This window comes from Flavobacteriales bacterium, assembly GCA_016124845.1.
In the GTDB taxonomy this organism is placed as follows: Bacteria; Bacteroidota; Bacteroidia; order UBA10329; family UBA10329; genus UBA10329.
Window position 1 is genome coordinate 115,344 of the sequence record WGMW01000013.1, and the last position, 41,025, is coordinate 156,368.

Below are 41,025 nucleotides of genomic sequence, written 5' to 3' on the forward strand. Positions count from 1 at the left end.
AAGCTGGAGAAAGCGAAGGAAGACCTTCAACTCCTGGTGGACCAACTTTCTCACAAGGATGATCACGGAACGGATGACACTTCACCAACATTTAAGCTTTTGGATGAAGGTTCGGAAGTGCTTTCACGAGAAGAGATCAACCAATTGGCTGCGCGTCAGCAGAAATTCATCCAGAGTTTGGAGAACGCCCTCATCCGAATCTCAAACGGAACCTATGGCATTTGCCGAGCTACCGGGAAGTTGATCTCGAAGGAGAGACTTCGAATCGTACCGCATGCTACTCTTAGCATCGAAGCAAAGAACGCGCAGGGATAATCCGCGTATTGAACCAACACTTGAGAGGCCGCAGGGGCCTCTTTTGTTTTATAAGGTGAAAAAGGCATTAGCGATCATATTTGGAGTGTTGGCACTCGACCAGATCTCAAAGATCTGGATAAAGACCACGATGACGCTTGGGCAAGAGCATCATATTGCTGACTGGTTCATCATTCATTTTACTGAGAATGTCGGTATGGCATTCGGTATGGAGTTCGGTGGGGATTATGGCAAACTGGCGCTTAGCATTTTCCGCATTGTTGCTGTTTTTGGCATTGGCTATTACTTGTTCAAGGTTGTAAAGGAAGACACGCCAAACGTGGTCATAGTTTCCCTTTCATTGGTCTTAGCAGGAGCAGTTGGAAACATCATTGACAGTACTATCTACGGTCTCATTTTTTCAGATAGTTATGGTCACGTGGCCACGCTTTTTCCGCCAGAAGGCGGCTATGCCGGGTTTCTCCACGGTAGGGTTGTAGACATGTTCTATTTCCCATTGTTTGAAGGAACCTTTCCTCAATGGCTTCCCAAGGTTGGTGGAGACCATTTTTTGTTTTTCAATGCCATTTTCAATGTGGCAGATGCCGCCATAACGGTGGGAATGGTCATGATAATTCTGTTTCAGAAGAAGTTTCTGAACTGAGGGAAGAGCCCAAAGGATCTTCTTAAGCCGCTTCTTCTAATATCAGGTAGTAGATGTACGACATCAAAACTCCTGCAAACAACACTCCGGTAAGAATCATATCGTAAGAATGATATGACAATGATAGCGGTCAGACAGATGCTTTCACAATGTACTTCCCGTAAGTTCTGAACATTGATTGTTTATTTCGCTAAACTCAATTGGTGCTAAATCGATAAAGAATCTTGATGACCACCAACACCATAGTGAAGAGAACCACACCGAGAAGGAATTTCCATGATCCTTTGAAAATGGTTGGATTTTTTTTAAGGTCATCGCGGTATGCAAAGCCAACCCCTACAACGAAAGTCAGGACAAATATCCCGGCAAAAATCCAGTGGTTAGAAGTGATGTCCATTTGATGCAAAAGAAAGACCCTTGCTCAAACTGAGCAAGGGTCTTTTGAAAAAACGTTAGTGCGATAATTAGAGAATCACCTTTTTGGAAATTGGCTTATCATTAATGATGGCCCGCATCACATAAGCTCCAGTAGCCAAGTAGCTAAGGTCAAATGCGTTTTTACCTTCGACTAAACTGGACGTTTGATACACAATTTCACCGATTGCGTTAAACACCTCCAACGAAGCTTTTCCCTTCAGTTCTGGAAGGAAGAGATAAGCATTGTGGTCACTTGCATACATTAAGATGTCATCACCAGTATACATTGGCTCTTCATCACCAAGTCGGAAGTGAAGTAAGAATCTTTCGGGATCATCAGACTCGTCTGCAAAGAAATCATATACTGGATTGATGGTCAATTCTTGAATCTTATTCAGTTTGAGGTCTTCCAGATAGACATGCGCCTCTACCGTGAACTGGTCAAGATATTTGGCAGTAAACTTGAATTGACCAGAAATTCCTGGAATAAGATCCATCGGTATTGTCATTGGGTGACCTTCCATAGGAAGGGAGTTAATGGAATAATCAACACCTCTGAAACGAGTTTTAAGTGTCGGTTGCGCTCCAGGTGCCTTCAATTTGTTTGCATCAAGCATCGAATCGAATCCGTTTGTCTCTCCTTGATCACCAAATCGAACGCGTGTTTTGTCAGCAAATTCGCCTGCCTCCACAACAATGTCAAACAGGTTTTCAATTTCTTCCTTGTAGAAAGTAGGGTCGCCCAATCTTCGGTAGGTTTGAGGGAGAGCAAAACTTGCAGGTCCTCCAGACGAACGTACAAAAAAGCCTTGCTGTGAGCCAATAAGAGCTGCTGGGTTGGTGGCACTCGGTAACACGGGTTGATACGTACCTGTGTAGGACCCACTTGTTACCCACAGTTGCGCTTGCGCATCGAAGCCAGCAGGTGAGGCGTACCATTGCATTGGAGATGGAAACGGATTACTCACCATGTGCCAGCCATCTCCAGTAGCGTTTGTGTTGGCGAGACCTGAGTATGCAACAGTTGTAATCTCACTAGTGTTGCCCACCGAACCACCAATTTCAATAGTCTGACCAGATGGGACGATTGCCGCATACCCGCGGCCGTTTGTCATCGAACCAGAACTGCGCACAAACCAGCCAGACTGAATACAGCCAGACACCAGCCAAGGGCCATTTTCATGCCATTCAAGCAAAGCTCCATAAGGAGACGATGCATCTACCGCGTACGCGTTACAGTCGGGCTGCGGAATTACTTGTCCACCGTCAGGACCGTATAGCCCTAGTTCCGACAGTTCAGAGACACTGGCCGTATTAACCGCACTTCCTATGTAATGAAACCCAGCGTTTCCTGAAATATAACGCTGTACTCGAAGATTTCCAGAAAGCGTACCGTCATAGCTGGGGTCAGAGAAATCGTCAACCAAACCTGTTTCTGTCGGAGTTGACGCAATCACTAAGTTGCCATTAGCGTTCATGGTTCCCTCTGCCAGCCTCAACTGTCCGTGAACGTTGGTTGTGCCACCAGTAACAGTTGCAATACCCCCAGTTTTATTGACCTCTAACACACCGTAAAACCGAGACACACCCGTAATTGACTGGTTTCCTGAGCCATCAAGAACTACCATACCGTCAATATGATCTGTTCCTGAGTTGTTGAAGTCGTTGGTTACATGAATCTCACCTTGGTTGTAAATAACCCCCCCAGTTTCACTACTCATAGAGTTTTCGACATAGAGTACCGCACCATTTTGCACATAGAGACTTGTGCTGCTTTTAAGCCCCTGAGCAGAAAGGTTACTGCTAAGAACAAATAGACAGGACAAAAAGATGAACGTAAAATTTTTCATTCTCGCGATTTTATTCAAATCCATAAAATATGACATGCTAAGTTAGTAACTTCTTGAAAAGAGACATTAGCCTAACTTTTTGAGACAATGACTATTTCTTGTCAATTGAATATTCCAATCGATGGAAATCCACTGGGGTACGATGTCCAAGTGGACAGTTTTCCTTATAAGATTTTCCGTCACTTGAGATGATAAAATGCGTTTTTGACTCAAGTTCCAAAGGGGTGTGGTAGATGATCGATTCACCCATGTTATCGTCTTCACATCCGCCATATCCAACGGGAGTTGGGTCTAACATCAGGTCGTTGATGCGATTTTTGAGCTCCGTTGAACAGTCGGAGTCTTGATCAATGATGTAGCCCATGACCTTGTCTACGCCATCTGCCTCCCAACCCCCCACATATATTCTAAACGCGCGGTCTTCGGGAACATGGACAGTGAACGATTTATTAATTTTCCAATTGCGCTTGATGGTTCGCCCCAAGCCCGCACGCAGAATGTCATTTGTGTGGGAGGCGAATTCATTCAGAAAGACATATTGGCCTCCGACATCTGCAAACATTCTGAGTTCAGCGGGTGTCAGAAAGAATATCTCAGACAATCTTCGGATCTTCAGTTTTTCAACGGTGACTTTATAGGAATGAATGATGTAATCTTTCGGAATGCCGTTACCCTCGTCCCAATACAGAAACAGCGTTTTTCCCAGTACCGTTCTGTCTGAAATTCCAGCGGATTTCCAAGGAATGGAAACCGTTGCCACGTCACCTTTGGGGTCATCAGATACGGTAACTTTTACATCATTGAAATACGTATTCCCTTTTTGGTCGATGAATGAGTATTTGAGAGTTGATTGGGGCGAAGGCCGCGGTAGCGTGTGACGTACGTTGAACACATAGTCTTTGGAACTCATTTTCACGGGGCGCGCCCAGCTTCCTGTATCTTGATTGTTGTAAAACGCACTTCCATCGCCATTGGCGTAAATGTCAATTCGCGTGGCGAAAACGCTGTCGCCTTTCTCTGACCGAATCTTATCTGGTAAATTCCTTCGAGTGGCCAGCAGCCGCATGGGATGAATCTCGGTTTTTGCAGGCGGATGACCTCTGTCCCAAACCCAAAGACCCTCTGCATGGACCCAATCGCCAGCGGTGGGCCAATTCCAAATGATATCGTAGCGTTCATGACCAGCGGTTGAGAAACCTGCCGTTCCACCTTTCCGACAGACTGGCGCATACTTGTTACCGTGGTTTCCTGCGGCAAGCCCGCTTTCCCATTCGCAATGAACCCAGTCGCGCACTACCGTATCGCGTATTTCTTGCCCAAGGCTGTCCTTTCTGATATGGATGTATCGCGAAAGCAAATTGCGCGAACCTTCATCAGGGAATACATTGAAACACAGGTCGTGCGTGTAATGATAGAGCGGCAGATCCTCAAAACTCACGTGCGGCACTCCGAAGGCATAACCTTCGTGCCCTTCAATGGGCATAACCTGACCTTCAAGCACAACCACCGTATCGTGATTTACTACTGGTCGCCAAGAAGGAAGAATCAGGCTGATATCGACAACATGCTTGAAGCCGTAAACCTTCATCGTATCCAAGCAAGGATAGATGCCAATATCTGCTTCGTTGGACCAACGAAGATTTTTGGGGTAAGTGAATGGTGCCTGCGCGACAACGGAATTGATTCCGAAAAGGAGAACGGTCAGCGTGGCAACGAGCCTCATTTACACGGTAACTTTTTCGGTCAGTTTTTCCAGAATTTGAACCGCATTGGTGGCGGCACCTTTACGAAGATTATCGGCCACGATCCAAAGATTGAACGCATTCTCCTCGCTTTCATCCTTGCGGATTCTACCGACAAATACGTCATCTTTTTGGTGTGCACTCAGCGGCATTGGATACGAGTTATTGGTGGGGTCGTCTTGCAGGATGATTCCTTCAGAAGTGGAAAGAATGTCCTTTATCTGTTCTACGGTTGTGGGTTTTTCGAGGGTGACATTCACCGACTCGGAATGACCGCCCACGACAGGAACGCGAACAGCTGTTGCGGTTACTTTCAGGTCAGGGATTCCAAGGATCTTTCGACTTTCATTCACCAGCTTCATTTCCTCTTTGGTGTAGCCGTTTTCGAGAAACACATCGCAATGCGGAATGCAGTTGCGATGGATCGGGTACTTGTAAGCAGGATTTGTGGCCAGTTGCCCGTCCTCTTCTTCTTCCAACTGCTGCATGGCGGCCTTGCCTGTTCCAGTAACCGATTGATAGGTGCTGATGACCAAACGCTTCAGACCGAACGCTTTGTGCAACGGTGCGAGTGCCACAACTAATTGAATAGTGGAGCAGTTCGGGTTGGCAATGATCTTGGAGCCGCTCTCGGTCGCCTCCATATTCACTTCTGGCACAACCAAGGGAATATTCGGTTCCATGCGCCAAGCGGAAGAATTGTCGATGACCACGGTTCCGACCTCCGCAAATTTCGGTGCCCATTTCAGCGAAGTGCTTCCTCCAGCGGAGAACAATGCAAAGTCGGGGCGGAGCGAAATGGCCTGAAGCATTCCCACCACCTTCACGTCTTTGCCTTTGAAGGAAACCGTTTTCCCAACGGAATTCTCTGATGCAACAGGAATCAACTCGGTCACATTCACCTTGCGTTCTTCCAGAACGGTAAGCATTTCTCGGCCAACAAGACCTGTGGCACCAACAACGGCTATTCTCATAATTCGCTAACGAAACGTTAAGATCGGTCGGGTGGCAAAAGTACTATATTTACCCTCCTTGCCTGAAGGTAGAATCCGACTCATGCGAACTTATTTGCGTCACATTTTCATCGGTCTGTTTGCCCTGATTCCCGCGGTCGGTTTCGGCCAGTTTGTGGATGATTTTTCGGATGGTGATTTTACCGCCAATCCTACTTGGAGCGGAGATGCGGCCAACTTTGAGGTGGATGGTAATCAGAAGTTGCATTTGAACGCGCCTCCGCAGTCAGACACGTCTTACCTGTCGGTGGCGTGTCAAGCGATTGATGATGCCACGTGGGAGTTTTTGGTGGAGATGGCTTTCAATCCTTCATCAAGCAACTTGGCGCGGGTCTATCTGGTCTCAAACAATGCCAACCTTCAAGGAAGTTTGAATGGCTATTACGTGCGTTTGGGTGGCGAAACGGAAGACCGCATCAGCCTTTATCGTCAGACGGGGACATCTTCTACGCAGTTGATCACTTCTGTTGATGGATTATTGAATACCGACCCTTCGGGAGCGCGCGTTCGCGTTACGCGGAGTTCCAATTCTGATTGGGAACTGCTGGCTGATACCTCTGGCGGAACGTCATTCGTTTCGTTGGGAACGGTGAACGACACCACCTATTTCCAAAGCCTGTATTCCGGGGTTTGGTGCAAGTACACGAGTACGCGTTCTGACAAGTTCCATTTCGATGATTTCAACGTGACGGGCAACCCGTTTGTGGACAGCGAAGCCCCAACGGTTGTTTCGGTTTCGGTGCTTTCAAACACGCAGGTCGATGTGCTTTTCAGCGAAGCCGTGAGTCAAACCACAGCTGAGAATACGGCCAACTATTCGGCTGATAACGGCCTGGGAAGTCCGATTACAGCTTCGCTCGATGGTAGTAATTCAGCGTTGGTGCATTTGACATTCGCCACGCAATTCACCAACGGAACGACTTACCAGTTGAGCATTTCCAATGTTCAGGACCTTTCGGGAAACACGATGGTGACAGCATCAGAACCGTTCATCTATGTCATTCCATCACCAGCTTCGTATCGCGATGTGGTCATCAATGAGTTTATGTGCGACCCAAGTCCCGTGCAAGGTTTGGCCGAGGCCGAGTTTGTGGAACTCTACAACACCAGCAGCTATTACATCGACATTACGGGTTGGAAACTGGGAGATGCTTCCTCTTTCGGAACGGTCGGGTCGCACATTATCGCCCCTGGCGAGTATGCCATTCTCATCGCCAGCGGCAGTGCCTCCATGTTCGCGTTCTATCAGAATGTGGTGGTCGTCACTTCTTTTCCGTCCTTGAACAATTCGGGAGATGACCTGATTCTTGAAGACACCAGCGAGACCGTTATCGATCGGCTGAGCTATGATTTGAGCTGGTATCACGACCCGAACAAAGAAGATGGAGGTTTCACGATCGAGCAGATCAATCCGTTTGCCGCGTGTGTCAATCCGAGCAATTGGCATGCTTCGGAAAACCCGTTGGGCGGAACGCCAGGAAATCAGAATTCCGTGTTTGATGATACGCCCGACACGGAAGGTCCGTTGCTGGTTGGCGTTGAGATTCTTGATCCTCAGACCGTGCAGGTAAATATGAACGAGGCGTTGGGTACAGGCAACATTTCAGCTTCCAACATCTTGGTGGAACCAACGCTGACTGTAGCAGCCGTATCGGCCATCAGCCCAGCGAACACGTCTCTGAATGTGACGTTCGGAACTCCGATCGATACAGGCGTGGTTTACACGCTCACCGTAACGGGAATTGCTGACTGTGAGGGAAATCTGCAAGGAGCCGATTCGGTGACAACATTCGTATTACCGTTTGATGCCGATTCGGGTGATTTCGTCATCAACGAAGTGTTGTTCAATCCTTTCACGGGCGGTTCTGATTATGTGGAATTGGTGAACATTTCGGACAGGCCGCTGAACCTCAAAGGTTGGCTTTTGGCGCATTATGATGCGCAGGATGGAGTGAGCAGCTTCAAACCAATTACAAACCAGAATTACGCGGTGGAACCAGGTGGATATGTGCTTATTACCCAAGATACGACCGATGTGATGATGAATTACATTCAGCACGGCATCGGTAATTTCATTCAGGCAGACATGCCTTCTTATAATAATGATTCGGGAACGGTCTATCTGCTGAATCTGGACTCCGTCATTACCGAGTATTTCTCCTATACTGCGAGCATGCATTTCCCGCTTTTGAGTAGCGTAGATGGCGTGTCATTGGAGCGGTTGGATGTGCATCGTGATGTACATGATGTAGGCAACTGGCACTCGGCAGCGGAAACGGTCGGTTTCGGAACGCCTGGGCTGCAGAACTCGCAGTATTTCCCAACGGGCGATGCTGTGGGTGAAGTGAGTCTTGACCCAGAGATATTCTCGCCAGATGACGACAGTTATAATGACGTGTTGAACATTTACTACCGTTTCAACGGATCAGGCTATGTGGGTACGATCCGTATTTACGATTCCAACGGGAGACCTGTTCGGCAGTTGATCTCCAATGAGCTGTTGGGAACATCAGGAACGTTCACTTGGGACGGCACGACCGATAATGGTGAAAAAGCGCGCATCGGCATGTACGTGATCCTGTTCGAGGCGTTCAGCGAAAGCGGGGATAAGAGCGTACACAAGCTCTCCACTGCGCTTGGTGCGCGGTTGTAGGCTTTTCTTTCACGTATCTTCATGGCTCATCATCCATGGAAAAGAAACAATTGCCCATACGGAATGTCATAGCGCTTCTGCTTTTGGTGGTTATCGGTTTTTTATCGGTGAGAATCTGGCATTTGGAGCGTGAAAAGCGCGAGGTGAACAATGACCTTGTGCATCTTTCAGAGATCCGATATGGACTTTTTAATGTGGATGAATGGAAGCGCATTATCGTGAACATCATCTCTAAGAACATTGAGGAGTTTGACCTGAATGAACAGGACCGCGAGGCGATGCGAAAGAAAGTGACGAAGTTTTTGCATTCGCTGATCGATGAGTTCGAGCAACGCTATCACGATCAGGAGCTGCATCGCACAGGTGGGTTTCTGGAACAGGCCAAAGGTGTGATGCGAAGCGCGGTTGTTTCTGGCACCAAGCTGTTCGACCATCTCCGTGAGGACATTCCTGTGTTTACCGAGGAGATTTTGGATTTTGTGGGAGATCCTGAGAATGCGGAAATGTTGAAAGAATACCTGACTGAGAAGTTGGATGAGTATGCCTCAGAGACATTTGCCGAGACGGATTATTCGGAACATGACCGCATTGTGGCCAAGTACGTGGCGGAGAACAGGGCGGATGCCATAACCAGAATGAAGGAACGCTTGGCTGCGATAGATAAGGCCAAACAGCCGTATCTGATGGTCTGGTATCCGCTGGTGGTCGTTTCATTGCTTTTGGTGTTGATCTTTCCGCTGGTCGGGTTGGTTGAACACTTGAGTGTGGTGGGCATCAGCCTGACATTGCTGTTGCTTGGCCTTACGTTGCCGATGCTGGAGATCGATGCGCGTATCGCCTCCTTGGATTTTCACCTGCTGGGCGAACAGGTGGCCTTTACGGATCAGGTGGTGTACCACAAATGCAAGAGCATTTTGGAAGTGGTGCATCTGATGCTGGGGCAGAAGGACCTACAGGTGGTCGTGGTTGGTCTGTTGGTACTCCTGTTCAGCGTAGTGTTTCCAATATTGAAGCTGCTGAGCTGTGTGGCTTACCTGATGTTTCCGCAGATCCGACAGAACCGCGTATTACAATTCTTTGTCTATCGAACAGGAAAGTGGTCGATGGCGGATGTGTTGGTGGTGGCCATCTTTATGTCATATATCGGCTTTTCGGGCATTCTGAACGAACAGTTGGGTCAATTGCAGCATATTGCTGTGTCCATCAACCTGCTTACCACCAACAACTCAACCCTGCTTTTCGGCTTCTATGCCTTTGTGAGCTTTGTGCTGATGGGGCTGCTGTTGGCGTTTCGGTTGCAGCGGTTGGAGGACTAAAGCAACTCGTTTGCCAGATTCGCCAGCTCAGAACGTTCGCCTTTTTGGAGTGTGACATGCGCATACAGCGGATTTCCCTTCACTTTCTCTATCAGGTATGAAAGGCCGTTACTCTGCGTGTCGAGGTAAGGCGTATCGATCTGGAAGATGTCGCCTGTGAACACGATCTTGGTGTTCTCGCCCGCACGGGTAATGATGGTTTTCACTTCGTGAGGCGTGAGGTTCTGCGCCTCATCAATAATGAAGAAGATGTTGGAAAGGCTGCGCCCACGGATGTAGGCCAGAGGTGTGATGACCAGTTTTTCCTGCTCCACCATCTGCTGTATCTGCTTGGCCTCCTTGCCCTTTTCTGGGAACTGACTCTGAATGAACTTCAGGTTGTCCCAAAGCGGTTCCATGTACGGATTGATCTTGCTCTTGATGTCGCCTGGCAGGTAACCGATGTCCTTATTACTGAGCGGAACGATCGGTCGTGCCAGATAGATCTGGCGGAAATCACGTTTCTGCTCCATCGCGCCAGCCAAGGCAAGAAGTGTTTTTCCCGTTCCTGCCACACCTTGCAGCGTGATCAGTTTCACATTCGGGTCGAGAATGGCATGGAGCGCAAAGACCTGTTCCGCATTTAGCGGACGGATGCCATACGCCATGGTCTTCTCAATGCGGTGAAGCAAGCCTGTTTCGGGGTTGTTGTGCACCAAGGCCGATTTCTTCCCGTTCTTGAGAACGTAGTAATGATTGTTCGGGGCATTCTTCAACCCAACGGCTTCACGCTCGCACGTTCCTGTTTCGTACAGTTCGTTGATGATGCCGCTTTCAATTCCCTCAACCGTGCTTTCTCCCTTATAAATGGAGCTTACATCCTTGATCTTGCCCGTTTCGTAATCCTCGGCATTCACGTTCAGCGACTTGGCCTTCAACCGCAGGTTGATGTCCTTGCTTACCAGGATCACCTTCCGATCGGGAAATTCATCTTTCACGGCCAACGCAGCATTCAGGATCTTGTGATCGGCCTTGTTGTCACCGAAAACCTTAGTGGCGTCCACATCGCTGTTGCCGTTCATGATCACTTTGAACGAACCCTTCTTGTTGCCCTTGATCGGAATCCATTGCTGCAAGGTCTTGTTGCCCGCCATCGCGTCCAGTTCGCGGATAAATTCGCGGGCTGCAAAGTTCTTGCTGTCGTTCCCTTTCTTGAAGTTGTCGAGTTCTTCCAATACCGTTATCGGTATGGCCACATCGTGCTCGTCAAACTGGGTTATTGCATTATGATCGTAGATGATTACCGAAGTGTCCAGAACGAACACTTTCCTCTCCTCTTTCTTCTTTGCCATTCAGAAACTATTCTTAATCCGAAATGTAGCGTTTTGGATTTCTGAAGATGGAGCGTAACTTTATTAAGAAGTTGAATTTTTCAACACGGAATTGTGAAGTAGTCCACATAAACTTGGCAAATGATAAACGACATCAAAAAGCTCGAAGCTCTGTTTTTCCAATGTCGTTCTCTTGCGGATGCCGAAATCATGATAAGCGAGTGCGGGGTTGAAAACGCCATGGTTTCCACGCACGATGAATCAGGCATTTATACCGATGTTTCAAAGACCTGCAAGACGTTCATCGGGTATACACGGAGAGAATTGATCGGCAATTCCAGTTACGATTATTTTCATCCTGATGATTTCCAGACCATTCTCAAATCGCATGCTAAGGTCACCATACGCCCAGAGATCGATCACGTGGATTATCGGATCAGGATGCCAGATGGAAAATATCGGGAAGTTTCCACTTTAAGCAGGCTTGTGGTCGATCCTGCGGGGCCTCAGTTTATCCTTGCTTTGACGTTTGAAAGACAATAATTGAGCGTTAGTCGAAAAAAAGTTGCGATAAGTCGTGATTATTTAAAATGATGTTCTAACTTTGAAGGACAGTTCCAATTCCTGGTTTCACCCCCATCGTAGAACGCTTCGGCCGACTCGGTGGGGGTATTTGTTTGTCTGAACTCACGGCAACCTTATTTGTTACCTTTGCCAAAACCCATAATTTTAAGCAATGTCTGAGGCGGTTACGGAAATGGAAAATAAGATCACGGATGTGTTGAAAGCGTTGAATATCAGCGAATTGAACTTCGCGGCATCCACAGGGTTGAATGACTTTACGGGTGGAGATGCCATTGGTTCCTACTCTCCGGTAGATGGCGCGTTGATCGCTTCCGTGGGTTCATGCTCGCAAGCGGATTACGAAAAGGTCATTGCGCAGGCGCAGAACGCTTTCATTGAATGGCGTACTTGGCCTGCTCCGAAACGCGGTGAGATCGTGCGTCAGGTAGGCGATGCGTTGCGCGAAAAGAAGGAGCCGCTCGGCAAACTTGTTTCCTACGAAATGGGAAAAAGCCTTCAGGAAGGTTTGGGCGAGGTTCAGGAAATGATCGACATCTGCGATTTCGCGGTCGGTCTTTCGCGACAGCTTTATGGCCTGACGATGCATTCGGAACGCCCATTGCATCGAATGTACGAGCAGTATCATCCGCTGGGAATCGTGGGAATCATCTCCGCATTCAATTTCCCCGTAGCGGTTTGGAGTTGGAATGCCATGTTGGCGTGGGTGTGTGGTGATGTCTGCGTTTGGAAACCCTCCGAAAAATCTCCGCTTTCTGCCATCGCTTGCCAGAACATCATCAAAGAGGTTTTTGAAAGGAACGGTGTTCCCGAAGGCGTGAGTTGCATTGTACAGGGAGATTACACGGTAGGAGAAATGATGACCACCGATACGCGTGTTCCATTGGTTTCTGCCACAGGTTCCATACGCATGGGAAAGAAAGTGGCCGCCACGGTAGCGTCAAGGTTGGGAAAAACCCTGCTTGAGTTGGGCGGCAACAACGCCATCATCATCACCGAAAATGCCGATCTGGACGTGTCCATCATCGGAGCGCTTTTCGGTGCGGTGGGCACGTGTGGTCAGCGTTGCACCAGCACGCGCAGACTCATCATTCACGAAAGTGTGTATGATGAAGTGAAGAACAGCTTGGTGAAGGCTTACGGACAACTGCGTATTGGCAATCCGCTGGATCAGAAGAACCATGTGGGACCGCTTATCGATAGACAAGCGGTAGAAACCTACCTGAAAGCGCTGGAGCAATTGAAGGCTGAAGGAGGAAACATGGTTGTGGAAGGTGGTGTGCTGGAAGGCGAAGGTTATGAAAGTGGCTGCTACGTGAAGCCTGCCATTGCCGAAGCGGAAAATCACTATCAGATCGTGCAGCAGGAAACGTTTGCTCCGATTCTGTATCTGCTCAAATACAAAGACATGGAAGAAGCAATTGCCATTCAGAACGGAGTGGTTCAAGGACTTTCTTCTGCCATCATGACAACAAATCTGCGTCAAGCAGAGTTGTTCCTGAGTTATGCGGGTTCCGACTGCGGAATTGCCAACGTCAACATTGGAACTTCGGGTGCGGAGATCGGTGGTGCCTTTGGAGGAGAAAAAGAGACGGGTGGAGGTCGTGAGTCGGGTTCGGATGCTTGGAAAGTGTATATGAGACGTCAGACCAACACCATCAATTATAGCACGGAACTGCCGCTGGCGCAGGGAATCAAATTCGATCTTTAATCCACTTCGTTGAATCGGCCTTTTGTCATAGCGATCGTTCTACTGATGTGTTCCTGTTCCAAGGATCCAGTAGAACAGTATTATGAGAATGAGCGATTCTATTATGACCTTCCGTTGTTTATCAACAAGCAGATCGATAACCTCAAGAAAAAGGGGCAATGGGTGCGTAAGCACGTGACCAAGGATGGTCATAGCCACATTATTGAGCGTGGCGATATTGATTGGAATGAGGAGCTGGATGCGTTTCTGGAATCGGACATCAACCGCCCAGCTTGGCGCGGGGAGTTCAAAACCGACACGATCATTTTGGAGCGTGCCTACGTGATCACGTACAAGACCGAGAACGATCAGATTCCTGTAAAGAATGTGGTGGTGACCATCGACAAGGATTCGAAGCAATGTCTTTCGGTTACGGTCGATAGGCGCACGAAAAATTTTCTCTACAGTTCAGATCAGAGCCTGTATTACACCACGGGAGAAGGGTACATGATGAAGGGAAAACTTTCGGTCAACTACCTTTTCGATTCTGAATATTCCATTGAAAGTGAGTTTATTGAAGAAAGCTGATCGGACCTTATGGGTTGGTCTGCTGTCGTTGTTACTTTTCGGATGCTCCGAAAGACCAGCGCCTGCGGATCTGGCTGGCGATTGGCATTTTTCGCTCGACATCGGTGATGAAACGCTACCATTTTCAGCGCTGATCATTGATGAGAATGGTCGGTTGCAGTTTTATGCTATCAATGGCGAGGAACGCATAAGAGCGGATGAGTTTGAGGTAAAGAACGACAGCATATTCATCCGTCTGCCCATTTTCAACACCGCACTTAAAGGAAAGCTGGTGGATGGTGAGATTCACGGAAATTTCTTCGATTATTCCCGCAAGGGCAATTATCGGCTACCGTTTGTGGCCAGAAAGGATGTGATGTACCGCTTCCCTGTAGATGCAGAAACTGATGTGAATGTGACAGGAAAATGGCGCGTGGAGTTCAGCCCTGGAAGTGACAACCAATATTTGGCCATCGGTCAGTTTGAGCAGCGGGGAAACCGTGCTTACGGAACATTTCTGACCACAACAGGCGATTACCGTTACTTGGAAGGAAACGTTGTACGCGATAGCCTTCTGCTTTCATGTTTCGATGGCTCGCACGTGTTCCTGTTCAAGGCCAAGGTCAGCAGAGATAGGATCGAGGGCGATTTCTGGTCAGGCAACCATTGGCAGGAAAACTGGGCAGGAGAACGCGATGACGATTTCGAACTTCCAGACCCCACCACGCTGACGTATCTCAAACCTGGTTATTCCAAGCTCAGCTTTGCTTTTCCGAATGTCGATGGGAAAATGGTGAGTTTGGATGATGAGCGATATGAGGACAAAGTGGTTATTGTGCAATTGATGGGCAGCTGGTGTCCGAACTGCATGGACGAAACGGCCTATCTCGTTTCACTCTACGACAAATTCCATGGGCAGGGTCTCGAGGTCATTTCATGTGCCTTTGAAAGAAGCGACAATGAAGAGACCAACATCCGTTCGGTAAAGCGTTTGCAGGAACACTTTCATGTTCCGTATGAGATGCTTTTGGCAGGAAAGGCCAGTAAAAAAGAGGCCGCGCAGAAACTTCCAATGCTCAATCATGTGCTGTCATTCCCTACCAGCATATTTATTGACAGGAATGGAGAGGTCAGAAGAATACACACGGGTTTCGCAGGCCCAGGAACAGGCGAGTATTACCATGAGTTTGTGGAGGAGACCGACAGGTTCGTTACACAATTGCTGATCGAGTAATTCAGATACGCACGCCAATGACGCAGATGTCATCCACCTGTTCGTGTGAACCCATCCATTTGGCCAGATAGGCTTCCAAGTGCTGTTTCTGTTCTTCCATCGGAAGAGGGCTTAGTTCCAGTATCTTCTGTCGCATTACGGTGGTCTTCATCTTCTTTCCATCCGTGCCACCGAACTGATCCGCATAACCGTCTGAATAAATGTAAATGCAGTCTCCTTTCTGTAGTTCAACCTCATGATTATGGAACGGTTGAACATCAGTGTCAAGGCTTCCAATGGCAATACGGTCGCCCTTTATCAGCTGTTGTTCCCCGTTTCGGATGATGAGCAATGGGTTGAACGCGCTGGCAAACTCCAGTTTCATTGTCTTTGAATTCAGCTTACACAAGGCGATGTCCATTCCGTCCCTCACGTAATCGTCATGTTCAGATTTTCGTAGCGAGTCATTCACACTTGTGCTCAAGTGTTTCAGAATGTCTGCGGGTTTAGACAACTTCTGCTCGCCCACGGCCTGATTCAGACCATTGTAACCCACAATGCTCATCAGCGCACCAGGCACACCATGACCAGTGCAATCAACAGCGGAGAAGAACACGTCATCACCCCGTTCTGCCAACCAGTAAAAATCGCCACTCACAATATCCTTTGGTCTGTAAAGAACGAACGAATCGGGCAGCAGCTTATGCCATTGCTCATTCGATGGTAGCGTGGCCGACTGGATGGTGCTGGCGTAGTTGATGCTGTCGATCATCTGCTCGTTCTTCTTTTGGATCACATCCTTTTGAGCCTCAATTTCCTCTTTTTGCCGTGTGATCATTGAGTTGGCCGACCGGATCGTATAGTAGGAGTAAGCAATAAAGCCGATTCCCATGATGCAAATAAAATAGAACCAGTAGCTTTGATAGAACGGTGGCCTTATAGTAAAATGGAATACTATCGGTTCGTTTTCTGAAAGGTCATCTCCAAACCCTGCGCGCACCTTGAATGTATATCTCCCAGGATCGAGGTTGGTGTAAGACACTTCGTTGATGTTGGTTATCCGAGACCAATCTGTATCTTTTCCTTCAAGCATGAAACTGTAGTTGATGGAGGCAGGGGAGGTGAGACTGACACCAGAGAATTCAAACGTAAGGTCGTTCTTGTCGTACGGAAGCTCGAGCGATATTGGAACACCCTCGTTTGTCACAGAGTCGGCAAAAAGCAGCCAATCTACCGATCGACCGAAAAGCCGAATTCCCGTAAGCCGTGTCAACGGTTTAAAGTACTCGCCCTTGTCTTCTTCCGGGCTGTACTCAACAAGGCCGTAGGTTGTTCCTATCCACAATCGGCCGTCTTCCTCCAACCAGAACGAATTCGTTCGGCATTCCAATCCCATAAATCCCTGATCCTTTCCGTATCGGATGACATCTTGAAGGGAATCACCATCGAAAATGAGACGGGACAGCCCCTTTGCCTGACCCACCCATAAGCTATGGTCTTTTCCGAACGCAAGCGAATAGACCGCATCCCCGATAAGACCGTCCTTCACTCCGTAGGAACTACATTTGGTTCCTTCATACTTGTAAACGCCATCGTTGGTCCCGAACCACAGGGTTCCGTCTTTACCGAGCAGTACACTCCTGCACCTGCCATCAAAAAAACCATCCTTTTGGGTTAGCTGTATGAAGGAATGACCATCAAATCGTAACAGACCATCTTCGTATGCAAACCAAATGTCATTTTCTTTCCGAACGGCATCAAACACATAGTGGTCGAATTCAGATGCGTTCTCGGGTCGTATCAACTGGTCATCATTCAACTTGGCAACACCACGTTTGGTGCCCAGCCAAATGGTTTCCCCATCCACGAAAACATCTCGGATGTCATTCAGGTCATGATCATCAGAAACCACCTTGGTGAAGCGACCATCCTTATAGATGGTAAGGCCAAAGTTTGTGGCAATGTAGATGGTGCCAGAGTCGTCTGCAGCGATATCGGTGACAACCTCGGAGCTCAGTCCGCCAGATTCTTTAACCGTATCTCGGGCATCACCATCCCAAATTGCCAAACCGGCCTGTGTTCCCAACCAAAAACGTCCGTCCATATCACGCATCACGGCATTGACCGTTTTCTGTGGAAGCCCATCTTCCTCTCCGAACAATCGGAAACGTTCGCTGCTAAGTTTGGAGACTCCGATGGACTTTGAACCGAACCACATGTTCCCTTCGCGGTCTTGTAGAATTTTCCAGATGTTGTCATCCACCAACCCGTTCTGAATGGTAAGGTGACTGGTCCATTTTCCACTTCTGTATTTCAATACCCCTGTCGATGTTCCGACCCAGATGTTCCCGGCCCGATCGCGCTGATACCCGTAAACAATGGTGTTGTCATCCACGTCTGAAGGCAGGTCAATCATGCTGACCTTTTTGTTTTCGAGCTTGAACAGTCCTCTGTAACCAAATATCCAAGCATCATATTTACCCAAAGGCATTACATCATACACGTAATTGTGATTGAGGCCATTGGACGCACTTATATTGACCATGGACTCTCCGTTCCATTTGAACAGGCCGTTCTGTACCGTACAGAACCAAATGGAGCCGTCCGTCCCTTCGCGGATGTTCAGCACCGTTGAATTCGAAAGAATTGAATCTTCTTTGAAAAGAATGATGGAATCGCCCACGAGTTGGGCTACGCCTTTCCCTGTTCCCAGCCAGATGTTCTCATTCCGATCGACCAAGATGCTAACAACACCTTTATGTGGAAGTCCTTGCTGCACGTTCAATATGTCTATGCGGTTGCCTACAAGTAGATCGAGTCCGTTGTTTGTACCCACTAATATCCGACCATCATTGTCTTGATTGATGGCAAAAACGACATTGTCAGAAAGTCCGTCCTCAGTGGTCAAATAACTGAAAGAGGTTCCATTATACCTGTTGATGCCCCCTTGGTTCGTACCCATCCAAAGCTCACCCGTGCTTGTTTGGAAAAGGCACAGAATCTGAGACTGCGAAAGACCCTCTTCCACCGTGAAGTTTTGAAAATCATACATCTGAGCACAGGCATGCCAACCCTGAAAAACGAGGGCAATAAGCAATGGAACAACTTGCTTTGACAGTAATTTTAGGCTTCCCACGGTCATTTAACGATGGCTTTTCATACTGCAAGTTCCATTCATCAGTTACAATATTCTGTTGCCTGGCACCAGGATGTGCAGTTTGTCGAAATTTTCCAGTTTGAAAGACAACTTTATCGGATTGACCGCGTAGTGAAGAACATTAGACGGCAAGGAAACCATTCCATGTCATACTGACCTCCAGAGCCGAATAATTATGACGTTAAAAACCTTTACGCTTTTAAGCACTTTTTTATTTTTTTTCCAACTGAACGGATGGGCCGAGAATCTGCCTCTTCTGTGTTCGGGTGTTCTGAACGTTACTGGATCGCAGCAGGAAGAGAATGATACCGTATTTGTCTGTGTTGGCCAGTCATTGGACCTTGAAGATGCATCGGTGCTTGATGGAGTGCTTTCCGGTCGAGATTGGAATTTCGGAGATGGTAATACAGAACTTAACGCGCTGCTATCCAACCAGACATCGCATGCGTATTCGGAAGAGGGCGTGTTTTCGCTCGAACTGACCGTAACATCAACGCTGTGCGGTTCGCTGACCGTTACGAAGACGGTGGTGGTACTCGGCAATCCTCAGTATGAAGTGGTCATTGATAGCATCGGTTGCCATGGCGGGTGTGACGGTGGCCTTACTTTTCAAATTCTATCAGACAATTCATCGTTTTACTCGGTTGTGTGGGATGTGGTCGGGAGCCCTGACACAATGGCCTCCAACCTTTGTGCGGGCGATTACAATGCTGCGGTAACCGATGGATTCGGGTGTACCAGTCTTTTGAGCGGACCGATAACTATTCCAGACCCAGAACTTTTAACGGCTGTGATTACACTTGCTGACACGATAGACCTTTGCCCTGATGACGGGATAACGGACATAGGGCTGACATTGCTTGGTGGAGTGGGAGGCTACATTGCCGACTGGGGAACCTCTTCAGACATCAATGTGGTAAATGCATCGATGATGGAGTTCAACCCGACCATGAACAGTCTCGACCGAATGTATAACGTTACGGTTCTGGATGCGCATGGCTGCGCGGCCGAAGATTCCATCTATATCCGTTCCACACCGAGCTTTTTGCAGGGAAATGTCACCGTGGGAAGCAATCCATGTATGAACTGCGAAGTGTTCCAATATCATCATGGTCAGAGTCCGGGTGTTTGGACTGTGATCAGCTCAACAACAACGGATGCATTTGGCAACTACGATTTCGGGCTGATAGAAAACCTGCTTCCATTCATCATCATGGCCAAGCCGGGCGTCAATTACACGGGTGTTGCATCAGGCTTTTATCCCGAAGGTCATAAATGGAGCTTGGCAACGGTGTTTGATAATGTGTGCGGAATGAATCTCACAAAGGATGTCCCTCTCTTGGATCCGATGAACTTCAATGGCACCAATACGCTTCAAGGCACATTGTGGCACAACTCAACAGGAAAGACCCAGACCGAGGATCCGATTCCGCTGATCGATGTGGTGGTGGAAAAGACACCTCCAGGACAGGCATCTGGCCGTCAGACAACAGCCAATGACGGAACTTATACATTTGGTTTTGTACCCAACAGCGATACAACCTACACGTTATACGTCAATGTTCCTGGAGTACCTGTGACATCTACCTATGAGATTTTGGCAAATTCGGGTAATGAGACCTTCTGCCAACTCGACTTCTGTCTGAATGAGGATTCTACGGAGTTTGTGATCTGCAACGGCAATGAGGATCCGTGCCTGACCACCGTTATCGACAACTCGGTCAGTGGCTCATTCCGCATGTATCCGAACCCGAACAATGGCATGTTTACCATTGAAACGGGCAAGTTTGCCAAGTCCGATGCACAGGTTCGCATCGTAGACCTATCTGGTCGTGTTGTTTTCCAAAAGCGATATGCCCAAACTCCTTATACCATCAACATGGTGAACGTGGCCGAGGGCTATTATATGGTTCAGATGATGAATGATCGGGAAACCGATGCATCTCCGATAAACGTTATCAGATATTGAAATTCAGGTACGGTCTGAGTCAATGAGTCATGCCATGCGGTTCTTACATTTGGCCGCATGGGAACGCTCATTTCAAAACTCATCTTTTTCTTCAGCGGTTGGACCATGGACAAGGACATTCCTGCCGATGTGCAGCGCTGCGTGATCATTGCCGCACCACACACCAGCAATTGGGATCTGGTGCATGCCCGCGCTGCGTTCTACCTCATGGGAATTCCGCTTCGGTTCACCATCAAAAAGGAGTGGCTGCGGCCTCCGTTCGGTTGGCTTGTAAAAGCCATGGGCGGATTGGGAATTGATAGAAGTCCGAAGAAGGCGGGAGAACCCAGAAAAAGCATGACCGAGGCCATGATCGATCTCTTCAAAGAACATCAGACATTGGCCATGATGGTCACTCCCGAAGGAACGCGATCGCTACGCACGGAGTGGAAAACGGGATTCTATCACGTAGCGGTTGGAGCAGGTGTTCCCATTGCGTTGGGTTATTTGGATTACAAGCGCAAACATGCAGGTGTCGGACCGATCATTCACCCTTCGGGAGATATGGATGCGGATCTGCGCAACATCATGGCATTTTACAAGGACATCGCGCCAAAGCATCCCAAGAAATTTGCCATCGATCAGCGGTACGCTTGATCAGGAAACCGCTTTGAGGCGTGTGGCAACAAGAATGGCCACCAACGAAGCCGCAATGGCCAAATAACCTACCAGTTCGTAGTTGTCGTACGTGCCCGAAGCGTTTTTCATCACAATACTTCCCGCAAGGAAACTCGCTGTTCCCGCGCCTATTTGCTGAATGGCCGTGTTGGCACTCATAAAACCGCCTCGTCTGCCCGATTTCACGGAAGAAGTGATCATCGTCATCGCTGGGATAATTCTTCCCGAAATAAGAATGAACATGATGCTTGTGATGACCAGAACCGCAGGCAATGCCATAGCGGTAAGATGTGTGATCACCCAAATAGGGATGAGTGAAAGCAACGTTACCACCACAAAGAATTTCAGTTGCCCGAAACGGTCGGCATACCTGCCGAATATCGGAGATGAGAAGAAGGTGCACGTTCCACCGGCCAAGTAAATGAACATGAGCTGGCTTTCAGAAAAGCCGACATTCGACACCATGTAAGGCGCAATGAACGTGATGACGCTGAACTGACCCAGCATCAGCAATACAATGAACAGATGCGCAAATAGCTGATTTCCATCCGAGAACATGTCTTTTAGGATCTTCAACGGTTTCTCCGTTCCATTCGCAAGATGTTGGTTCACGTTCGGAACCATCAGCACATTGAGGATGAGAATGGGCAGCCCGATAATGGCGAGGAACATGAAAGGCGTTTGCCAACCGAACCGTGTGGCAAGAAACAGCCCGAACGGAACACCGAATACTGAAGCAGCAGAAAATGCCGCCATGATGATTCCCATGGTTTCCGAACGCTTTTCAATGGGTGTCAGGTCGCCAACAATGGAAAGCACATTGGCACCCAACAGACCACCGAAGGCACCTGTCACGCAACGTGCCAACAGCAGCATTTCGTACGAGTTGGAAAGTGCGCAGGCAGACGTTCCGATAAGGAAACCCGTGTAAAGAAAAACCAGCGAACGTTTGCGGTCAAAACGGTCCATGAAGAACGAACCGAGCAATCCCACAATACCCGCACTGAACGTGTAGGCCGAAACAAGAATGCCGAATTCCTTCGGGGAAATATCCCAAATGCGCTCCAACTGCGGCCCAAGTGGCATCATGATCATGAAATCCATGATGTGCGTGAACTTGATGAAGGCAAGCAGGTAGGAAAGTCGTTTGGTCATCGAATGGTAAAAGCGGCCGCAAAGGTCTGCATTCAATCGAAACCAGAAGGTTGGGTTTTTGTTGAAGGTGGCACAAATAAAAAAGCGGGGCTTTCGACCCCGCTCTTCGTTTCAATATGCTTTAAAAGGTTACTCCGCATTCTGCAGACCTTCCTCGATCATTCCGTAGAACTGATCGAGTTTCGGAAGGATGATGATGCGTGTTCTGCGGTTGGCAGCGCGGCCTTCAGGCGTGTCGTTCTCGCTTACAGGAACATACTCCGAACGGCCAGCGGCTGTCATACGGGCCGGATCGATCTTGAAATCCTCCTGAAGCACACGTACAATGGAGGTGGCGCGCTTGGTGCTCAGATCCCAGTTGTCGAGCAGTTCGCCCTTGCGGTACGAAACGTTGTCGGTGTGTCCTTCGATCATCACCTCAAAATCAGGTTTCGCTTCCAGGATCTTGGCCACTTTACCGATCACATCCATCGCCTTGCTGTTCAGGTTGTAGCTGCCACTTTTGAATAGGAATTTGTCGGAGATGGAAACGAAAACAGCCCCTTTATCCACTTGAATTTGAATGTCCTCATCATCCAAGTTGCCAATGGCACCTTTGATGCTCGTTACCAAGGCAAATGTCACGGAATCCTTTCGGTCGATGGCATCCTGAAGACGCTTGATCTGCAGGTCGCGCTCGTTGATCTTTTCCAGCGATCGTTCCATGTTCTCCGCCTCTTTCTTCGAGAGCGTGGCCATTTCGCCCATGTTGCTTACCAAACGGTCGTTCTGATTGCGAAGTCTGGCAAGCTCGATGCTGTCGCGCTCCACCTGTTTTTTCAACGAAACGACTTCGCGCAATGCGCGGCTCAGGTCGTTCGAATTCTTCTCATACATGCTCTTCAACCCCGTGTACTCCTCGCTCAGCTTCGTGTGCTTTTTCATGGATACACAGCTACTGAGCAGTAAAGTGGAAAGTGCAATAAATGCTATCTGTTTCATTGTTTTTGTTCGTGTTTGATGGTGCGAAATTATAACGCAGCAATGGCAGCATTATTAAAAACGCATGAAGATTTTAACGGAAAGATGTGTACAAGACACTTTAGGCCGTAACGCTTTCGCGCCAAGATTGTTTCTCCTTGATCGACTCTTCAATGTCCTCCAATCTTCCCTTCGGGATGGCCGCGATCAGCTTCTTGGTGTACTCCGTCTGCGGGTTGGAATAGATCTGATCGGCATCGCCCATTTCTTCCACCACGCCTTTGTTCATTACCACCATTCGGTCGCTCATGAATTTCACCACCGAAAGGTCGTGCGAGATGAAGATGTACGTAAAATCGAAGTCGCGTTTTAACTCGTTCAGCAAGTTCAGAACCTGCGCCTGTACGGAAACATCCAAGGCCGAAACCGATTCATCGCAAATGATGAACTGAGGTCGCAACGCCAGCGCACGCGCAATACAGATACGCTGCCGCTGACCGCCAGAGAATTCATGCGGATAACGGTAGAAATGCTCGGGAAGAAGGTTCACGCGTTCCAACAATTCCATCACCTTCTCTTTTCGTTCCTTGTCGTTGGCGTAAAGTTTATGCACGATCATGGGTTCCATGATGGCATCTCCAACGGTAATGCGCGGATTCAAGGAAGAATACGGATCCTGAAAAATGATCTGAATGTCTTTGCGGATGTCACGCAGTTCGTCCGTGGTCATGGAATGCAAAGGCTTTCCTTTGAAGATCACTTCGCCATCGGTCGGGTCAACCAACCGAAGAACCGTTCTGCCCAGCGTGGTTTTTCCGCAACCCGATTCGCCCACCAATCCAAGCGTTTCGCCTGGGAACACATCGAACGTTACATCGTCCACGGCTTTCACTTCTTCGGTCACTTTTCCGAAGAAATTCTTCTTGAGCGGGAAGTACGTTTTAAGGTTCTTGATGCGAAGCACAGGCTCTTTGGCATACATGTCCTCATGCGTTTTCTTGCGCTCATCATCGGTCTGTATTTCCTTCTGCGTGGCCTCGGTCACGCTTTGCTCGATCTCTTCAATGTGGCCCGCGTCATCCACTTTCATAAAGTCCGAAACGATCGGAAGACGCTTTAAGCGCACGTCCAATGGTGGGCGACAGGCCAAAAGCCCTTTCGTGTACGGATGCTGGGGATTGCTGAAAATCTCCAGCACAGGCCCTTGCTCCACGATCTTGCCCTTGTACATCACCACCACTTTGTCGGCCAGCTCAGCGATCACGCCAAGGTCGTGCGTAATGAACATGATTCCCATGTCGTGCTGACGCTGAAGTTTCAGCATCAGGTCGAGAATGGTCTGCTGCACCGTCACATCCAAAGCCGTGGTTGGCTCATCCGCAATCAGAATACTCGGATTGCAGCTCATCGCCATCGCAATCATTACGCGCTGCTTCTGTCCACCCGAAATTTGGTGCGGATACTGGTCGAAAATGGCCTCCGGCCGAGGAAGTTGCACTTCCTTGAAAAGCGCGATGGTCTTTTCCTTCGCTTCTTTTTTGCTCAGTTTCTGATGGAGCAGAATGGCTTCCATCACCTGATCACCGCAGGTGAAAACAGGATTCAACGAGGTCATCGGTTCCTGAAAGATCATCGCGATGTCGTTTCCACGGATGGACCGCATTTCCTTCTCGCTCACTTTGGTAAGATCGATCGGTGCGCCTTCGTTCTTGTGAAACAGAATCTCACCGCTGGCAATTCGCCCAGGCGGATTGGGGATGAGCCGCATCACCGACAAAGACGTTACCGACTTTCCCGAACCCGATTCGCCCACAATTCCAATGGTTTCTCCGCGGTTGACGGTGAAGCTCACATCGTTCACGGCTTTCAAAACATTTCCCTCGGTGCTGAACTCAGTAACGAGGTTCTTTATCTCCAGTAATTTTCTCTCAGACATGCTCAGTCAAAATTATAGATTGTGAGGGAGAGTTTGGGCTGGCCGAATTCGATGCTTTCATCGGCCAAGGCGTACTCCACTTCCGTTCCAGATTGGCGTTGTTTCCAAACGAGGAAACCGCCATCGATCTCCACTTCCCCAAACTGTTTGTTGTAGCGCTCCACCAGGTTCTTCTCAAAGCTGTTCAGCGTGGCCGTGTCGGCAAAGAAAATATCTGCCTGAATAGCATAAAGTTCCTGCTGATCGAACTCGTAGCGTACCATCAGGTCCGAATCATCGACCTTGAACTCGCAGGTCAACACGCCTTCATCGCTTGGAACGGCATTATCGCGCTGCGCATTTTTCAGCACGTTCTCGTATTTATCACCAATGGAATTGCCGCGGAACTGCGCTTTCTCCGGTCCGATGATCGGTGTGAGCTCATCGGTTTTTGAACCGCACGAGAACATCAATAAAAAAAGCAGGAGCAAGAGAATGAAAGGGCTTCTTCCATTGACCGTCCATTTCTTGCGAAGCTCCCCTCCTGAAAAGGAGGGGCTGGGGGAGGTCAACACAGAATCAAGAAAATCAAATGTCCTTTTCATGCTTCTACGATCTGGTCTTCGTTCAGGATCTCTTCTCCTCTGAAACGCAGCAGCAACTGCGCCACCGCCAAGGTATCACGTTTGCAGTAACGCTCAATGCGGTCGAGGTCGTTTTCCTCGTAATAAACGCGGGCTACGTCTTTTCCTTCAATGTCGGTTTTGGGAGTTGGAATGCCAAGTACGTGCGTCAGCAGCTTCAGCGAAGTATAGCTTTTCCAATCTCCGAACTTCCAAAGTTCCATGGTGTCGATGTGTTGTACTTCCCACGGTTTGCGGCCAACGGTGTTCAGGATTTTCGGAATCGGAATACGATTGATGACCATGCGTCTTGCGATGTACGGAAAGTCGAATTCTTTGCCGTTGTGCGCGCAAAGCAGATTGTCTGCGCGGTTGAAATGGCTGTTCAGCATGTCTGCGAATTCCCTCAGAAGCAATTTCTCATCATCGCCATAAAATGAATGCAGTCGGAACTCCCGCTTTCCGCCTTCGCGCAGATGGAACATGCCTACTGAAATGCAGATGATCTTTCCGAACTCGGCATAGATTCCAGCACGCTCGTAGAGTTCTTCACCTGTTTGTTCGTCCTTGGAAAGTTTGGCCGCCTTGTCGTTCCAAAGTGCAGCGGTTTCCTCATCCAATTGGCCGTAATCCGCCAGTTGCGGGACAGTTTCAATGTCCAGAAACAGGATTTTGGAAAGGTCGAGGTCGAGTAGCATTTCGGTTTCGTAGAACGGTTATTGATTACTGGTTATTGGGTCGGAGTTGGTGGACTGACCAATAACAAATAACTGAATAACCATTAACTATTTAATAAGAATTCCTGGTCGGTCAATCAAAGGTATCTGAATCAGGTTCTCGTTCACAATGCTATCGGGTACAAAAATGTATTTGCGGTCGTAGATCGTCTTATCGATGTAGAACGAAAGCATGTACTCGTTATTCAATCCGAACACATCGGGCATGATCTTTTCCACTTTCGTGAAGGAGTTGGCGGCTAACGTTTCGAAAAAATGGCGCAGCGTGGATGTTTTTACATGCTCCTCGTTCAGAATCCCGTAGCCTTTTGATGCTACGATGATGTTCTTCAGTTCCACGTTCTTGTGGTTGATCAGGTACACGCCCCATTCGGGATCGGCACCATCGGTTTCGCGCACCACGGCCATCGAAACATCTTCCACTTTCGGTATTTCAACCCTTCCGACTTTCATTGCCTGCAAACGTATGAACTTGAGCCTAATTGTAAGCTTCGCTACAACATCTCAATTCAAGCGTAGTTATCTTGGTGGTTCGAAATGATGAAACGGTCAATTTTCATTTCCATGTTTTCCATTCTCGCGGTTGCCAGTTTCGCGCAGCACCCGATTCTGAATTCGTTCGATGCGTTCAGGCAACCGAACGGCATTGAATTGCGATGGGTGATAAAAGGCGGAGAGCAATGCAATGGAACACAGATCTTTAGGGCGGGTGATGATCTTGTGTTTGAGCAGATCGACCACATTCCGGGCATCTGCGGCAGCACTATTTCAAACGAAGCGTATGCGTTCTTCGATTCGGTACCTGTTCCGAATGCTTACAACCATTACAAGCTGCAGTTGGGCGACCAAGGCTTTACCGATACGGTAACGGTGTTCTTTGAGGATTTCGGAAATGATGATTTCCTCCTGCTTTCCGACCACCAGAATGGAACGCACCGCATCCTTTTCAGCAACGATAACCACAACACGGCCGTTCTTCGTGTGTTCGATTATTCGGGGAGCGAACTGCACACACAGACCACTACTGGAAACGATTTCATCCTTCAACCATCGGGTTGGAGAAGCGGCATTTACCTGTTCCGAATTTCGGGCGTCTCACAAACAGATATTCACGGAAAGATCTATTTTGGCGGGTCATGAGAGCGTACGCGGTTTTCCTTTTTGTCCTGCTTATTTCGGGCTGCACCAAGAAGTCTGATGTGTACATGTTCGATTGCACGATCTACGATCAGAAGGTCGATGCGGCCGTTGAGGGCGCTTCCATCGTGATGAAAGTGCAAAAGGTGAGCGGAGGAGGTTTCAACCCGACCTATGAGACCGTAGGCTCCGCAACGACCGATGCCAGCGGACGGTTTTACTTGGAAGTGCCGAAGGATGTCTATTACTCATTCCGTGTTGTGGTGACGCACCCGAATCACTTCAGCCAGAACTTCGACATCAACCCGAACAATGTTCCGTTCAGCACCGCGTATTCTGCAACATTCGATGTAGAACCGAAGGCGTGGGTTTCCACGCACTTGCTCAACCAGAATTTATCGCAAACGGCCACTTTTGCCGTGGATGCGAATACGGACGAATGCACCGAATGCTGTCCTTCTTCCAACACCATTTTGCAGGGAGCTTCGGTTGATACCACGTTCATTTGTGAGGTGTATGGCGAGCAGCAGATCTCGGTAAATGGCACGTATGTGGACGAGAACGGTGGCGTGCATCAGATTGCGGAAACAGCATTTGTGCAAGCATTTGATACCACAACCGTAACTATCACTTATTAGAAGACTTTTTCTGGGTCGTATCTTTGCGGCATGAGCGATACAACCCTAACCCAACTTGGAGATTACACTCCCGATTTCACACCACCTTCGGTAGAATTTGTAGAGAAAATGACGGCACTTGGCCGCGCATATTTCGAGCCGCAGTTCTTTGGAATGGAGAACGTGGATAAGAACAAGCCTGCGCTTTATGTGACCAACCACTCCGTTCTCGGTGCGTTGGATGGCACACTTTGGGCAGCTGAGCTGTATATCAAGAAAGGGATTTTCTGCCGCTCATTGGTAGACAACCTCCATTACATGATGCCCGTTTGGCGCGATCTTGCTCCCAAGCTCGGTTTTGTGCGCGGCACGCGCGAAAACTGCACAGAGATGATGCAGCATGGCGAGCACATTATGGTATATCCGGGCGGAGGCCGCGAAACCTGCAAGCGGAAAGGAGAGAAGTACAAGCTGACCTGGAAAAAGCGCACAGGATTTGCGCGTATGGCCATTGAAAACGGCTACGACATCGTTACCGTGGCGCAGGTAGGGCAGGAAGATGCGTTTGACATTATGATGGACGGGGACGAGATCATGGACACCAAGTTCGGGGATTGGCTGCGCGAAAAAGGCATTGCCGAGAAATACCTAAAGGATGGCGAAACGGTTTTCCCGTTGGCACGCGGCATCGGTCCAACGTTCATTCCACGCCCAGAAAAGCAGTACTACGCATTCGGTAGTCGCATTTCAACAAAAGAGTACGAGGGTAAAGTGACCGATGATATTCTGTGGGAAGTGCGCGAACGGGCAGAATTGCAGCTGGAGTTGGACATCACCAAAATGCGCATCAAAAAACTGGAGGACGGAGACGGACATTGGTTCCGCGCGCTGCTTAATAGTCTTTAGGCGGATAATCGAGAAGGTTCAATCCGAGTCTGTTGAGATCCTGAATCGAAGATTTTCTGGGTCTTGACGCGTGTCATAAATTCGGAGGATGTGCAGTTGTTCCTCTTTGAAACGATAGTAAATACTGTTGTGTTTTGTGAGTACGCACCGTATTACTTGCCTGTCAGCTTCAACAAGAGGAAACAACTTGGGAGAATCAGATAATCGCAGAATTGTTTCATCCAGCAGGTCTAAGAATCGGTTCACAACCGTTAACGACCAATTCTTTTCGAGATACTCGAGAATGTCTGAAAGATCGTTCTCTGCTTCAGGAGACCACAGAACACGTCTATTCACCAGAATATCGTTTTCTGTATTTGGCCATCACATCCTCATGTACCATACTTTTCCCGCTATCAATTGACCTTAGGGCATCTGTAATTCCTTTTTGTTGAGCTTCGGAAAGTGTGTTCCAGTGTGATGTGTCTGAATGACCATTCAGCACATTTATCAACTCTCCATAGAGCTTATCCAGTTCGGAATCATTCAGTTGGTCAATCCGTCTCAACAGGTCAATTTTCAAATCTGAGGCATTCATACTTTAAAGGTAACAATCCGTTATGGTTGTTTTATCGGAAAAATCTGAAAGTTCAGTTTCGGTGTGGGTTTGTGACCCACCGCAATGATCGCGGGTTTTCCATTGTAAGAGGTCAGTCCAGCACCATTTCTGAAGGTGACATCTCCGCTGCATTGCACCGAATACGAAGCCACTTTGGTAAGAAGATGATACGGGTCGGAATCGGAATCCAGTTTAAAGACGTCTGCACGGTCAACTCCGCTTTTGGTGCGGCAAAGTCCTGTAATGTACAGGCCCGTTGCGTCTTCGGTAAGCTGTAGATTCTGGTAGCTGCCAAAGTCTTTGTCTGTCCATTCCTTACGGATGGCTTCGCGATTGTCCCAACTTGTCCAAAGCGTAAAGCCGAATCCTTCGGCATACGGATCCAAACCGTTTGAGACATAGAGATCGATGGTCATGCAATCCCAACTGCCTACCGCCAGCAGAAAGTGGTCTTTCCGTTTCAGCAACGCTACCGCACCTGCCGTGCTGCGTTTGGGTTCTCCTTTCCGCTTTAGCGAGTAAACAGGCGGGTTGGATATTTTCTCGAAGGAAGAGACATCGATCAGCTGGATGATGGACTCGCGTTTCTTGCTGGGGTCTTCCACGCCTACAGCAAGCCAGTTGCCATCAATTTGAAAACCACCCGCGTGGTTGAACGGTTTTTGGGCCAGTCGTCTGAGCCCGATAAAGCGAAAACCGTCTCCCAGTTTTTGCAGAACCGCCAGATACCCAAATTGGCTTGAACTTCCAGAAACGACCACCATGCCGTTTCGATATTGTATTCCTTGCAAATGACCTCCGCTCAGGTTTTCCTGCTCAGGAATTGAAACTTCGAATGTTTCGGATTCCACGGCCAAGGTTTCTTTGCCATCCGGTAGCGGTTGCGCCAAAATGGGTCGGAAAATGGTCGTCCCGAAAACAAACCCCAAGAAATACAGCCGTTTCATTCAATTTGTTTGTGGTTCAAAGATGGCACTCTTTCTTATTTTTATCCGCTTCACAAGAAGCGTATGACCAAAACTCTATTCAACCTCACACTTCTTCTCCTTCTATATTTTACCGCCAACGCTCAAGATGTCACCCTTTCGGGAGTGCTGACAGATGCTGAGTCTGGCGATGCGTTGGTCGGGGTCAGCGTGGTAACATCTGAAGGGAAGGGCGTTACAACCGACCTTGATGGAAAGTACAGCCTCAAACTTCCCAAGGGAATTCATAAGGTTACATATTCATTCATCGGCTATGAGCCGAAAGTGAAGGAGATCGATCTCAGTTCGGGTGCGCCCGTGACCAAGAATGTGAAACTGGAACTCAAATCGGAGCAGTTGGACATCGTGGTGGTGTCTGCCAGTCAGTATAAGAAAAGCATTGCTGAAGAGACCGTTTCGATGGAAGTGGTAAGTGCAGAACTGGTGCAGAATACGAACGCGACCGACCTTGGGCAGGCCATTAATAAAACGCCTGGCGTCACTATCCAGGACAGTCAGGTGAGTATCCGTGGCGGAAGCAGTTGGTCGTATGGTGTAGGAACGCGGACGGCCGTTTTGCAGGACGGTATCTCATTGATGAGCGCGGATCTGGGCGAACCGCAGATGCGGCAGGTACCGATGCAGAATGTGGAACAGATCGAGGTGATCAAAGGAGCCTCAAGTGTGGTTTACGGAAGCTCTGCCCTTAACGGAGTGGTGAATGTGATCACGGCCTGGCCAAAGAGCGAAAAACCGAAGACCAAGGTCACGGTTTACAATAGCATCTACGATAATCCGCCAGACCTGTACAGCAATGAGACATACACCAAAAAGGTAGATTCGGCCGGGGTGATGGTGGATACGATCATCCATTACCCGAAAGACACCTTGAAGTGGTGGGATGGCGGCAATGTGAGAGGTGCGGCAGGCATGAATTTCAACCATGAACGGAAGATCAAGAACGTGGATTTCGTGTTGGGTGGAGTTTTTCTGCACGACCGCAGTTATCTGAGCTACGCGGATCAGCTTCGTGGCGGACTCAATTTCAAGACAAGAATCCACAACAAGCGTGTACCCGGATTGAACTACGGCATCAACGGGAACTTCGTGTTTGAGCATTCTGGTCGATTCTTCTTGTCTGCTAATCCGAACGAGGGCGCTCTGAGGTCCGCAATTCCAAGCTATGACCGCTATTTCAGGGCCAATATCGACCCCCATTTTCATTACCAGAATGAGAAAGGGTTCAAGCACGCCATCATTGCGCGTTACATGTACATCATGCGCATTTCAAAGAATCCGGCAACAACACCACACGCCATTTCCAACCAGTTGATGGTGAAGTACCAGTTTCAGAAACTGTGGAAGAAATGGTCCATTACATCGGGGTTGCCGTTCACGATGGGGCTTTCTTCCAGCAACCTCTATCCGGGCCTTCGGGTTTCGTACTCAGGAGCTGTTTACGCCCAAGGCGAATTCAAAACCGAGCGTTTGAGTGCCGTAGCAGGGGTGCGGTACGAGATAATCGGGGTTGGTGATTACACGGAAACGGGATCTCCGGTTTTCCGTACGGGACTCAATTATCGGTTCGGTGCCGGAACCTTCGTTCGTGCATCATGGGGTCAGTCATACCGTATACCGACCATTGCCGAACGCTACGTGAGTGACGACCTGAACCCGCAGGTCAGGGTCATTCCAAACCCGACATTGGTTGCGGAAAAGGGGATGAGTGCGGAATTGGGAGTAAAACAGTTATTGGCCGTCAGCAAGTGGAAGGCTTACATTGATTTTGCATACTTCTATCAGCAGTACAAGAATCTGGTACAATACGGGTTTGTCAGTCAAGGAACGCGGCCCGATCTTTTTGTGGGTCTTCCTTCAAGTTATCTCATTGGGCTTTACCCGCAGAATGTGAGTAACGCATTGGTTACCGGGTACGAGGTAGGGTTTGCCAGCCGAGGTTCTATCGGGCCTATTGGCGTTACGGCCCTGATAGGATACACGTACAATTATCCGGTCAATCTTGATTCTGCCAAAAACTACAGCGCGGGAGATTATCTGGGTGAGTTTTTCAAGAACATGGGTCATCGGCTACAGCCAGACGAAGCTGCAACTCAAAGATTGTTGAAGCTGCGTCCGAGACATTTGGTGAAGGGAGACATTCAGCTCGATTACAAGAAATTCTCCACCGGTGTGACCATCATTTATGGCAGCTATCCGGAGAACATTCCGCTGACAGAGACAACGGCAGTTGACTTTATTTCAGGCGAATTCGGGGCGATGGCCCGTTACAACAAGGCTCACGAAAAGGGCGATTTTGTAGCGAACGTTCGTGCATCTTACCAGCTTTTTGAAAAGCTGAAAGTGGCGTTCATCATCAACAACGTTGGCAATCACATCTATTCATTCCGGCCGAGCAAACCGGAGCCGCTTCGGAATTTCGTGCTACAGCTGACCGCTACTTTTTAGATGAGTGCGGCACGCGGAAGCTGCTGATTACTTCATTGTCCTCGTCAATGATGCTCAGTTCCACGTACTCATCATTCACAATGCGAACTTTGCCGAAGGCATTCTTCAGGTTCTTGTTGCCAAGGCCGTTTCCGCCTTGGTTCCAGATGTTCTTCATGCGGTACTGGAAAGTGAATGTGCCGATGAGTTTCAGGTAGTAGGCCAGCTCGGTGCTTGTAACGCTCATGCCGCTGGCGTTCAATTCTGGTAATCCCGCGTTCTTGCCATCGTCCATCACGTTATGATGCGTGTCGCCGCTGATCACGATCACGTCCTTGATGTCATTGTCTTCCAGAAACTGCATGAAATCGTACCGCTCTTCGGGAAAGCCTGCCCAGTACTGACTGAAGCCCCACGCCATGTGAAAGCCATAGAAACCTTTCATGCTCATGTTCTGAATTTTCACTCCCGCACGGATCAATTTCTCGCACGCCCCGTTCAGCGGGACACCGCTTACAATGAACTTCCAATCCGCATTTGATGCTTTGATCTGCTGCTTCAGCCAATCCATCTGCTTCTTGCCAAAAAGTGCGTAGCCTTCGGGTGGATTCCAGCGCCATTTCTTTTTCTTCTCGTCAAACACAAATCCATCCTTGTTCGGTCGGTCCTTGGCGCTGTTGCGGTCGATGACAAAAAACTCTGCATTCCCGAATTTGAAGGAATGGAAGATGCCCTCGCTGGTATCGGGCAGCGGATAATGCGGAAACAGCTCATCGTACCCTTTGATGGTGTTTCTGCGCCAGAATGCTGGGAATTCTGGTGCCACCATTTCATTGATCACGCGGCCGTGTTCCTTGTGTGCGTGCCAGTCGTTCTTGCAGTAACGGCCACCGCTTCCGCCCACGTAGTCATTATCATCATATACGTAGTCGATGGGAACGGTGCGGAGCATGTATTTCATCTCCTTCTCATCGTAGCGCCTGCGGTAGCTGTAGGTCATGCCGTCCCACGTGGAGGAATAATCAGGTGCTATCTGATAATCGGGATAAGTGTAATCGCCTGTGTGCATGAGGAAATATGGGTCGTGCAGCGGGATCACGTCAAACACCTTCATGTTCTCGGTTTCCTGGCAAGAGCCTGTGACAAACGTGTATTCTCCTTTCTTTCCTTCGGTTGGGAATGTGCGGAACCAGCCGTTGATCGTATCCAGTTCCTGCCCCACGAAAATGCGGTAGAAGTATTTCGTGTTGGGACTGAGGCGGTCCAAGGTCAGAATCACCGAACTGTCCTTTTCCACTTCCGGGCGACCCAAATAGACCTGCACGGGCTGGTAACTTGTATCGTGCGCCACATGCAGCGTTATGATGGCATCAGGAACCGTGGTTCGCAGGTACATGCGTGCCGAACTATCGGTCAGAGCACCAATTACAGGTCCGTGCGTGATGTACTGGGCATGGGCCGCGAATGAAAAAGCAAGAAGTATGAGAACGGAAATGATCCGATTCATGCCGTTAGGCCTCGCCTTTCCAAGGCCCCGTTATGGCAAAGGTGAGACCTTCATGTTGCAAGTTCACAAACATGGTTTTCCCTGATGGCGAGAAACAGATTCCTGTGAACTCACCCACAGGTTTTACCGAATGTGCGAATGTAAATATCTCGCCTTTGGGACTGACCCCACGCAGGTAGGCATCAGTGTCATCCTCGCAGAGCATTACATCGCCCCAAGGCGCAATGGTCAGGTTGTCGCAGTACTTCATAATGTCCACATCGTTCGGCTCGATAAACAGTTCCAAACTGCCGCCATCGGCCTCCGGGGTCAGTTTAAAGACCTGTCCTTTCATCAGGTCGCCACCGTTGGTGCAGGCAAAGTAGATCTCTCCGTTGTCGTACCACATGCCTTCGCCACGGGCGAAAAGTGCGGCACCCGCTTCGTGGCCACGTATGCGGAGGTCATCTTCGGGAGCTTCCACATTATCAAGATCGATCCATTCCACCGCCATTGGGATGTTGGTAAGAATGTCCGGACCGTTCGATTCTGGCCAGTTGCGGGTGTCGAGTTTTGCTTCGCCTTTCACCGCCAGTGCCTGTAATTTTCCTCCAGAATGAAGGTCATCTTTCGTGTTGGGTATAAAGCGGTAAAGAAGGCCGTCCGAGCGGTCTTCGGTCATGTAAAGCATTCCGGCCTTCGGGTCATATGCCACAGCCTCATGGTTGAATCTTCCTGCTTCTTTGATGGGTTTCGGTGCAACGCGCATCGGTTCGGTGGATGCTGGAACCTCGAAAATGTATCCATGTTCCTTTTCCACGTTATCGTCAAAGTCTCCGATCTTGGTCACATCCTCTTCGCAACTGATCCAGCTGCCCCAGGGCATTACGCCTCCCGCGCAGTTGCGGAATGTTCCTGCCAAGCTCAGGAATTCCTTCTCCACCTCTTGCGTGTCTTCATTGAAAACAATGGTGGTTGTTCCTCCCAATCCTGGGAATTCGCCTTTGGCGTAATCGTAAAAGTCTTCTTTCGGGATGGCATTCAGGTTCGCATTCTCTGGGCCGAATGCTCCCAGTTCCTTGTCGGTGGCCACCATCTCATGGTTCTGCACAATGATCACCTTTCCGTCTTCGGAAGTGAACGTTCCCATGCCGTCCTGTTTACCGGGAACGACCAATCCGTCTACCATCGGCTGACCCTGTCTTGAAATGATCTTGTATTTGAAGCCTTCCGGGAGGTCGAGTACACCGTTCGGATCTGCCACAAGCGGACCATAGCCGCTCACAGCCTCTGCCGCTGCTTCGCCCGTTGTGGCCCGATTACCGCAGGCATACAATTTCAGGCCTACAAAGCCAATTCCGATAAAACCCGTAGTGCGGATGAAATCTCTTCTACTTCTCATAATGCTCTCTTAGGACACGCAAGTTACAATCGTGTCAATTAATCGCGCATCGCGCTGAAGGTTCTTAACGGAAAGTTTGCATTCGGTCGATAAAACCACGTTTTCGACCAGCGACACGACCTTTTGCAACGTGTTCGCGTAAACTTCAATAAAGGTCGATGATGGAGATACGGGGAGCAATAGAGATTTCAAAACCACTTGATGAGGTATGGGATCTGTTGGCCAACAGGTTCTGCGAAGTACATCTGTGGCGAAGTGACGTGGAGCGTTCGCACATGGTCGGCAAGACCAAACTGCTGAACTTGACCTACGCAGGCCGAGTCTTGGAAACGGGCTCCGGAAGGGTGGAGGAGATATTGAGTGCGTATGATGCGATGCAGCGCATGCTCTCGTACCGAACCAACGAAGGATTGCCTTTCTACCTGCGCAAAGTATCAACCTTATGGTCGGTATCGCGCACCACGGAAGGAGATACGCATATCACCGTTATTCAGAATCTTAAAGGAGTGTTTCCTTTCAGGTTTTTGCTTTGGTTGAAGCAAAGCACCTTTCGGGAGAAACTGAAAAGACAGCTGGAGGACCTGAAGCGATACTTGGAACGTTAGGCTGCATGCTTGCGCCTTCCCAATTTCCGTTTTTGTAGGATGAACTGATAGCGGAGGTCGTCATAGAACAGGCTGGCAATGAGGATGAACGCGGCCAGCAGCAGCGTGTTCGTTTGCCAGCCCAAACGCGAATAGAAAAAACCACCTACCAGCCCCCCGATAAAGAAGAATGCAATGATATAGATGCGCAACTTGATAGTGGTTTTCAGATGAAGACGATTCGGGTGCGAGCTTGGGAAGAACAGTTGCGAAAGTTCGATGCCGAGGTCGGTAAAGAGTCCCGTAAGGTGCGTGGTCCGAACAATGGCATTGGATATTTTGGTGACATACGCGTTTTGAAGTCCCATGGCAAAAAGCAGCAGACAGGCAATAAGGTCGGGATGCAACAGTCCTTTCCAGTACCCAAGCAGCGCCACGCTTGTCAGAAGAATGGACTCAATGACAGTAGGCAGTGCAAACACGTTCAGCTTCTGGTTTTCCCTGAAAGTCTCTATCAGCAAACCGGCCACGAACGACCCGAGCAGAAACGCAAAGATGTAGAGGAAATAGACCGTGCCTTTCCAAAACTGGAAGTTGGAAAGGTCGTTGATGAACAGCGCAAAATGTCCCGTAACGTTGGTGGTCAGCTGCCCGATGGCGAGGAAGCCCGTCACGTTCACAGTTCCTGCCACAAACGAAAGCACAATGGCAATCTGGAGGTTGTGTTTTTGGGTTCTGCTTTTACCTTGATGGCGGAACATGGTTGCTTCGGTTGGCCAAAGCTACTGTTTCCATCCAGCACATGTTATGACATTCGATCTGACCGATCGACCATTTTCAACAGGAACCATCAACCGAAGGTTCTTTTTCTGAATTACGTTGGGAGGTAATGGCGCTGACGCTGGCATTGCAAAACAAATACACATCTACGAAGCCAAATAGTGCAAGGGGTCTGATGTAATTACTTGGCGTAGAAGTATGAGGTCTGGTTCTCCTTATCATCGTACGTTACCATATCTCTGTATCTATTGGAACACATGTAAGCCAATAGGCCGAAATCACCAGAACAGCACGCGGTGTGCGTCAGCAGAATCGCAAGGACCGAGAACTGCCATAGGCCCGAGACCAGAAAATAAGCGATGAGGAGTGAAACTGTGATCACCACGAACGGGGCCAGCGCAACAACCCGGAACGATCGAAAATCGGCAACAAACCGATCGGCAATGGCCATGAAGTAGAATTTACGAAGGTTGGCGTCATAGCTTGTGTGTTCAGCACCAACGTATCGGTAGGCCAGAACATGAATGTACTCGTGCAACGGGATCAGCCCAAAGGCCATTGCAACACCATAGGAGGTCCATGTAAGCGCATCCGAAATGAGAACCGTTCCGCTCATCCATGCAAGGAACAGTTGTAGGCCAATGACCGCGATAATGAGCAGGTTGAGAAGCACATATGCTCGGCTATAGCGGTTTTTCAGTTTCAGACCTTTTTGAACGAACGGCACTATTTCTTGATGGTTGAGCCTGTCAACCAACCTATAACCCTGCGCTTCCAGTTCTTCCGGTGTCAGTTTCATAGCAATTACCTTAGACGAAAAGTTACAACAACAGTCACGGTCGGATGTTCGAAGAGCTGATGTCGGAAATTGATCCAAAATTTTCTTTGATCACCGGTGGCTCTGTTTCGGTCTTCACCAATTTTCCCTACCGACCATGGCCATCCGATCATGTACTTTCCTTGCGTATGATCTTTGCAAACCGACCGTTTATGATCTCTGCCAAATTCCACAGAATAAGATCAGGGTCTGTTGTGCTGTAAAATGTCACAATTATCGCATCCAGATCCGCATTGTACGTTGCGAAACTCTGGTAGCCTGGTACCCAGCCAGCGTGTTCATACTTATAGATGGATGAATAGATCTTCTGTTCCTTCTCTGTAAGCAAGTTGCCATTGTTCAAAGCCCGCAGAAAGATGCCAACGTCTTCGGCCGTGGCTATCATTCCAATGTCATCCGTTTTCAGGTCGGCATCATGTCCTTTATGAAAACCACTCATTACATCTTCAATGTCTACATCATTGATCGAGGTAAAAGTGTTGTTCAGTTTGAGTGGCGTTAAAACACGCTCTTGGATGAATTGAAAATTCGCGTAGCCGAGCGAGCGGTCCATGATCCTGTTCAGCAGCAGATAGTTCGTGTTGCAATATTCATAGTCCTTGTCAGGTTCGAAATTGGCAGGTTGGTCAAGAATCAATTGGAGGTTCTCTTCTGCGGTTTCTTTCGGGTGCGCCCAATAGTTCCGAGTATCGGTATAATTTGGTATTCCGCTCCGATGCTGCACCAGCATTTTCAGCGTGATCTTCTCTGCATTTTCAATTCTGCCTGCCAGTTCAGGTAAATAATCAGCAAGTGTCTTGTTCAGATCGAGGCGACCATCGCCTACCAATTTGGCAATGGCCACGGCATCATACAGTTTGCCAATGCTTCCGATCTTGAAATAAGCGTCCTTCTTGGCAGGTATTTTATTCATCCGGTCGTGCCAACCTGCTGTATAAAATGCTGGTGGCTCCCCGTTCTTATCCACATAAACAACAATTCCCTCGAACCCGTATGCAACGGCCTCATCTGCTTGTTCTTGAAGTGTTTCGGGAAGTGGTAATAGCCATGCTTTTACTATGACCCATGGGACAAAGAACAATGAGATGGCCGTTCCCAGAAGAAGCACGATCTGAATGATTCGTTTTGGCTTGCCGTCCTTCCGAAGACCGTTAGTTTTTGTCAAGTGGCTCATAGCGGTTTCCGTTAAAGATAATGCGTTGGGTTGCTTTTGAGGTTGCTGAAACCGACCTGCCCACCATAAAGAAGCATGGGGTTTCATTGCGGAATCTCTTCCACCAGAACTTCATTTCCACGCTTGTCAAAGTAGGTGCAGGTCATTCGGTCCATGGAGATTTTCCATTTTTCAATACCCGTGGTTGCACACATTTTAATGAAGGTCAGAAAATCCGTTCTCCCAAGTTGGTGTGCCTTCAACTCCGCTTTGAACACGTCAGCCTTTACCGTGTCTGAAATGACCATCGGATCATATTTGGCAGGGGTTGTTACGGTATGCGAGTCACCTCCGTGACAGTCAATGTGACCATCCGCCACGTAGGTTTCATAATGAGTAACGCCCAATGCCTTGATCTCTTTGATATAGGCAGGGAAATCTGCTCCCGACCTTACTTTGCTGTGAGCCAATTTGACTTGTTGTTCGGTAAACATTTTCGGATAGTTAAGCGGTTCTAATATGCAACGGTTTGGTTAAAGATAAAGCGTTGGGTGACCACGTTCTTTTCGCTATGCGCCAAGCGGAATTGAAAACCCCTTTGTAAGAGTTGAATATCACCGATTCCGCACGTAAATGACCTTGAACTTGCCGCCCGCCTGCACACGGGCATCAATTTCGAACTGCTTGCTGAGGGAACCGAAAAGCGGTGTGAGCTTGTCGAAACCGAAGTTGCGGCTATCAAAGTTGGGTTGCTTCTTCAGGATGAGTTTGCCCACATCGCCCATAAATGCCCAGCCGTCCTCATCGGCCGCATCGGCCACCGAGTTCTTGAGCAGGCGCATTACGTTCGGAGTGATCTTATCCACCTGTCGTTTTTCCCTTTTTCCCTTTTCTCCTTTTTCCTCTTCCGAGTCGAGTATCTCCAAGTAGATGAACTTGTCGCAGGCCACAATAAAAGGGTTAGGGGTCTTCTTTTCGCCAATGCCGTACACCTGCATGCCTGCCTCGCGCAGGCGGGTGGCCAGTTTGGTAAAATCGCTGTCGGACGATACGAGGCAGAACCCGTCCACTTTGTCGGAGTAGAGAATGTCCATGGCATCAATGATCATGGCGCTGTCGGTAGCGTTCTTACCCGAAGTGTAGCTGTACTGCTGTATGGGCGTAATGGCCGTTTCCAGCAGCACCTCCTTCCATTTGCTCACGCGCGGGTTTGTCCAATCGCCATAGATGCGTTTGATGGTGGGCGTTCCGTATTTGGTGATCTCCTCCATCATTTCCTTGATGTATTTGCTTGGTATGTTGTCGCCATCGATAAGGACGGCCAGTTTCGTGTCTTTTGTCATGGCCGTAAGGTAGGATTTAAGGGGCAACTAAAAGACCGAAAGGAAAGAGATCGTGCGGAGTGACCCAACGGTGCGCCTAAAAGTATTGCGTTTTGAAACTACTGAGTTTTCGAGATACGGGAACGGTGCAGAACGAAACTGAGACTGACTGACGTACCGTCCCACGCAATACTTTTAGGCATTGTGCCCGTTGCACAACCCAAATATACCTGTTGAAAACTCAGTTTTCCATGATCTTGACTTTTTGCGCGGTCGGTCCGACCTTCGGTAGATGCAAGGCAAGAAGA

Annotated in this window: 37 protein-coding genes (1 of these 37 cut by a window edge); 15 read left to right on the forward strand and 22 right to left on the reverse strand. The window is 48.8% G+C overall.

Translation table 11 applies throughout. From position 1 onward, the window contains the following. Both GC178_06850 and GC178_06855 read left to right on the forward strand, forming a co-directional pair. On the forward strand, nucleotides 1–315 hold the 3' portion of the coding sequence (locus tag GC178_06850; GenBank protein MBI1287282.1) for a TraR/DksA family transcriptional regulator. 63 nt of this gene lie to the left of the window's left edge; the window shows 315 of its 378 coding nt (coding positions 64–378); the start codon falls outside the window, past its left edge; it ends in the stop codon at nucleotides 313–315. After that, a complete protein-coding gene (locus tag GC178_06855) occupies nucleotides 275–958 on the forward strand; it encodes a lipoprotein signal peptidase (GenBank protein ID MBI1287283.1) in 684 nt (227 codons plus the stop codon). Before GC178_06850 ends, GC178_06855 begins: the two co-directional genes overlap by 41 nt. 196 nt (nucleotides 959–1,154) lie before the next feature. Here GC178_06855 and GC178_06860 read toward each other — a convergent pair whose 3' ends face one another. The 4 genes from GC178_06860 to GC178_06875 all read right to left on the reverse strand — a co-directional run bounded on the left by GC178_06860 (nucleotide 1,155) and on the right by GC178_06875 (nucleotide 5,941). Further along, entirely contained in the window at nucleotides 1,155–1,355 is a 201-nt protein-coding gene (locus tag GC178_06860; GenBank protein ID MBI1287284.1) for a hypothetical protein, read from the reverse strand. Between the two features lie 67 nt (nucleotides 1,356–1,422). Next, the gene (locus GC178_06865) at nucleotides 1,423–3,225 is read right to left on the reverse strand and encodes a hypothetical protein (protein ID MBI1287285.1); all 1,803 of its coding nucleotides are present in this window, start codon (nucleotides 3,223–3,225) and stop codon (nucleotides 1,423–1,425) included. Nucleotides 3,226–3,316: 91 nt separating this feature from the next. Continuing rightward, nucleotides 3,317–4,948, reverse strand: coding sequence for a hypothetical protein (locus tag GC178_06870; GenBank protein MBI1287286.1), 1,632 nt, complete (start codon nucleotides 4,946–4,948; stop codon nucleotides 3,317–3,319). Next, nucleotides 4,949–5,941, reverse strand: coding sequence for an aspartate-semialdehyde dehydrogenase (locus GC178_06875; GenBank protein ID MBI1287287.1), 993 nt, complete (start codon nucleotides 5,939–5,941; stop codon nucleotides 4,949–4,951). Between the two features lie 82 nt (nucleotides 5,942–6,023). Between GC178_06875 and GC178_06880 the strand changes: the two genes are divergently transcribed. Further along, nucleotides 6,024–8,633: a hypothetical protein gene (locus GC178_06880; protein ID MBI1287288.1), complete on the forward strand. Its 2,610-nt coding sequence runs from the start codon at nucleotides 6,024–6,026 to the stop codon at nucleotides 8,631–8,633. Between the two features lie 35 nt (nucleotides 8,634–8,668). Next, complete coding sequence (locus GC178_06885; GenBank protein MBI1287289.1) at nucleotides 8,669–9,949, forward strand: hypothetical protein; 1,281 nt, start codon at nucleotides 8,669–8,671, stop codon at nucleotides 9,947–9,949. Here GC178_06885 and GC178_06890 read toward each other — a convergent pair. Further along, a complete protein-coding gene (locus GC178_06890) occupies nucleotides 9,946–11,280 on the reverse strand; it encodes an AAA family ATPase (protein MBI1287290.1) in 1,335 nt (444 codons plus the stop codon). The genes GC178_06885 and GC178_06890 overlap by 4 nt on opposite strands. A gap of 120 nt (nucleotides 11,281–11,400) precedes the next feature. Here GC178_06890 and GC178_06895 point away from each other — a divergent pair, with 120 nt between their 5' ends. From GC178_06895 to GC178_06910, 4 genes are all read left to right on the forward strand, one after another. Next, nucleotides 11,401–11,802 carry a PAS domain-containing protein gene (locus GC178_06895; protein MBI1287291.1) on the forward strand — a complete coding sequence of 134 codons (402 nt, stop codon included), beginning with the start codon at nucleotides 11,401–11,403 and terminating at the stop codon, nucleotides 11,800–11,802. A gap of 193 nt (nucleotides 11,803–11,995) precedes the next feature. Then, complete coding sequence (locus GC178_06900; GenBank protein ID MBI1287292.1) at nucleotides 11,996–13,552, forward strand: aldehyde dehydrogenase family protein; 1,557 nt, start codon at nucleotides 11,996–11,998, stop codon at nucleotides 13,550–13,552. Between the two features lie 9 nt (nucleotides 13,553–13,561). After that, complete coding sequence (locus GC178_06905) at nucleotides 13,562–14,119, forward strand: hypothetical protein (GenBank protein MBI1287293.1); 558 nt, start codon at nucleotides 13,562–13,564, stop codon at nucleotides 14,117–14,119. Beyond that, nucleotides 14,097–15,332: a redoxin domain-containing protein gene (locus GC178_06910; protein MBI1287294.1), complete on the forward strand. Its 1,236-nt coding sequence runs from the start codon at nucleotides 14,097–14,099 to the stop codon at nucleotides 15,330–15,332. The genes GC178_06905 and GC178_06910 overlap by 23 nt, the downstream gene beginning before the upstream one ends. Before the next feature lies 1 nt (nucleotide 15,333). Here GC178_06910 and GC178_06915 read toward each other — a convergent pair whose 3' ends face one another. Beyond that, nucleotides 15,334–18,453 carry a SpoIIE family protein phosphatase gene (locus GC178_06915; GenBank protein ID MBI1287295.1) on the reverse strand — a complete coding sequence of 1,040 codons (3,120 nt, stop codon included), beginning with the start codon at nucleotides 18,451–18,453 and terminating at the stop codon, nucleotides 15,334–15,336. A gap of 190 nt (nucleotides 18,454–18,643) precedes the next feature. Between GC178_06915 and GC178_06920 the strand changes: the two genes are divergently transcribed. After that, nucleotides 18,644–20,437, forward strand: a complete 1,794-nt coding sequence (locus GC178_06920) for a T9SS type A sorting domain-containing protein (protein ID MBI1287296.1) — start codon at nucleotides 18,644–18,646, stop codon at nucleotides 20,435–20,437. Between the two features lie 57 nt (nucleotides 20,438–20,494). After that, on the forward strand, nucleotides 20,495–21,073 hold the full coding sequence (locus tag GC178_06925) for an acyltransferase (protein ID MBI1287297.1): 579 nt from the start codon (nucleotides 20,495–20,497) through the stop codon (nucleotides 21,071–21,073). On the opposite strand, the gene GC178_06930 is transcribed toward GC178_06925, so the two are convergent. The 6 genes from GC178_06930 to GC178_06955 form a co-directional block, all read right to left on the reverse strand. After that, nucleotides 21,074–22,249, reverse strand: coding sequence for an MFS transporter (locus GC178_06930; GenBank protein MBI1287298.1), 1,176 nt, complete (start codon nucleotides 22,247–22,249; stop codon nucleotides 21,074–21,076). Nucleotides 22,250–22,378: 129 nt separating this feature from the next. Then, a complete protein-coding gene (locus GC178_06935) occupies nucleotides 22,379–23,230 on the reverse strand; it encodes an OmpA family protein (protein ID MBI1287299.1) in 852 nt (283 codons plus the stop codon). A gap of 100 nt (nucleotides 23,231–23,330) precedes the next feature. Further along, nucleotides 23,331–25,145 (reverse strand): dipeptide ABC transporter ATP-binding protein, encoded by a 1,815-nt coding sequence (locus GC178_06940; protein ID MBI1287300.1) that lies wholly within the window; start codon nucleotides 25,143–25,145, stop codon nucleotides 23,331–23,333. A gap of 2 nt (nucleotides 25,146–25,147) precedes the next feature. Further along, nucleotides 25,148–25,729: a hypothetical protein gene (locus GC178_06945; GenBank protein MBI1287301.1), complete on the reverse strand. Its 582-nt coding sequence runs from the start codon at nucleotides 25,727–25,729 to the stop codon at nucleotides 25,148–25,150. Further along, complete coding sequence (locus tag GC178_06950; GenBank protein MBI1287302.1) at nucleotides 25,726–26,445, reverse strand: 3'-5' exonuclease; 720 nt, start codon at nucleotides 26,443–26,445, stop codon at nucleotides 25,726–25,728. Before GC178_06950 ends, GC178_06945 begins: the two co-directional genes overlap by 4 nt. A gap of 87 nt (nucleotides 26,446–26,532) precedes the next feature. Beyond that, on the reverse strand, nucleotides 26,533–26,937 hold the full coding sequence (locus GC178_06955) for a hypothetical protein (GenBank protein MBI1287303.1): 405 nt from the start codon (nucleotides 26,935–26,937) through the stop codon (nucleotides 26,533–26,535). An 84-nt stretch (nucleotides 26,938–27,021) separates the two neighbouring features. On the opposite strand from GC178_06955, the gene GC178_06960 reads away from it, so the two are divergent. From GC178_06960 to GC178_06970, 3 genes are read left to right on the forward strand one after another with little or no spacing between them, the layout of a single operon-like run. Continuing rightward, entirely contained in the window at nucleotides 27,022–27,624 is a 603-nt protein-coding gene (locus tag GC178_06960) for a T9SS type A sorting domain-containing protein (protein ID MBI1287304.1), read from the forward strand. Further along, the gene (locus GC178_06965) at nucleotides 27,621–28,259 is read left to right on the forward strand and encodes a hypothetical protein (protein ID MBI1287305.1); all 639 of its coding nucleotides are present in this window, start codon (nucleotides 27,621–27,623) and stop codon (nucleotides 28,257–28,259) included. The genes GC178_06960 and GC178_06965 overlap by 4 nt, the downstream gene beginning before the upstream one ends. A gap of 30 nt (nucleotides 28,260–28,289) precedes the next feature. After that, nucleotides 28,290–29,144, forward strand: coding sequence for an acyltransferase (locus GC178_06970; GenBank protein MBI1287306.1), 855 nt, complete (start codon nucleotides 28,290–28,292; stop codon nucleotides 29,142–29,144). 18 nt (nucleotides 29,145–29,162) lie between these two features. Here GC178_06970 and GC178_06975 read toward each other — a convergent pair whose 3' ends face one another. The 3 genes from GC178_06975 to GC178_06985 are packed head-to-tail and all read right to left on the reverse strand — an operon-like array spanning nucleotide 29,163 to nucleotide 30,689. Continuing rightward, nucleotides 29,163–29,486 (reverse strand): hypothetical protein, encoded by a 324-nt coding sequence (locus GC178_06975; protein MBI1287307.1) that lies wholly within the window; start codon nucleotides 29,484–29,486, stop codon nucleotides 29,163–29,165. Then, nucleotides 29,473–29,691 (reverse strand): hypothetical protein, encoded by a 219-nt coding sequence (locus GC178_06980; protein ID MBI1287308.1) that lies wholly within the window; start codon nucleotides 29,689–29,691, stop codon nucleotides 29,473–29,475. Before GC178_06980 ends, GC178_06975 begins: the two co-directional genes overlap by 14 nt. A gap of 50 nt (nucleotides 29,692–29,741) precedes the next feature. Next, nucleotides 29,742–30,689 (reverse strand): hypothetical protein, encoded by a 948-nt coding sequence (locus tag GC178_06985; protein MBI1287309.1) that lies wholly within the window; start codon nucleotides 30,687–30,689, stop codon nucleotides 29,742–29,744. Between the two features lie 63 nt (nucleotides 30,690–30,752). On the opposite strand from GC178_06985, the gene GC178_06990 reads away from it, so the two are divergent. Further along, entirely contained in the window at nucleotides 30,753–33,173 is a 2,421-nt protein-coding gene (locus GC178_06990; GenBank protein MBI1287310.1) for a TonB-dependent receptor, read from the forward strand. Here GC178_06990 and GC178_06995 read toward each other — a convergent pair. Both GC178_06995 and GC178_07000 read right to left on the reverse strand, forming a co-directional pair. Beyond that, nucleotides 33,163–34,659 (reverse strand): hypothetical protein, encoded by a 1,497-nt coding sequence (locus tag GC178_06995; GenBank protein MBI1287311.1) that lies wholly within the window; start codon nucleotides 34,657–34,659, stop codon nucleotides 33,163–33,165. The two genes, GC178_06990 and GC178_06995, sit on opposite strands and share 11 nt — an antisense overlap. 4 nt (nucleotides 34,660–34,663) lie before the next feature. Beyond that, entirely contained in the window at nucleotides 34,664–36,040 is a 1,377-nt protein-coding gene (locus GC178_07000; GenBank protein ID MBI1287312.1) for a DUF839 domain-containing protein, read from the reverse strand. A 158-nt stretch (nucleotides 36,041–36,198) separates the two neighbouring features. On the opposite strand from GC178_07000, the gene GC178_07005 reads away from it, so the two are divergent. Further along, nucleotides 36,199–36,645, forward strand: coding sequence for a hypothetical protein (locus GC178_07005; GenBank protein MBI1287313.1), 447 nt, complete (start codon nucleotides 36,199–36,201; stop codon nucleotides 36,643–36,645). Here the strand turns inward: GC178_07005 and GC178_07010 are convergent. The 5 genes from GC178_07010 to GC178_07030 form a co-directional block, all read right to left on the reverse strand. Further along, the gene (locus GC178_07010) at nucleotides 36,642–37,385 is read right to left on the reverse strand and encodes a DUF1275 domain-containing protein (protein MBI1287314.1); all 744 of its coding nucleotides are present in this window, start codon (nucleotides 37,383–37,385) and stop codon (nucleotides 36,642–36,644) included. The two genes, GC178_07005 and GC178_07010, sit on opposite strands and share 4 nt — an antisense overlap. A 200-nt stretch (nucleotides 37,386–37,585) precedes the next feature. Next, nucleotides 37,586–38,203, reverse strand: a complete 618-nt coding sequence (locus tag GC178_07015; protein MBI1287315.1) for a DUF3267 domain-containing protein — start codon at nucleotides 38,201–38,203, stop codon at nucleotides 37,586–37,588. Nucleotides 38,204–38,351: 148 nt separating this feature from the next. Continuing rightward, nucleotides 38,352–39,416: a serine hydrolase gene (locus tag GC178_07020; GenBank protein ID MBI1287316.1), complete on the reverse strand. Its 1,065-nt coding sequence runs from the start codon at nucleotides 39,414–39,416 to the stop codon at nucleotides 38,352–38,354. Nucleotides 39,417–39,499: 83 nt separating this feature from the next. Continuing rightward, nucleotides 39,500–39,889, reverse strand: coding sequence for a DUF1398 domain-containing protein (locus GC178_07025; protein MBI1287317.1), 390 nt, complete (start codon nucleotides 39,887–39,889; stop codon nucleotides 39,500–39,502). A 120-nt stretch (nucleotides 39,890–40,009) separates the two neighbouring features. After that, nucleotides 40,010–40,738: an NYN domain-containing protein gene (locus GC178_07030; GenBank protein ID MBI1287318.1), complete on the reverse strand. Its 729-nt coding sequence runs from the start codon at nucleotides 40,736–40,738 to the stop codon at nucleotides 40,010–40,012. Nucleotides 40,739–41,025 lie beyond the last annotated feature (287 nt).

What these genes read in the sequence shown, in the direction of transcription:
- GC178_06930 (MBI1287298.1), bottom strand. Translation starts at nt 22,249, where the DNA reads ATGACCAAACGACTTTCCTACCTGCTTGCCTTCATCAAGTTCACGCAC.
- GC178_06870 (MBI1287286.1), bottom strand. Translation starts at nt 4,948, where the DNA reads ATGAGGCTCGTTGCCACGCTGACCGTTCTCCTTTTCGGAATCAATTCC.
- GC178_06990 (MBI1287310.1), top strand. Translation starts at nt 30,753, where the DNA reads ATGACCAAAACTCTATTCAACCTCACACTTCTTCTCCTTCTATATTTT.
- GC178_06890 (MBI1287290.1), bottom strand. Translation starts at nt 11,280, where the DNA reads ATGGCAAAGAAGAAAGAGGAGAGGAAAGTGTTCGTTCTGGACACTTCG.
- GC178_07005 (MBI1287313.1), top strand. Translation starts at nt 36,199, where the DNA reads ATGATGGAGATACGGGGAGCAATAGAGATTTCAAAACCACTTGATGAG.
- GC178_07015 (MBI1287315.1), bottom strand. Translation starts at nt 38,203, where the DNA reads ATGAAACTGACACCGGAAGAACTGGAAGCGCAGGGTTATAGGTTGGTT.
- GC178_06985 (MBI1287309.1), bottom strand. Translation starts at nt 30,689, where the DNA reads ATGAAACGGCTGTATTTCTTGGGGTTTGTTTTCGGGACGACCATTTTC.
- GC178_06950 (MBI1287302.1), bottom strand. Translation starts at nt 26,445, where the DNA reads ATGCTACTCGACCTCGACCTTTCCAAAATCCTGTTTCTGGACATTGAA.
- GC178_07025 (MBI1287317.1), bottom strand. Translation starts at nt 39,889, where the DNA reads ATGTTTACCGAACAACAAGTCAAATTGGCTCACAGCAAAGTAAGGTCG.
- GC178_07020 (MBI1287316.1), bottom strand. Translation starts at nt 39,416, where the DNA reads ATGAGCCACTTGACAAAAACTAACGGTCTTCGGAAGGACGGCAAGCCA.
- GC178_06955 (MBI1287303.1), bottom strand. Translation starts at nt 26,937, where the DNA reads ATGAAAGTCGGAAGGGTTGAAATACCGAAAGTGGAAGATGTTTCGATG.
- GC178_06925 (MBI1287297.1), top strand. Translation starts at nt 20,495, where the DNA reads ATGGGAACGCTCATTTCAAAACTCATCTTTTTCTTCAGCGGTTGGACC.
- GC178_06960 (MBI1287304.1), top strand. Translation starts at nt 27,022, where the DNA reads ATGATGAAACGGTCAATTTTCATTTCCATGTTTTCCATTCTCGCGGTT.
- GC178_06900 (MBI1287292.1), top strand. Translation starts at nt 11,996, where the DNA reads ATGTCTGAGGCGGTTACGGAAATGGAAAATAAGATCACGGATGTGTTG.
- GC178_06885 (MBI1287289.1), top strand. Translation starts at nt 8,669, where the DNA reads ATGGAAAAGAAACAATTGCCCATACGGAATGTCATAGCGCTTCTGCTT.
- GC178_06995 (MBI1287311.1), bottom strand. Translation starts at nt 34,659, where the DNA reads ATGAATCGGATCATTTCCGTTCTCATACTTCTTGCTTTTTCATTCGCG.
- GC178_06895 (MBI1287291.1), top strand. Translation starts at nt 11,401, where the DNA reads ATGATAAACGACATCAAAAAGCTCGAAGCTCTGTTTTTCCAATGTCGT.
- GC178_06940 (MBI1287300.1), bottom strand. Translation starts at nt 25,145, where the DNA reads ATGTCTGAGAGAAAATTACTGGAGATAAAGAACCTCGTTACTGAGTTC.
- GC178_06865 (MBI1287285.1), bottom strand. Translation starts at nt 3,225, where the DNA reads ATGAAAAATTTTACGTTCATCTTTTTGTCCTGTCTATTTGTTCTTAGC.
- GC178_06965 (MBI1287305.1), top strand. Translation starts at nt 27,621, where the DNA reads ATGAGAGCGTACGCGGTTTTCCTTTTTGTCCTGCTTATTTCGGGCTGC.
- GC178_06915 (MBI1287295.1), bottom strand. Translation starts at nt 18,453, where the DNA reads ATGACCGTGGGAAGCCTAAAATTACTGTCAAAGCAAGTTGTTCCATTG.
- GC178_07030 (MBI1287318.1), bottom strand. Translation starts at nt 40,738, where the DNA reads ATGACAAAAGACACGAAACTGGCCGTCCTTATCGATGGCGACAACATA.
- GC178_06880 (MBI1287288.1), top strand. Translation starts at nt 6,024, where the DNA reads ATGCGAACTTATTTGCGTCACATTTTCATCGGTCTGTTTGCCCTGATT.
- GC178_06970 (MBI1287306.1), top strand. Translation starts at nt 28,290, where the DNA reads ATGAGCGATACAACCCTAACCCAACTTGGAGATTACACTCCCGATTTC.
- GC178_06920 (MBI1287296.1), top strand. Translation starts at nt 18,644, where the DNA reads ATGACGTTAAAAACCTTTACGCTTTTAAGCACTTTTTTATTTTTTTTC.
- GC178_06860 (MBI1287284.1), bottom strand. Translation starts at nt 1,355, where the DNA reads ATGGACATCACTTCTAACCACTGGATTTTTGCCGGGATATTTGTCCTG.
- GC178_07010 (MBI1287314.1), bottom strand. Translation starts at nt 37,385, where the DNA reads ATGTTCCGCCATCAAGGTAAAAGCAGAACCCAAAAACACAACCTCCAG.
- GC178_06875 (MBI1287287.1), bottom strand. Translation starts at nt 5,941, where the DNA reads ATGAGAATAGCCGTTGTTGGTGCCACAGGTCTTGTTGGCCGAGAAATG.
- GC178_07000 (MBI1287312.1), bottom strand. Translation starts at nt 36,040, where the DNA reads ATGAGAAGTAGAAGAGATTTCATCCGCACTACGGGTTTTATCGGAATT.
- GC178_06945 (MBI1287301.1), bottom strand. Translation starts at nt 25,729, where the DNA reads ATGAAAAGGACATTTGATTTTCTTGATTCTGTGTTGACCTCCCCCAGC.
- GC178_06935 (MBI1287299.1), bottom strand. Translation starts at nt 23,230, where the DNA reads ATGAAACAGATAGCATTTATTGCACTTTCCACTTTACTGCTCAGTAGC.
- GC178_06855 (MBI1287283.1), top strand. Translation starts at nt 275, where the DNA reads ATGCTACTCTTAGCATCGAAGCAAAGAACGCGCAGGGATAATCCGCGT.